Here is a 56091-nt window from a genome sequence, read left to right on the forward strand (position 1 = left end):
GCCCCCGACGGCCATCCCGCACACCCAAGCAATGTCGCGGCGGCGAAAACCATACCCACCAGCGAGACTGCGTTTCTCTTCCAATCCACAAAACACCCAGATAAGTCAAATGGCAATAAAACCAAAACTTTCATTGCCGAATTTAATAAAAGTAAATTCTTTAGGTTTAAATTCATGCTTGAAGCCGTTGGTTGGCTTCAACCATGGGAATGCTGCGAACGGGCACCCCATGGCATCACAAACGTTAAACGGAGGAATCCATGTTCAAAAAATCGATTGCTTGCTTGCTGTCACTTTTCGCCGCCGCCAGTTTCGCGGCTGTCGACATCAACACCGCCACGGTGGCCGATCTTGACAGTATCAAAGGCATCGGACCCGGCACATCCGCCAAGATCCTGGAGGAACGCAAAGCCTCGCCCTTCAAGAACTGGGACGACCTGATCCAGAGGGTACCGGGGATCGGGGGTAAACGCGCCGTCAAGCTGTCGTCGGAAGGCTTGACCGTGAATGGCGACACGTTCAAGGCTGGCATGAAGCCTGTGGCCGAGAAGAAGGCCACGGACAAAAAAGCCACCGCTCCCACCAAGTAAGTAGCGGTCATCGATTCGCTTCAGCGAATCGCCAACAAAAAACCCACCGTGTTGCCACGGTGGGTTTTTTTCGAATCTCTAGCTGAAAAATTCAGCCGTCGATTTAGAACGAGTGCTGCAGACCCAGAGCGAAACCGGTGTTCTTGATGTAGTCGCTGGTCGCGGCGTCAGAGAACTTGTTGTGGTTCAACGAGGCATACGTGAACGTGCGCTTGGACAGGCTGTACTTGGCCAGGACCGAGTAGCCCTTTGCCTTGCCAATGTCCGTGCCATTGAATTCAAGCTTGGACTGTGCATAGCCGACACCCACCGCCAGAGCGCTGGTCAGAGGGAAGTCAGCACCGATGTTGAACTCTTTGGCTTTCGCCTCAGCGCCAGGGACCGCATCAGAGGTGCCCTTGACGTGGTTGATGCCAGCAATCAGCTTGACAACACCCAGGTCGTAGGAACCGTTGAGCAAGGTGTAGGTGCGCTTGCTGGGAGACAGACCGACCAGACCGGAAACATCGTCAAAGATGGTCGAAGCACTGTTGTCGCGCTCGCCCTGGTGGGCGAAGCCCACCACGAGTGGGCCGTTGGCGTAGTTCAGGCTGAACGACGTCAAGCTTGAACGGCTGTTTGCTGCGGTTTCGTCTTCGCCCAATGCGTAGGCAACCGCAGCAGAGAAACCACCGAAGCTAGGGGTGTTGTAGCGAATGCCGTTGGAGGTGCGATCGTAGTAGCCCACCCAGGTGCGGAACGATGCAGCGCTGTTGGCGTTGAACGTATCGTTCGCCATGGCGCGCGTGTCGTCGTAAGGCGTCCATGCACGGCCCAATTGCACTTCACCAAAACCACCCGACAGACCCACCCACGATTGGCGGTTGAAGGCAGTGCCGACTTGTTGCGAAGTACCGTTGTCAGCGTTGAAGCCTTGCTCCAGCTGGAAATTGGCCTTCAAACCGCCACCCAGATCTTCCGTGCCCTTGAGGCCGAAACGGCTGGTGGAGAAGTTGCCGCTGTCCAGGGACGTAACGCGCTGGGAGGCGGTCACGCCACCAAGCGAAGTGGAGGTCTTGTTCGAGCCGATGGAGGCATCAATCAAACCATACAGAGTCACGCTGGACTGCGCTTGAGCGACACCGGCCACAGAGCCGAGAACGGCCAAAGCGATCAGGGATTTTTTCATGGTTACTTCCTTAAGAATATTGCGGTGACACACCACAAGTTAGAAAAAACTGACTTATGGATGTTAGGGGGAAAGCCCACCGGTCCTAGGGTAAGCCCTGCAAAACGGGGCAAGTTCTGCACTTTTCGTTGCCCTGCTGCAACAACCAGATGCCACCTCTGAGGCCATCGACCTACAACATTCCACAGAAAAAAGCCGCCTGTTCTCGCGAACAGGCGGCTTTGCCGCTGATCAAGATGCTGGCACTAGGCCAGCAAACGATCAGAAGTTGTGGGCCAGACCCACGCCCCAGCCGGTGATGGCCTTGTCAGCTGGCGAGCCGTTAAAGCCCACTTGAGCATTCTTCTTGCGGCCCAGGTTCACGTAAGCCGTGGTGCGCTTGCTCAGGAAGTACTTGTAGCCGCCGTGAATCACGCGGGTGGTGCCAGCACCAGCTTCGCTAGCGTCAACGGAAGCCCACAGTTCGCCAGGGCCCACAGGAGCGGTCACACCCAACGCCCAGTCGTTGTCGCCATTGGATGCGACGTTGGCGCGATCGTTGTACGAGAAGAGCAACTTGGCCACGCCGAAGTTGTACGAAGCGGCGAACAGACGCAGGGAGGTCATGCCCGGCTCCACTTGGCCCACGTTCTTCGAGTAAGCGAAGTTCACAGCCACAGGGCCGTTGGCGTAGGACACGCCGAAAGCGCGGTGTGCGTTAACACCAGCAGCTTCGGAAGGAGCGTACGAAATCTGGCCGCTGAAACCACCGAAGGTCGGGGTCTGGTACAGCACTTGGTTGTCAACGTACACGGCGTTGGTGAACAGGGTGTTGTTACGCGTGCTGTAGCCGGTCACACCCTTGGTGCTGTTGGCGGTCAGTGCGTAGAAGAAGGTGGGGTTGAACGAACGACCCAGCTTCAGGGTACCAAAGCCACCTTGCAGGCCCACGAACATGTCGTTGTTGCCCAGCACGTTGCCGGCGGTGGTGCCATTGCTGGCGTCAAAGGAGGTCGACACCTTGAAGATGGCCTTCAAACCGCCACCCAGATCTTCCGTGCCGGAAATGGTCCAGTTGCTGGTGCCCAGACGGCTGGACGTCATTTCCAGAGGACTCACGCGGCCACCACGGTCTTCGAGGCCGACGTCAACGGTACCGCTCAGGGTCACGGAGGATTGTGCGAATGCGGCGCTGGTGGCTGCCACGGCGGCCAGAGCGATCAGGGTCTTTTTCATGGAAGGTTTCTCCAAGGGTTTAAAAAGGGCCGGGGGTCTTTGCCACCGAGCCAACCTCCATTCAGGAAGCTGCGCCAATTGCATCAGAAAGTTTCCCGAGGCGCCATGTTGGTATGCTCATTTGCGCCGTTACAACGGTGCATCCGTTGCACCGTTGCCACGAAGCTGGTGTTTACCCGGACGTCCAGACGACCCACAGGACCGGCCGAACCGATTCATCGCGGTCCATCCGAACCGTGGCAGCATGGGCGCACCACTGCACATTCCACTGGAACCCTCAACACCATGCGCACCCCCACCGATGCCCTGCTGATCACCGCCGATGCGGCGTTGCGCACCCTGTTCGTGACCCCACGGGCTTCACGCGAGTGCCCCACGCTGCCAGAGCGCGCCACGGATTCCGAACTCGACGCGACGGAGCGAGAACTCTCGGGCGCACTCATGCGTGTGAACCACGTGGGCGAGGTTTGCGCGCAGGCGCTCTACACCGCGCAGGCGCTGGCGGCCCGCTGGCCGCGTGGCTCGGGAAAAAGGCCAGACGAAGCGCTGGCCCTGCAGCTGGAGGCGGCCGGACGGGAGGAGACCGATCACCTGGCCTGGACCGAGGCGCGTCTCGAAGAGCTCGGTGCGCGTCCCTCGCTGCTCAATCCGCTCTGGTATGCCGGTGCGTTTGGCCTGGGCCTGCTCGCCGGACGCATGGGGACGGGCGTGAGCCTGGGTTTTGTGGTGGAAACCGAGCGCCAGGTGGAGGCGCACCTCGCCAGCCACATGGACCGCCTTCCCGCCACGGACCAAGCGTCCCGGGCGATCGTGGCGCAGATGAAGGATGACGAGGCGCGCCATGCACGCGAGGCCGAACATGCCGGCGCGGTGGCGTTGCCGTGGCCAGCGAAGGCGCTGATGCGAGCCGCCGCGAAAGTGATGACGACGGTGGCACACCGGATCTGAACGGCGCGCCCCGCAAGAACCTCAAGCCTCCAGCAAATCGAAGCTGGTGGTGATCTCCGCAGTCTTGCCCAACATGATGCTGGCCGAGCAGTATTTGTCGTGGCTCATGGCGATGGCGCGCTCGACGGCCAGGTTCGGGATGCCCTTGCCGCTGACGCTGAAGTGCATGTGGATCTTGGTGAACACTTTCGGGTCGGTTTCAGCGCGCTCGGTGGTGAGTTTGACCGAACAGCCCCGAACATCATGCCGGCCGCGCTTGAGGATGAGCACCACGTCGTAAGCGGTGCAGCCGCCCGTGCCTGCCAGCACGGTCTCCATGGGACGAGGCGCCAGGTTGGCACCGCCATTCTCGGGCTTGGCGGCGTCGGGCGCGCCATCCATGGCAATCACATGGCCCGTGCCGGTCTCGGCAGTGAAGCCCATGTGGGAGCGGGTGCCGGCCGCGCCGGTCCAGGTGACGGTGCATTCCATGGTGTGTCCTGTCGTGAAAGATCCAACGCTATTGGGGAAGGCGCTCTAAAAATCATAGAAATGCGGCTTACATTGTTGCAATGCAGCATAAGCGCGTTATACTGGCGTCATTGTATTTACGGTTGTCTCCTCTACCCTCCACGGGTGGATTTAAGCCCGGTCCGGTTCTGCCAGACCGGGCTTTTTTTCGCCCCGATATGATGTGCGCCGAGGAACCACATGCCATCCACGTCTGCCCGCCCCCCACAACAACGCAATTCACAGAGCGCTTCGCCGCTCACCCTGATGGGGCCCGCAGACTACTTGAAAAAAATTCTGACCGCTCGCGTTTATGACGTGGCGGTGGAATCGGCGCTGGAAACCGCGACCGACCTCAGCCGCAGGCTGCGCAACACAGTGTTGCTCAAGCGCGAAGACCAGCAGCCGGTGTTCAGCTTCAAGTTGCGCGGCGCTTATAACAAGATGGCCCACCTGTCGCCCGAGCAGTTGAAAAAGGGCGTGATCTGCGCCTCCGCCGGTAACCACGCCCAGGGTGTGGCGCTCGGGGCGCGCAAGTTGGGCACGCGCGCCGTGATCGTGATGCCGACCACCACGCCCCAGGTGAAGATCGATGCGGTGCGTGGCTTTGGCGGTGAAGTCGTGCTGCACGGCGACAGCTACTCCGATGCGTACACACATTCGCTGACCCTGCAAAAGAAGCAGGGGCTCACCTTCGTGCACCCATTCGACGACCCGGACGTGATCGCGGGCCAGGGCACGATCGCCATGGAAATCCTGCGCCAGCTGCAAAGCCTGGGCTCCGACCACCTCGACGCGGTGTTCGTGGCCATCGGCGGCGGCGGCCTGATTTCCGGCGTGGCCAACTACATCAAGGCCGTGCGACCCGAAATCAAGGTCATCGGGGTGCAGATGAACGATTCGGACGCCATGCTCCAGTCGGTTCAGGGTGGGCAACGCGTGACGCTGCCCGATGTCGGCCTGTTCGCGGACGGCACCGCCGTCAAGCTGGTGGGCGAGGAAACCTTCCGCATCGCCCGCGACCTGGTCGACGGCTTCATCACCGTGGACACGGATGCCGTGTGCGCCGCCATCAAGGACGTGTTCGTGGACACGCGCAGCATCGTCGAACCCTCCGGGGCGCTGGCGGTGGCGGCCATCAAGCAGTACGTTGCGACGCACAAGACGCGCGGCGAGACCTACGCGGCCATTCTGTGTGGCGCCAACATGAACTTCGACCGGCTGCGTTTCGTGGCCGAGCGCGCCGAAGTGGGCGAAGAGCGCGAGGCGTTGTTTGCGGTCACGATCCCCGAAGAACGCGGTAGTTTCCGGCGCTTCTGCGAGGTGATCGGCGAGCTGCCGGGCGGCGCGCGCAACGTGACCGAGTTCAATTACCGCATCCACGACGGCAGCCAGGCCCATGTGTTCGTCGGCCTCACCACCCACGGCAAAGGCGAGTCAACCAAGATCGCTGCGACCCTCATCAAGCACGGCTTTGAAACGCTGGACCTGACGCACGACGAGCTGGCCAAGGAGCACATCCGGCACATGGTGGGGGGGCATTCGCCGCTCGCGCACGACGAGCGCCTGCTGCGTTTTGTGTTCCCGGAGCGTCCGGGCGCACTGCTGAAGTTCCTGAATCTGCTGCGCCCGGGCTGGAACATCAGCCTGTTCCACTACCGCAACCAGGGCGCGGACTACGGCCGCATCCTGGTCGGCCTTCAGGTGCCACAGAAGGACCACAAGGCATTCGACAAATTCCTGAACGCACTGGGTTATCCATATGTCGAGGAAACAGGCAATCCGGTATACCGTCTGTTCCTGAAAAGTTGACCCTGCGCCATGGCACTTGATCCCGTCTTCGAACCGATCACCCGTCGAACCATCGAGCTGCCAGTCGCGCTGCCCACGGGGCTCAAGCTGCCCCACATCGCCCCCACCAGCGACACGATGCTGGACCACACCGTGCGCCGGCGGCTCACGCCCGCGGGCTTTCCGGAGAATGTGCTGGGCCGCATGGAGCCGCTGGTGCTGCAGCTCGCGCGCATCCAGCATGGGAGCCCGCTAGCGTTCGATCTGCTGGCCTTTGACTCGCCGCAACTGGTCGTGTTCGCCGCCGACCACGGCATCGCCGACGAAGGCATGTCCGAGCTCGCTCAGTCCATGACCTGCGAGCATGTGATGCAGCTGCTGCTGGGGGCTGCACCGGTGAGCGCACTGGCGCAGCTGCATGGCTTTGACGTGACGGTCGTGGACGCCGGCGTGGCCTCACACGTCACCCTGCCCGAGGACGCGCGGCGCAAGGCGCCGCTGTTGTTGCGAAAGATCGGCTACGGCACCCGCAACCTGATGATCGGGCCAGCGATGTCCCAGATCCAGGCCATCTCGGCACTGCATGCCGGCATGGACGTGGTACGGCATCTGCCGGGCAATGTGATCGCACTGGGCGACGAAGGCGTGGCGAACACAGTGAGTGCCTCGCTGTTGCTGTCCCGCCTGTGCGGGGTGCCGCTGGCCGATGCCTGTGGACGCGACGATTTTCAAGGCGAAAGCCTGAGCGACAGCGAGCTCCAGCAGCGGCTGGAAAAGCTGTCGGCCGGGGCAAGTCGCCACCGCAAGGCCCTGGGGCCGTTGGACGCGCTGGCCGCGCTGGGCGGATTCGAGATCGCGATGATGGCGGGCGCCATGCTGCAAGCCGCCAGTGAACGGCGCGTGGTGCTGGTGGACGGCTATGTGGCAAGCGCAGCGGCGCTGGTGGCTCGCGGTCTGGTCCCAGCGACCGCCGACTACCTGGTGTTCAGCCACCGCTCAGCGGAGTCAGGCCATCGTCTGATGTTGATTCACTTGCAAGCGCAGCCGCTGCTGGACCTGGGCGTGCGCCTGGCGCAGGGCACCGGTGCCTTGATGGCTTGGCCGCTGTTGCTGACCGCACAGGCCTTGCTGGAGCGCTGAGGCTTCAGCCCGCTCGCGTTGGTGGCCGCCGCTGGCGTCGATCCAGCCAACCTCTCCACTCAAGCGCTCAGGATCGCTCCGCCAGCTCGGGCAGCGTCAACTCCACCGTGGTGGGTGCTCCCAGCGCAGGGCCCAACCGCACCGTGCGCCGCGTGACGGCTTGCAGCACGAGGCCACCATCCAGTGGTGCGCCAACACGGTAGGGCCTGGGCGGTTGGCCATCCACGGCGATCAGCGCAGCGCCATCTTGCGCACCCACCGCCACAACGCCCAACAAGTTGTAGCGTGGCGGCGCGGCAGGGGCCGCGTTGGACGCGGTGTTTGCCGGCAACGCACCCAATGTGCGGGCCACCGCCGCGGCATCGGCGGTTACCTGCACGGGCGCCACGCCCGAGACCGGCGTGACAGGTGATTGGCCCCAGGCCAACAACACCCAGTACCCCGCGCTCAGTCCCGCGGCCAGCCACAGCAGCCCGGCCGCCAGCGTCGGTGCACGCCCCCCTGCCGTCAGCAGCGCGGCCGGGCTTTCCATGAGAAAGCCAGAATGTCCGAACGCAGGAACCTTCTTTTTCATGCGCGCATTATGATCGACCACCGTGTTTTTCGGCCTTCTCTTCAAGGCCATTTCGGGCCCCTGTCCGCGGGAGATTGAATGCCACACCTGACCACCCCCCTGCCCTCCCGAACCCTGCGCGCCCTGCGGCGCGGCTTCACCCTGATCGAGCTCATGGTGGTGCTGGTCATCATCGGCGTGCTCGCCGCGCTGATCGTGCCCAACGTGCTCGATCGCGCCGACGACGCACGCGTGACCGCCGCCAAGACCGACGTCAACAACCTCATGCAGGCGCTCAAGCTGTACCGGCTCGACAACCAGCGCTACCCCACGGGTGAACAGGGGCTCAATGCGCTGGTGGCCAAGCCATCGGCCGGGCCAACGCCACCCAACTGGCGCCCGTACCTGGACAAGCTGCCGGCCGACCCGTGGGGCCGTCCGTATCAGTACATCAACCCCGGCCTCAAGGGTGAAGTGGACGTGCTCTCGCTCGGCGCCGATGGGCAAGCCGGCGGCGAAGGCAAAGAAGCCGACATTGGCAGCTGGCAGTGAACATGGCGCCCCCACGCTCCACCGCTGCGCGGGTCGCTGCCCCCCAAGGGGGCTGGGCCTGCCTTGGGGGCGGCCCGGCGGCCGGCCCGGTGTTGCGCGCTGCGTGAAGCCATCCCATGCGCAGCAAAACCCTCGGCTTCACGCTGCTCGAGCTGATGGTGGTGCTGGTGATCGTGGCACTGGCCACCGCCGGTGTGAGCATGGCCATGCGCGACACCGACGCCACACGGCTGGAGCGAGAAGGCCTGCGGCTGTCGGCGCTGCTCGAATCGGCGCGCGCGCAGTCGCGCACCAGCGGCCTGCCCGTGGTGTGGCGCGGCGTACCGCAGGGTTTTGAATTCATTGGTCTGCCCCAGCAGGGCAGCCGTGGCACGTCGACCGGACCGCGCCCCTGGCTGAGCCAGGACACCCAGGCGCTGGTGATCCAGCCGCCCGGGGCCCAGTCCCTGGTCCTCGGGCCAGAGCCCCTCATCCCGGCCCAGCGCCTCGTGCTGGCGCAAGGCGAGCGCAGGATCACGCTGGGCACGGACGGCCTCTCACCGTTCACCGTGCTCAGCCCCGCACCATGAAACGCCTCTCACGCGGATTCACCTTGATCGAGGTGTTGGTGGCGCTCGCCGTGGTGGCCATCACGCTGTCGACCGGCCTGCAGGCCACGGGTGCGCTCACGCGCGCGGCGGGACGGCAAAGCGACCAATGGCTGGCGCAGCTCTGCGCCGAAAATGAACTCACGCGGCTGCGGCTGCTGCGCCAGTTGCCCGGTACCGGCGAGAGCGATGCCGCCTGCGCGCAGGCCGGGCGCGAGATGCAGGTGCACCTGTCGGTGTTGCCCACGCCGAACCCGAACTTCCGGCGCGTGGATGCGGTGGTGGAAGCCGCGGTGGATGGCACGCGGGTGCGTCTGTTGACCCTGTCAACCATCATGGGCCGCTACTGAGCATGAAGAGCGCGCGCGGCTTCACCCTCATCGAGTTGCTGGTGGCGATCGTGGTCATGTCCATGCTCGCGCTGTTGAGCTGGCGTTCGCTCGACGGCATGACGCGCACGCAAACCCTCACCCAGCAGCGCGCCGACGATCTTCTGCGCATGCAGGCGGCCATGGGCCAATGGGCGACCGATCTGGACGCGCTGATCGACACCGGGGAGGTGAATCCACTCGATTTCAATGGCCAGGTGCTGCGCATGACGCGGCGCGACAGCGGCGAAACCGGCCTGGACAGCCGCGGCATCCGCGTCGTCGCCTGGACACGCCTGACCGGTGTGGCGCTCGCGGGCCTGCCCGTCATCTCTTCGAGCAGTAGCGCCAGCGGCCAGTGGGTGCGCTGGCAATCGGGACCCTTGCTGCGGCGCGACGAGCTGGCGCGCGCCTGGCAGCGGGCGGCCGAATGGGGCCGCGGCGCCTTGCCCTCGCAAACGGGCAATCCCGGCACCGACAGCGCCATTGCCCTGCTGGGCATCGACAACTGGCAGCTCTTCTACCACCGCGGCGAAACCTGGGGCAACCCGCAGTCTTCCACCGGCAACGAGGAGCCGGTGGGGGGCGTCGAGACCACGCCCACGGGCAGCGGCATGCCCAACGGCGTGCGCCTGGAACTGGTGCTGGGTACGGGCGAAGGCCTCAACGGCAGCCTGGTGCGCGACTGGGTGCGCCCCACGCTGGAGGCGGGCCGGTGAAACACAAACGCCCCCCCGCGGCGCGCCAACGCGGCGCGGCGCTGTTGCTCGCCATGCTGGTCGTCACGCTGGTGGCCACGCTGGCCGCCGCCGCGCTCTGGCAACAGTGGCGCGCCGCCGAGGTGGAGCAGGCGGAGCGGCAACGCATGCAGGCCGGCTGGATCCTCACCGGCGCGCTCGACTGGGCGCGCCTGATCCTGCGCGAGGACGCGCGCGACAACCAGACCAGCGGCAACGCCGACCACCTGGGCGAACCCTGGGCCACGCCGCTCGAAGAGGCGCGCCTCTCCAGCTTTCTGGCCGCCGACAAGAACAACAACACCGACGACATGCGCGAAGCCTTCCTCTCCGGCGAGGTGATCGACATGCAATCGCGCATGAACTTCCTCAACATCGTGCGCACCGTGGGAAGCGGCGCGCAGGCCAAGGTGGAGCTGTCCGAGGCCGACATGCGCAGCTTCAGCAAGTTGTACGAACTGCTGGGCCTGCCGACCTCGGAACTCAATGCCGCCGCCAACGAGTTGCGCACATCCATGAGCCTGGCGCTGAACGACCCACTGCCTTCGCGCACCGCCCTGGTTCCGAAGAAGTTTTCGCAGCTGGCCTGGCTGGGCATCGGCCGTGCCAGCCTGGCCGTGCTGGAGATGCATGTGGCCGTGCTGCCCGCCCGCACCACGCTCAACCTCAACACCGCCAGCGCACAAGCGCTCTCGGCCAGCGTGCCCGACCTGGACCTGGCGCAGGCGCGCCAACTCATCGCCATGCGCGGGCGCGAGCCCTTCAAGAGCCTGGCCGACGTGACCACCGCCTTGCCCGACCTGAAGGCCCAGCTGTCCGATCTCTACCACGGTGTGCGCAGCAACCACTTCGAGGTGCGCGGGCGCCTGCGGCTGGACAACACCATCATCGAAGAGCGTTCGCTGGTGGTGCGCAACAACCTGGACGTGCGCGTGAACTGGCGCGAGCGCTTCGCCAGGCCCTGAAACATGCATGGTCGCTGACACATACAGTAACTAGAATGGTGCACTCTTGCCCCAGCAACCCTTTCGCATGACTGGATCACTGTGCTGATCGTCGCCCCTTCGGACTTTTCCGCCGCGCCGGCCGCAGGGCCCACCGCCCTGTTCGACTGGGCGACATCCAGCAATGGCCAGCAGATCACCGGCCATGGCCAGTGTGCTGCCTCGCTGCTGCCGCGCGACGACGACGTGGTGCTGGTGCTGCCGCCGCGCTCGGTGTCGTGGCACCGCGTGTCCCTGCCCAAGGTCGCCCAGGCCCGTCTGCGTGCCGCGCTCGACGGCCTGCTGGAAGACCGCCTGCTGGCCGACACGGCCGACCTGCACTTTGCCCTGGAGCCCGGCGGCCGCTCGGGCCAGACGGTCTGGGTTGCGGCATGCGACCGTGTCTGGCTGCGTGGCTGGCTGCAAGTCCTTGAATCCGCCAGCCGCCCGGTGGGGCGCATTGCGCCCGCTCTGTGGCCGCTGGTGCCCGCCGAAGCGCCGGGGGCCACGCCGGGCGCTTCGCGCAGCTTCGGGTTGGACGTGCCCTCCAACGTGCACTGGGCGTACAACGAAAACGGCCAGATCTGGCTGGGCAGCGCGGGCTTGCTCGGCGTGAGCTGCGCGCCCGTGCGCGAGACGCCCATGGGCAACGGCACGGCCGCCGACATGGTGGTCACCGCCCTCATGCCCCCGGCCAGCGATGCGCCGGGCGCGCCTGGTGAGTTCGACGTCTGGCTCGCCGATCCCTCGGTGGCGCAACAGGCCGAACAGGTGCTGCAACAGCGTTTCGAACTGGTGGCCCAGCCGGCCTGGCTGCTGCGTTGCGCCCAGTCCGACTGGAACCTGGCGCAGTTCGACCTGAGCCTGTCGGCCGGCGCACGGCGCGGCCAGCGGCTCAAGCGCAGTTTTCGGCAATGGCGCAATGCCCCGGCGTGGCGGCCGGCGCGCTGGGGCTTTGCCGCCCTGGTCGGCGTGCAACTCGTGGGCTTGAACGCCGCCGCCTGGCACGAACGCAGCACGCTCAACGACAAACAGCAGGCCATCGTGCAGACGCTGCAGAAGAGCTTTCCGCAGGTCACGGTGGTGCTCGACGCACCGGTGCAGATGCAGCGCGAGGTCGCGCGCCTGCAGGCGGCCAGCGGCGCACTGTCGGCGGGTGACCTCGAAACCCTGCTCGCCGCCATCGACCAGGCCGCGGCGGGCGACGCCCTGACGCCCTCGGTCATCGCCTACAACACCGGCGAAGGCCGCTTCTCGGGCTGGCGCGCCAGCGAAGAACAACTGCGCGCGCTGCAACAGACGCTGGAACAAAGCGGCTGGCGCGCGCGCTTCGATGGCAGCGAGCTGGCCCTTCGGCCGCCGGAACTCTGAACCGAACACCGTGGCCACCACCCAACCCACCTCTCCTGTCGCCCGGTTCACACTGGCGCTGTCCGCCGCCTTGTCACGCCTGTCGCCACGCGAACGCAGCGCGGTCACCATCGCGGCCTGGGTCATCGGCCTGGGCCTGCTCTGGTGGCTGGCGGTGGCCCCGGCCATCAACACCCTGAGTCAGGCCCCGGCACGCCATGCCCGGGTGGACACACAACTCGCACAGATGCAGCGCCTGGCCGCCACCGCCGAATCGGTGCGCGGCCAGAGCAGCGCCCAACCACCCGGGCGCGACGAAGTGCTGCGCGCGCTCGAAACCGCCACCAACGGCCTGGCCGGCACGGCACAGCTGTCCGTGCTTGGCGATCGCGTCACGATCACGCTGCGCAACACGCCGCCCGAAGCGTTGGCGCAATGGCTGACGCAGGTACGCATCAACGCCCGCCTGCTGCCATTGGAAAGCAAGATCACCCGCGAAGCCGGCAGCCCCGGGTGGAGCGGCACGCTCGTCCTGACCGGCCCCGGTCTGAGCGGCACCCCATGAACGGCGTGTGGCCCGTGCGCCTGGCCTGGATCGGAGGCCTGCTCGGCCTGTTAGTGGCCTTGATCGTCTTTGCCCCCGCCCGCTGGCTGGCCAGCAGCGTGACCTCGGCCACCAACGGCCAGTTGCAGTTGCTCAACGCGCGCGGCACGGTGTGGAACGGCCAGGCCGACGTGGTGTTCACCGGTGGCGAAGGCAGCCGCACCCAGACCGCGCTGCCCCAGGGCATGTTGTGGCGCCTGGCGCCCACGCTGGCGTCGGGCCGGCCCGCGGCGGCGCTGCGGCTCGAAGCCCCCTGCTGCACGCCCGAGCCGATGGACCTCACCCTCATCCCGCGCCTGGGCGGCGCGGAACTGCGCATCGCCAAGTCCACCAGCCTGTGGCCGGCCGAGCTGCTCGCCGGTCTGGGCACGCCCTGGAACACGCTGCGCGTGGAAGGCCAGCTCGCCCTGCACACCGACGGCATGACGCTGCGCTGGGACCAGGGCCGCACCAGCCTGCAGGGTGAGGCCTCGGTCGAAGCCCTCGACGTCGCTTCACGCCTCTCCACCCTGCGCCCCCTGGGCAGCTACCGCATGACCATGCGCGCCGAAGCCGACGGCAACACCACCACGCTGGACCTGCAAACCCTCAGCGGCGCACTCAGGCTGCAAGGCGCCGGCAGCTGGGTCGGTGGGCGTCTGCGTTTCCAGGGTGCGGCCGAAGCCGAGCCCGGCGCCGAAACCGCATTGGGCAACCTGCTCAACATCATGGGCCGACGGCAGGGCTCGCGCTCGCTGCTCAGCATTGGCTGATGACCTCATCAAGCGCCCACACGCCACCCCTCAACCAAGATACGATCCGCACATGAAACCGAACCCTCTCCGAGTCGCTCCGGGCCGTGCTGCCCACGGCGGCGTGCTCACGGTACTGGCGCTCGCTCTGTGTCTGGCATCGGGAAATGGCATTTCACAAACTGGCGCGCGCGCGGCCAGCGAGCCCGTGGTGCTCAACTTCGTGGGCGCCGAGATCGAATCGGTGGCGCGCACCATGGCCACCATCACCGGGCGCAACGTGGTGGTCGATCCGCGCGTCAAGGGCACGGTCAACCTGTCCACCGAGCGGCCCGTCTCCCCCACCGCCGCGCTCAACCAGTTCGCGGCCGTGCTGCGCCTGCAAGGTTTCTCGATCGTCGATACCGGGGGTCTCTACAAGATCGTGCCCGAGGCCGACGCGAAGCTGCAGGGCAACGTGGTGAGCGCCGGCGCGGTCTCGGCCCTGCCCGCGTCCAACACCGTGGTCACGCAGATCTTCCGGCTCAACCACGAGTCGGCCAACAACCTCGTGCCGGTGCTGCGCCCGCTGATCGGGCCGAACAACACCATCAACGTCAACCCCGGCAACAACTCGCTGGTCATCACCGACTACGCGGACAACCTGCAGCGCATCGGCCGCATCATCACCGCGCTCGACGTGGCCGGGGCGACCGACGTGGAGGTCATTCCACTGCAACACGCGGTGGCGGCCGACCTGGCCGCCCTGGTCACGCGCCTGATCGACCCGGCGGCCGCCGGCGGCGCGGGACAGGCCGACCCCTCGTACAAGACCACGCTGGTGGCCGAGCCCCGCAGCAACAGCCTGGTGCTGCGCGCGGCCAACCCGGCGCGCGTGGCGCTGGTGCGCGCACTGGTGGTGAAACTGGACCAACCCTCGTCGCAAAACGTGAGCGGCAACATCCACGTGGTGTACCTGAAGAACGCCGACGCCACCTCCCTGGCCGCCACGTTGCGCGCGGCCATCTCGGGTGAATCATCGGGGGGGCTCAGCGGCATCAGCAGCGGTAGCCCTCTCAACCGCGCGGGTCTGGCCCTGACGCCGACCGGCGCCAACGCCACCTCCATGACGACCGCCAGCAACGCGGCCACGGCATCGGTGTCCCCGAGCGCCGCGCCCTCGACCGGTGGCCAGATCCAGGCCGACCCGGCCACCAATTCGCTCATCATCACCGCGCCCGAACCGCAATACCGCCAGTTGCGCGCCGTCATCGACCAGCTCGATTCGCGCCGCGCGCAGGTGTACGTGGAAAGCCTGATCGCCGAGGTCAATGCCGAAAAGGCGGCCGAGTTCGGCATCCAGTGGCAGGGCGCGCTCGGCAACAACGGCGACCGCGTGATCGGTCTGCTCGGCACCAACTTCGGCACCGCCGGCCGCAACATCCTCGAACTCGCCCAAGGCAACGCCACGCCAGCGCCTGGCCTCAACGCCGGCCTGGCGCGCCGCACCAACGGCGTGTACGTGCTCGGTTTCCTCGCGCGTTTCCTGCAGGAGAACGGCGAAGGCAACATCCTCTCCACCCCCAACCTGCTCACGCTGGACAACGAAGAAGCCAAGATCGTGATCGGCCAGAACGTGCCTTTCGTGACCGGCCAGTTCACCAACACCGGCGCCAACAACGGCTCGGTCAATCCGTTCCAGACCATCGAGCGCAAGGACGTGGGCCTGACGCTGCGGGTCAAGCCGCAGATCAGCGAAAACGGCACCATCAAGATGACCATCTTCCAGGAGGTCAGCAACGTGGTGGCCTCCTCGGTCAACTCGACCACAGGGCTGATCACCAACAAGCGCACCATCGAATCCACCGTGCTGGTCGACGACGGCGCCATCGTGGTGCTCGGCGGCCTGCTGCAGGACGAATACGCGGGCAACCAGGAGAAGGTCCCAGGCCTGGGCGACGTGCCCTTTGTCGGTGGCCTGTTCCGCAGCGAAACGCGCTCGCGCCGCAAAACCAACCTCATGGTGTTCCTGCGCCCGGTGGTGATGCGCGATGCGCGCGAAACCAGCACCCTGGCACTCGATCGCTACGAGCTCATGCGCTCGGTGCAGAAGGACTCGCAGCCCAAACAAAGCGGCGTGCTGGGCGTGAACGAATCGGCGATCATGCCGCCACAAGCGCCACCGGGCACGTTCCCCGCGAACCGCGAGGGCCAGCCGCCCGTGCGCTCGCTGGCCGACCCGCTCACGACGCCGCCGGTGAACCCGCCGCCGCAAACGCCGGCGCCGCAGCGGTGAGGCCGCGGCCGTGAAGTACCCGCTGCCTTATGCCTTCGCCCGTGAGCACCACTGGCTCATCGAGGACGACGGCACCACGCTGACCCTGCTGGGCAGCAGCACGCCGGCCAGCGACTCGGGCGCGCAGACGCGGCGCCTCTCGGCGCTGTCCGAAATCCTGCGCCAGCACCCGGTGAACGACATCCGCTGGGAAAGCGGCGACGTGCTCAAGCAGCGCATCAGCGCGGCGTACGCGCAAGGCGAATCGAGCGCGGCCGCGGTGGTGAGCGAGGTGCAAAGCGATGCCGACCTCAGCCGAATGATGCAGGACCTGCCGGCGATCGAAGACTTGCTGGAGACCGCCGACGACGCGCCCATCATCCGCATGCTCAACGCGCTGCTCACGCAGGCCGCGCGCGACGGCGCGAGCGACATCCACATCGAACCCTACGAACGCCATTCGAGCGTGCGCTTCCGTGTGGACGGCACCTTGCGCGAAGTGGTGCAACCCAACCGCGCGCTGCACGCCGCGCTGATCTCGCGCCTGAAGATCATGGCCGAGCTCGACATCTCCGAGAAACGCCTGCCGCAAGACGGCCGCATCTCGCTGCGCATCGGCACGCGCGCGGTCGACGTGCGCGTGTCCACCCTGCCCAGCGCGCATGGCGAACGCGCCGTGCTGCGCCTGCTCGACAAGAGCGAGAGCAAGCTCAGCCTGGAAGCCGTGGGCATGCAGGGCGACGTGCTCGGGCGTTTTCGCAAGCTCATCGGCCAACCGCACGGCATCATCCTCGTGACCGGCCCGACCGGCTCGGGCAAGACCACCACGCTCTACGCCGCGCTGCAACGCCTGGATGCCAGCACGCAGAACATCATGACGGTGGAAGACCCGATCGAGTACGAGCTGCCCGGCGTGGGGCAGACGCAGGTGAATTCGCGCATCGAACTCACCTTCGCCAAGGCGCTGCGCGCCATCCTGCGCCAGGACCCGGACGTGATCATGATCGGTGAGATCCGCGACTTCGAAACCGCGCAGATCGCCATCCAGGCCTCGCTCACCGGCCACCTCGTGCTCGCCACGCTGCACACCAACGACGCCCCCAGCGCCGTGACCCGCCTAACCGACATGGGCGTCGAGCCCTTCCTACTGAGTTCGTCCCTGCTGGGCGTGCTCGCGCAGCGGCTGGTGCGCAAGCTCTGCCCGCACTGCCGCCGCCAGGACGACAAGGGCCTGTGGCACCCGGTGGGCTGCGAGCATTGCAACCAGAGTGGCTACAAGGGCCGCACTGGCATCTACGAGCTGATGGTGGCCGACGACCAGATCCGCGCGCTGATCCACAACCGTGCCGCCGAAAGCCAGGTCTATGTGGCGGCCGAGGCTGCTGGCCTGCGCTCCATGCGTGCCGATGGTCAGCGGCTGATCGACCAAGGCGTCACTTCGCCCGAAGAGGTCATGAGCGTGACGCGCGACTGAACAGGCCGGCACCTACGCCCATTCGACCCACATGCCCGCCTACACCTTCGAAGCCCTCGACGCACAGGGCGCCACGCAGAAAGGCCTGATCGACGCCGACACCGCGCGCGCGGCGCGCAGCATGTTGCGCGCACGTTCGCTGGTGCCGCTGCTGGTCGAGCCCGCCATGGGTGCGGCAGGCGGCGCATCGTCCAGGGGCTTCAACATCACGCTCTGGGGCGGCCGGGCCTTCAGCGCCACCACGCTCGCGGTCTGGACGCGCCAGCTCGCCGGCCTGGTCTCCGCCGGTTTGCCGCTGGAGCGCGCGCTCTCGGCGCTGACCGAAGAAGCCGAAGACGAGAAGCAGCGCAACCTCATGGCCTCGCTGCGCTCCGAAGTCAATGCCGGTTCGCCCTTTGCCCGCGCGCTGTCGCAACACCCGCGCGAGTTTTCGCCCATCTACACCGGCGTGATCGCCGCGGGCGAACAGAGCGGTCTGCTCGGCACGGTGCTCGAACGCCTGGCCGACGACCTCGAATCGCGCGAAGCGCTGAAGAACAAGATCGTGGCGGCCTCGCTCTACCCCGCCATCGTCACGCTGGTGGCGATCGTCATCGTGGTGTTCCTGGTGTCGTACGTGGTGCCGCAGGTGGCCAACGTGTTTGCCGGCAGCAAGCGCGCCCTGCCCTTCCTCACGGTGGTGATGCTCGGCCTGAGCGACTTCGTGCGCTCGTACGGCTGGCTCATGCTCGCCGTGCTGGTGCTGGGCGTGGGCGGCGTGGTGTTCGCCCGCCGCAACGAAGCCATCCGCCTGAGCATGGACGCGACCTGGCTGCGCCTGCCCCTCGTGGGCCGTCTGGCGCGCGGCTACAACGCGGCGCGCTTCGCCGCCACGCTGGCCATGCTGGCGGCCGCGGGCGTGCCGATCCTGCGCGCGCTGCAGACCGCCGCCGACACGCTGTCCAACCAGGCCATGCGCGCCGACGCGCTCGACGCGCAGGTGCTGGTGCGCGAAGGCGCGCCGCTGGCCTCGGCGCTGGGCAGCAAGAAACGGTTTCCGCCGTTGGTGTCGATGTTCGCGCGCCTGGGCGAACAGACCGGGCAGTTGCCCGCCATGCTCGAACGCGCCGCCAAGCAACTCGGCGACGAGGTGCAGCGCCGCGCCATGCACATGGCCACCATCCTGGAGCCACTGCTGATCGTGGGCATGGGCCTGGTGGTGATGCTGATCGTGCTGGCCGTGCTGATGCCGATCATCCAGCTCAACCAACTCGTGACCTGAACATGGGTGTTTCCCTTGACGGCAAGCTCGTCGTCGCCATTTCCTCCCGCGCCCTGTTCGACTTCGAAGAAGAGAACCGCCTGTTCGAAACCGGCGATGACCGCGCCTACATGAAGCTGCAGCTCGACCGTTTGGAACAGCCCGCGCTGCCCGGCGTGGCGTTCTCGCTGGTGCACAAGCTGCTCGCGTTCAACGATGCCGACGCGCAGCGCGTGGAAGTGGTGATCCTCTCGCGCAATGACCCGGTCTCGGGCATGCGCGTGTTCCGCTCGGCCAAGCACTACGGCCTGCCGATCCAGCGCGGCAGCTTCACGCGCGGCCAGCCGCCCTGGCGTTACCTGCGCCCGCTGCGCGCCAACCTGTTCCTCTCCACCCACCTGGCCGACGTGCGCGCCGCGCTCGAAGCGGGCGTGCCCGCCGCGCAGGTGTACCCGCAGTCGGTGCACGCAAGCACCGAACACCCGAACGAAGTGCGCATCGCCTTCGACGGCGACGCCGTGTTGTTCTCCGACGAGGCCGAGCGCGTCTTCCAGGCGCAGGGCCTCTCGGCGTTCCAGGAGCACGAGGCCAGCAAGGCCGCGTTGCCGCTCGCGGGTGGCCCGTTCAAGCCCCTGCTCGAAGCCCTGCACCGCCTGCAAAGCGAGGGCACGCCGCTCATGCGCGTGCGCACCGCGCTCGTCACCGCGCGCAGCGCACCGGCGCACGAGCGCGCCATCCGCACGCTGATGAACTGGAACATCGACGTCGACGAAGCCATGTTCCTCGGCGGCCTGCCCAAGGGCGAGTTCCTGCGCGAGTTCGAGCCCGACTTCTTCTTCGACGACCAGACCGGCCACATCGAGTCGGCCGCGCTGCACGTGCCCGCCGGGCACGTGGCCAGCGGCATCAGTAACCGTTAAACACCCCCTGCGCCGCTGCGCGGCTTCCCCCCTCCGTGGCGCGCCTTCGGCGCTTCGAGGGGGGGACGGAACCTCGGGCCGGCGTAGCCGGACCCTTGGTGCCCCTGGAGGGCTGCCCCTCCCGCCTGCCTCGATGTGTATTCGGCTCCGTGTTTGAAGGCCTACTCCGCTAAGCCTGGCCTCAGCGTGCGCGCCATGCGACCCGCTACGATGCGCCTTGACTGGGCGCCGTCTGCGCCCGACCTTCCCTGGGCCCCTTCATGACGACGACAACGATGCCAACCGACGCCGCCCCCCGCCCCGCCAGGCTCTGGCCCACGCTCAAGGGCATCGGCGCTTTCGCCATGCCGTACTTCCAGTCCAACGAGAAGTGGCGCGCGCGTGGCCTGTTGCTGGCGGTGGTGCTGCTCAACCTCGGCACGGTCTACATGCTGGTGCAGATCAACGAGTGGTACCGCGTGTTCTACGACGCGCTGCAGGCCAAGGACCAGCCGGTGTTCTGGCAGCAGATCGGGCGCTTTGGCTGGCTCGCGCTGATCTACATCGTGCTCGCGGTCTACAAGTTCTACCTCACGCAGATCCTGCAGCTGCGCTGGCGCGTCTGGCTCACCGACCACTACATGGGCCGCTGGCTGGCCCACAAGGCGTTCTACCGCATGGAGCTGGCGCGCTTCACCGACGACGAACACGGCAACCCCGACAACCCGGACCAGCGCATCCAGGAAGACCTGAACCTCTTCACCAGCTACACCGTGACGCTGTCCATGGGCATGTTCAACGCGCTCATCACGCTGGTGAGTTTTGTCGGCATCCTGTGGACGCTCAGCGGCTCGCTCAGCTTCACCGCGCCCGCCTTCTTCGGCGGTGGGCAATGGGAGATCGTGGGCTACATGGTGTGGGCCGCGGTGCTGTACTGCGTGATCGGCAGTGCCATCGCGCACTGGATCGGGCGGCCCCAGGTGCGGCTGAACTTTCAGCAGCAGATGCTCGAAGCCAACTTCCGCCACCACATGGTGCGCGTGCGCGAGTACAGCGAATCGATCGCGCTCGACGGCGGCGAAGGCGTGGAGCGCCGCCACCTCGACCTGCGCTTCGCGGACGTGATGGGCAACTACTTCAACCTCATCCGCAACCAGAAGCAACTCACCTGGTTCAGCAGCTTCTTCTCGCAGGCCGCCATCATCTTCCCGATGATCGTGGCCGCGCCGCGTTACTTCAGCGGCGCGATCCAGCTCGGCCAGCTGATGCAGATCAACTCGGCCTTCGGGCGCGTGCAGGACTCGCTCTCGTGGCTGGTCGACAACTACATGGCGCTGGCGGTGTGGAAGGCCACCACCGACCGTCTGATCGGCTTCGAGAAGAGCCTGCAGCACCAATCGGAAACGCGCGACGACCTGTCCCTCACCGAGTCGTCCGATGGCATCACCGCGCAAGGCCTCACCGTCGCGCTGCCCGGCGGCAGCACGCTGCTGGCCGGCGTGGACCTGAGCGTGAAGCCCGGCGACACGGTGCTGCTGCACGGCCCCTCGGGCAGCGGCAAGTCCAGCCTGTTCCGGGCGATCTCGGGCATCTGGCCCCACGCGCTGGGCCGCGTGGGCTTGCCAAAGAACGCGATGTTCATTCCGCAGCGGCCCTACTTCCCGGATGGCCGCTTGCGCGACGCGCTGGCCTACCCCGACCCGGCCGACCAGTACACCGACGCCGAACTGAAGGACGCACTCGACGCTGCGCTGCTGCCCGCATTGGCCGACGAGCTCGACCGCGAAGACGCCTGGGGCCAGAAGCTCTCCGGCGGCGAACGCCAACGCCTGGCGATTGCGCGCGTGATGCTGAAGAAACCGGCCTGGGTGCTGGCCGATGAAGCGACCAGCGCGCTCGACGAAGAGGCCGAGGCCACGATCTATCAGCGCCTGGTCGACCGGGTGAAGCAGGCGCATGGCGCGATCGTGTCGATCGCGCACCGCTCCACGCTGGCGGCACACCACCGGCAGCGCTGGACCTTGCGGGCCAACGCGCTGGATGCGGAGAATGGCAACGGCGCGCGCTACCGCCTGGACGTGTCGACGGGCTGACGCGCGGCCAAGCGGCGAAAGCGCTTGACCAGCTCGTCTTCCAGCGCCGAGCTGGGAAAGTTCGGGTTGCGCAGGCGGTAGATCTTGTGCACCGGCGCGCGGCGGATCGGGCGAAAGCTCAGCTTGTCGCTGGTCCAGGCCCGCGCCGTGAGGTTGTCGACCACCGCGATGCCGCAGCCCGAGGCCACCAGCGCACAGGCCACCTGACCCGAGCGCACCTCGATCTGCGAGCGCGCGGTCTGCAACTGCTCGGGCAGCGCCATGTCGACGAACAGCCCCTGCGGCGTGTCCGGGCTGAAGGCGATCAGCGTCTCACCCAGCACCTCGCGAAGTGACACGCTCGCCGCCTTCTCGAACCGGTGCCCCTTGGGCATCACGCAGCTCAGCGTCCATTGCCCCACCACCTCGGACACCAGCGGCGGGTGGTCGATCGGCAGGTTGCTGAAGCCCACGTCGGCTTCGCCGCGCGCGAGCAGGCGCGTCATGTCGCGCTTCAAATGCGATTCGACGTGCAGCTTGGCCTCCGGAAAATCCGCCACCACGCTCGCGATCGCATTGGGCAGCAGCTCCAGCACGAGGCTGGGGCTGGACAACACCCGCAAGGTCTGGCCGCCGCCCGCGCGCAGCGAACCGGCGCGCTCCTTGATGCGGTTCACGCCGAGGTACACCTGCTCCACCTCGGCAAACAGCGCGTGCGCCTCCGGCGTCGGCTGCAGGCGCCCCTTGTTGCGTTCGAACAAACGCACACCCAGCTGCAACTCGATATGCCCGAGCATGCGGCTGATACCGGGCTGCGACACGTGCAGCAGCCTGGCCGCATCGGTCACCGAACCGGCCAGCATGGTGGCCCTGAAAACTTCGATCTGCCGCAGGTTCATGGGGCCCTCGCCGGGTCTTTGCACCGCATAACCCCGTGTTATGCGGATCGGAAGCAATGGTATTGGATTGTTAGGACACGGCTGCTTAGCATTCGCCGGACCATTCCAGGAGACATGACATGACCGACCAAGACACCACCACCCCCTTGCAGCCCCTGCGCCGCCGCGACTTCCTGCTCGGCGCCAGCGCGCTGACCGGCAGCCTCGCCGCCGCACCGCTCACCGCCCTGGCCAACACCGACTGGCCCACGCGCCCGGTGCGCATCGTCGTGCCCTTCGCACCCGGGGGCGGCGCCGACAGTTCGGCGCGCGTGCTGGCCGAACTGTTCGGCAACACACTGGGGCAGGCCTTCATCGTCGACAACAAGCCCGGCGCGGGCAGCGCCATCGGCGTGAACCACGTGGCGCAGAGCAAGGACGGCCACACGCTGCTGATGGGCAGCAACAGCATGGTGATCAACTCGCTGCTCGTGCCCAACATCGGCTACGACGTGAACAAGGACTTCGACGTGGTCGGCATGGTGTCCGACCAGCCGCTGGTGCTCGTGGTGCCGAGCAACTCGTCGCTGCAATCCATGAACGACGTGATCCGGGAGGGCAAGGCCGCGCCCGGCAAGCTGACCGCGGGCAACAGCGGCAACGGCACGTTGGCCCACCTCACCGCCGAGATGTTCGCGGGCGAGACCGGCATCGAATTCACCCACGTGCCGTACAAGGGCGAGAGCGCCATGATGCCGGACGTGCTCGCCGGCCTCGTGTCCCTGGGCTTCCTGAACCTGCCCAGCGTGCTGCCGCACATCCGCGCGGGCAAGCTGCGCGCCATCGCGGTCTCGTCGCCCAAGCCGGTGGCCGACCTGCCGGGCGTGCCCACGCTGCGTTCGCTGAACTACCCGAGCCTGGAAGTGCAAGGCTGGGCCGCGCTGTTCGCGCCCAAGGGCAGCATCCCCGCCGCGGGCCTGGCCAAGCTGGAAGCCCAGCTGACCCAGGCGCTGCAGTCCGACACGGTGAAAACCAAATTCGCCTCCATCGGCGTGGCACCGGTGCTGCAGAACCGCGCGCAAGCCGGCCAGTTCATGCGCAGTGAGATCGATCGCTATGCCGCGGTGATCAAGGCCCGCGGCATCAAGGCGAACTGAGACCCCCGACCATGCAACAAGCGACGACGACACCCGACGTCCTGGTCTGCGGCGGCGGCCTGGCCGGCACCATGGCTGCCATCGCCGCGGCGCGCCAGGGCGCCAGGACCCTGCTGGTGGAGCGCTACGGCTTCCTCGGCGGCAACGCCACCGGCGGCGCGGTCGCGCAGTTCAACTGCTGGCAGACCGCGGCGGGCCGCCGCGTCATCGCCGGCCTGGCGCAGGAAGTGGTGGACCGGCTCGAGGCATACGGCGCGGCGCGCCCGCACGATGTGTTCGTCATGTCCACGGGGCACCCGATGGACCGCGTCGAATACGCCACCGAGGTGCTCAAGCTCGTGCTCGACGACATGGTGACCGACGCCGGCGTCACCACCCTGCTGCACACGCAGGTGCTCGACGTGACGGCGCAGCACGACCGCATCGAGCGCGTGCGCCTGCTGACCAAGAGCGGCATCGTGGACGTGCAGCCGTGCGTGGTGATCGACACCTCGGGCGACATGGACGTGCTGCACAAGGCCGGCGCGCGCTTCCTGGGACTGGACGAAGGCGACAACCTGCAGCCCGCGACCATGATGTTCCGCTTCGGCCCGATCGACTTCGAGCGCCTCGACGCCTTGTCACCGCAGGACATCCAGAAACTGGCACGCCAGGGTTTCGAGTCCGGTGAACTGGCGCGCGAGGCGCTGCACCTGGCACGCGATCCGTTTTCGCAGGATGCCTGGTTCAACATCAGCCGCCTGGGCATCGACGCCACCGACACCTATGCCCTGAGCCGTGCCGAGATGGAAGGCCGTCGCCAGGCCTGGCGCGCCGCGTTGTTCCTGCAGCGCGCGGTACCCGGCTGCGAAGCGGGTCGCCTGCAGGCCTTCGCCACCCAGGTCGGCATCCGCGAGACCCGGCGCATCCACGGCGACCACGTGCTCACGGCCGAAGAACTCGTGCAGCCACCGCCGTTCGACGACACCATTGCGCTGGGCGCGTACCCGATCGACATTCATCCGGCTGCCGGTGGCGCGTTGATCTACACGCCCATGGGCGACGACCACGCGTACCAGATCCCTTACCGCAGCCTGATCCCGCAGGGTTTGAGCAATGCGTTGGTGGCCGGGCGCGGCATCTCGGCCACGCACGCGGCGCTGGCCGCGATCCGCGTCATGACGATTTCCATGGCGGTGGGGCAGGCGGCGGGCACGGCCGCAGCACAGGCGTGCGCGGCGCACGGCGGCGACGTACGGGGCGTGAACGCGGGCGCGTTGCGGAGCAGTTTGTTGGCGCAGGGTGCGTTGTTGACGTAGCGGACCTGGCGCGCGTGCCCTCACCCCAGCCCGCTCCCAGAGGGAGAGGGAGTGAAGGCCTCATCGCTCGCGCAAGCTCTCACTCGTGTGTTGCAGCAAGGGCGCCAGGAAATACTCGATCACCCGCCGCTGCCCGGTCTTCACCTCCACCGTCACGGCCATGCCCGGGCTCAGCCCCACCTCGGTGCCATCGACCATCAAACGCGTCCTGGCCATGCGCACACGGCTGGAGTAGATCAAGCCGCGCTTCTCGTCGTTGATCGCGTCGTGCGACACCGAAGACACTTCGGCGTCGATCGTGCCGTACTTGGTGTACTGGAAGGTCTCGATCTTCACCTCGGCCTCCTGCCCCGCTTTCACGAAGCCGATGTCCTTGTTCTCGAAGAAGGCTTCCACCTCCAGCGGGTTGTCGCTGGGCACGATCACCATCAGCGGCTGCGCCTCGGTGACCACGCCGCCTTCGGTGTGCACCGACAACTGCTGCACCGTGCCGTCCACCGGAGAGGCCAACGGCGGCAACGCGCTCCTGGTGCCAGCCACTTCGGTGCGGGTGTTGAGGATGTCACCCAGTCGCTGCACCGAAATGCCGGTTTGTTGAAAGTCCGTCCACAACTGCGCCAGGCGCATCACCGGTTGCGCCACTTGCCCGGCCAGCATGTTGAAGGCGATCAACTGGCCCACGCTGAGCTGGCCTTCGATCACCAGCTTCGCGCCGAAATACAGCGTGGTGGTGTGCGCGAACACGTAGCTGCGCAGCGCCGTCAACGTGACTTCAAAGATGACGACCACCGCGAAACCGAGCGCGATCACGTCCAGCGTGGTGTGGCCCCGGTGCACCAACACCTTGTCCATCACCACCTGGAAGAACACCCGCGCCATTGAAGGTGTAGGTGCTGGTGATTTGTTGCGCGGTGCCGTCTTGCTGGCGGAGCAAGTTAAACGCTGTGGCGAGGTGACCGCCCAGGCTGTAGCCGGTGACTGTGTAGACCGCGTAGGGTGGCAGCTTGCCGCTGTCTTTCAGACCTTGAAACCAGGCTTCCATGTCGGCAATCTGGCCGAACGCCCAACCGTGCTCTTTGATTTCCAGCGTGTTGGTTGCCTGGTTGTCTCGCGCTGCGTCGTCGGCGAATTCGGTGGAGCGAAAGCTGAGAACAAACTCGCCCGTCTCATTGCTTTTGAACAGCGTTCCGCTGAAACCTGTGGTGGTGTTGCTCACGTGGTCGACCACACTCCATCCTGTTAACGCATCCGTGAATTTTTCGGCCTGAATTTCTGTGAATTTGCTCGAACGGTTGTTACCTCGAATCAATGCAGCTTGAATAGCCAACCGATTCTGAAATTCAACAACCCCGAGATAGTCCGCTTCCGCAGCCATTTGAACGGCGGAAAACTTAAGCAAATCAGAAGAAATGGTTGTCACAATTAATTGCCCCCTGTTGGTTTAACAATTTTTTGCACAAATCGAGCTGTGTGTCCGTAAGCCCGATCTTCGTTGCCACAAGAACTCGCACCAAGCCAAGGTGCTCTCCCGTCCTCGGTACTGCCAAGGAGATGATCAAAGATATATCCTCGCTTTACTCCTAGAATTTCTCCGGTTGTTGTGTCAATAATTTGAAGTACACCTCCTGCAATCCAATTTCTTCTTTCTTCTTCCGTTGAAACATCTTGATAGTCAACCGCAAAACGGAATTTGGTATGCGTGCCGTTAATTTGTGTCAACTCCACATATTCATTTCCAGCCTTGGATTTCTTGATCAAGGCTTCGTATCGAGAGATATTTCCACTTTCTTGTTTTGCATCGACGTATTGATAGTTCTTTTGCAAGTTGCTTGATGGCGTAGATTTCAAAAATGAAAGAATAAATCCCTCCCCGCCCAAATCATTGCCATATGGATCGTTCATTTCGAATTGATTGGAAGAATTTAACCGCCGAGGTCGAATCTTCAACAAAAGTACACCTTCCTCACCTTCGACAGTTCGATAAATATTCTCCCCGGCCGTTTTGCATCGCTCATCAAACAACGCCTTGGCCACCGCAAAGCGCTTTCGATATTCATAGCTGCGATAAATCGAAGGTCCAAGAGCGGCAACCGGCACGGCCAGCACCAGTGCCACGCACATGGCTTTGCCAGCCCCGGTCTTTGGCTTCGAGATCGCCAGCCAGAGCCCGATGGCAATCAAGCCCCAAAAAATCCAACCTATTCCTCGGACCACATCGGCCCCAATGCCCAATTCAAGCATGTGCACCCTCAATCAAACGAAAAATTTCGAATAGAAAAGCAAGCGTCACGGTACGTGCGAGTCCTGTGAATTCACATCCCACCTCAGCACTCACCATAGATGAAAGATGGACCCTCCAATACCGGCTAGGGGTATCGATATCTACCCATTTTGGGGATGTAGCGTGTACTCAAAGCAAGCCAACCGATCCGCAGCCAAGCGAGCTTCGTCCGCAGGTGACGGCCTTCGCCAGGAAAATGAATGGAGGACTTGTCCGATATTCACTCACGAAAACCACGACCTTTCTCACTCAAGCACAAGAGAATAAGTCTTCGCCTCCGAGCGAATACCAGCATCCTTGTACACAATCAGCGCCGATTTCAGATCTCGTAACGCTTGCAATTGAAATTGCGCCATGGATACTGACATTTCAATTTCCAACAACTTTTTCCGTTCCCAACAATGTTTCTTTTTTTCATCTTTTCCGGATTCAAGCGAAAGGAGTCTTACCTGCATCAAATCTTTCTGCCAATAAAAATCCCAAACCGTAATACCCGTCAGGTCACCTTTTGGATTCTTGGGATCGATTTCTGCATAGAACTGTCGCAACCAGATATTGGTTTCACGGTCAATGGTCCAGACATCTGACGGATCGGTTGCGTTGGCTCTCTTTGGCCGCTTGTTCAATTCATTGAAGTGGTATTTGTTGAAATCTCCGGCGGAGATGTATTCATTGACGAAAGCCATGGTGTCTCTCCTCAAGATCCGCTGCGCGCGGCCGCAGCAAGCCCTGCGCGCACCTTCTGTGCGGGGCGACCATGTCCGCACTGCGGTCGCGAGACGTACACGTGCTGACGAAGCTGTTGAACCATGTTGCTCCCCCTCTCACGGCGGCCTTTGTCCAAAGCCTGAAGTCCGTAAATATAGTTTTTTTGCCTCAAGAAAATCAACAAAACTAATACTTTTTTGCGATTTAAAAATCGAAAAAAGAGTGTTTTGACGTACTTGTCGCGGGAGCCTGCGGGGAGCAGCTCAAAGGGGAAGGTGAACTTGAACGCGCCCCCTCACCCCAGCCCTCTCCCCAGAGGGGCGAGAGAGCAAGAAAGACCAGGCGTTCGAGAACCCGAGGGAAGCCGCGTCAGCGGCGCAGGGGCGTGTTCACACGATTCCGTTGCGGATCGCGTACACCGTGAGTTCGGCGTTGTTCGCCAGGTGCAGTTTCTCCAGAACGCGCGCGCGGTACACGCTCACGGTCTTGGGGCTGAGCATGAGTTCTTCGGCAATGTCCGACAGCTTCTTGCCCGACGCGATCTTCTGCAGCGTCTGCAGCTCGCGTTCGGACAGGCTGGCGTGCAGCTCTTCGCTTTCGGGCGCGTTGAGCGTGTCCACCAGCATCTGCGCCACGTCAGCCGTCACGTACTTGCGGCCCTGCATCACGGTGCGGATGGCGGCCACCAGCTCGGCCGGCTCGCCGGCCTTGTTGAGGTAACCCCGCGCGCCCGCGCGCAGGCAGCGGATGGCGTACTGGTCTTCCGGGTACATCGAGACCACCAGCGTCTTGACGCTGGAGCCCTCTTCCTTCAGCGTGCCCAGCACCTCCAGGCCGCCGCGCCCCGGCAGGTTGAGGTCGAGCACCAAGACGTCGCACTCGACCTTGCGCATGACATCGCGCAGCTCCGGGTAGCTGCCGGCTTCGCCCACGACCTGGATGTCGGTGGCCTCCGAGATGGTGTCGCGGATGCCCCGACGCACCATCGCGTGGTCGTCACACAAAATCACTTTGATCATTCGATTCCTCGCCGGCCTTCGCCGCGTTGTCCGGGTTGTGTGGTGTGTGCAAGGGCACCGACAGGATCACCGAAGTGCCCTTGGGCGACGAGCTGACGTCGAGCCAGCCGCCCACCTTGGCCGCGCGCTCGCGCAGGCCGAGCAGCCCGAACGACTTGGCCTTGCGCAGGGCATGCGCGTCCAGGCCCTTGCCGTTGTCGGTGACTTCCAGCGTCAGCACGCCTTCGCCGTCGCTCAGGTCGATGTCGACCGCGCTGGCCTCGGCGTGTTTGCTGATGTTGGTCAGGGCTTCCTGCGCGGTGCGGTAGGCCACCAGTTGCACTTCGCGCGGCACGTCGAGCGTTTCGGACGAGCGCCGCACCACCACGCGCAGGCCGGTGCGCCGCTCGAAACTGGCGGCCAGCCAGAGCACCGCGGCGACCATGCCCTGGTCGAGGATGGGCGGGCGCAGGTTCATCATGATGCGCTGGCTCGCGTCGAGCGCGTGCTGCAGCATTTCCATGGCGGAGCCCAGGTGGCTTTGCGCGGAGGCGTCTTCCGTGCGCCGGCCGATCAGGGCCAGGTCGAGCTTGACGGCGGCCAGCGCGCCGCCGATGTCGTCGTGGATCTCGCGCGCGATGTCGGCGCGCTCCTGCTCGATGCTGGTCTGCAAGTGCTCGGCCAGTTCGGCCAGGCGCCTGCGCGACTCGGCCAGCTCGGCGTCGGCGGCGTCGGCGGCGCGCCGGGTTTGCGACACCTCGATCGCGCGCTGGATCACGTGCGAGAGGCGGTGCATGCTGTCCTTGAGCAGGTAGTCGCTCACGCCGCGGTGCATGGCGTCCACCGCCGCGGCCTCGCCAATGGCACCGGACAGGATGATGAAGGGCACCCGGATGCCCATCTCGCCCACCACGTCCCAGGCGTCCATGCCGGTGAAGCCGGGCAGGTGGTAGTCGGCCAGCACCACGTCGTAGTGCGCTGTCTGCAACTCGTGGCGGAACTCGTCCACCGTGTCCACCAGCACCACCTCGCTGGCGAGCTGGCTGCGTTGCAGCGCGAACTTCACCAGCGCGTGGTCCACGCGCGAGTCTTCGAGGTGCAGGATGCGAACAGGGGGTTTGTCCGGGGTCTCAGGAGGTCCGCTCATGGTGTGGAAGTGAGGTGGTGGTGGCCACTTTGCGTCCAGGTGCTGGGATGGCAAGCGGGAAATTGGTGCTGAATTCGGCCCGTTATCTGCCGATACAGCGTCAGGCAGCTGCCGAAAATTGTAATACCCGCTCCTTCAGCGAACCCGCACACGCCCGTCATGGAACAAACAACGATGCAGCAGACTTCCCCCTCTGTCTCCCTGCCCGTGAATCTGGTGGCCGATCTCCAGGATGCGCTGCTCATGGCGATGACCGATCTTCAGCGCCTGGAAGGTCTGCTGGACCACGCCACGAGCAACCTGCTCGAGCGCTTTGGCTCGGCCAACCAGGCATTGAGCCACCTGAGCGCCGAGCGCGCCGACGAGCTGGGCCCGATCCGCCACAACCTGCACCAGGCCGTGACCGAGCTGCAGTTCCACGACATGGCGACCCAGTTGATCGTGCACACCGGCAAGGTGCTGCAGAGCTGCGCCTGGCGCCTGGCCGATCAGGCCATGGAGCCCGAAGACGACGAGCTGCCGCTCGAACTGGACCCGATGCCCGAGCGCCCCAGCCCGGTGACCCAAAGCGAGATGGACGCCGGCTCCATCGACCTGTTCTGAGCACAGGCCGATTCAAGCCCCCGACCCACTTGCCGATATCTGAACAAACGGAGTAAGCCATGCGATCGATTCTTGCCGTAGATGACTCGGCTTCCATGCGAAAAATGGTGTCATTCACCCTCACGGGGGCGGGCTACCACGTGGTCGAAGCCGTGGACGGGCAGGACGCCTGGGACAAGGCCCAGAAACACAGCATCGACCTGGTGCTGACCGACCAGAACATGCCCAACCTGGACGGGCTGGGTCTGACGCGCAAGCTGCGCGAGCACCCCAAGTTCAAGACCGTGCCGATCCTGATCCTGACCACCGAGTCGAGCGATCAGATGAAGCAGCTCGGCCGTGCCGCGGGCGCCACCGGCTGGATGGTCAAGCCGTTCGACCCGACGCGCCTGCTCGAGGTCATTCAAAAAGTCATTCGTTGATGCCGAACGCCAAGCTACCAAGGAAATCCCATGGGTGAAATGATGAACGAAGGCCAGAGCCTGGGCAACGACATCGACCTGAGCCAGTTCTACCAGATCTTCTTTGAAGAAGCGGGTGAGAACCTCGACCAGATGGAGCAGATGCTGCTCGCGCTCGACCTGGAGAAGGCCGACGACGAGGAACTCAACGCCATCTTCCGCTGCGCGCATTCGATCAAGGGCGGCGCGGCCACGTTCGGCTTTGCCGATGTGGCCGAACTCACGCACCAGATGGAGTCGCTGCTGGACAAGTTGCGCCGCCACGAACTGACGCCGACCTCCGCGATGGTGGACGTGCTGCTGGAATCGTCCGATGCGCTGCGCGGCCTGCTGGGCGCGCACCAGGGCCGCGGCGGCGAAGCACCGGCCACGGCGGACCTGGTGGCGCGCATCAGCGTGCTGGCCCACGGCGAGGACGCCGAAGAGGCCGTTCTGGCGCCCGAGCCCGTGCCCGTGATCGTGGTCGCGGCCCCCGCGCCCGCACCGCGCAAGGCCGCCAAGAAGGTCGAACGCGATCTGGAAATCCACATCGGCCCGCTGGAGAATCCGGCCCAGGCCGACGGCATTGCCGAGCTGTTCCGCGACATTCCCGGCCTGGGCACCGTCGAGGCCATGGCCTGCGACATGAGCACGCACCGCGTCTGGCGCGCCCGCACCAGCGCGAGCGACGGCGACCTGATGGACCTGTTCACCTTCCACGTCGGCAAGGACGAGATCCGCATCGTCGACAACAGCGCCGGCGCCGAAGCCAGCGCTGCGCCGGCGGCGACGGAAGAGGAAGAACTCATGGGCACCGGTCACCCGAACCCCACCACCGAAGGCCGCGACTACGGCTTCTTCGACGGTGCGCCAGGCGTGCCTACCCCCGCCGCGGCGCCCGTGGCCGGCAAAGCCGGAACCGGCAAGACCGACGCGCGCGCACCCGCTGCCGCGGGCGCCGGCCTGGAATCGAGCACGCTGCGCGTCTCGGTCAGCAAGGTCGACCAGCTCATCAACCTGGTGGGCGAACTCGTGATCACCCAGGCCATGCTGGCGCAGAAGAGCCGCGAGCTCGACGACGCGAGCAACCAGCCGTTGCTGGCCGGCCTGGCCGACCTCGACCGCAACACCCGCGACCTGCAGGAAGCGGTGATGTCGATCCGCATGATCCCGATGTCGGTCGTGTTCAACCGCTTCCCGCGCATGCTGCGCGACCTCGCGAGCAAGCTGGGCAAGAAGGTCGAGCTGGTCACGCAAGGCGAATCGACCGAACTCGACAAGGGCCTGGTGGAGAAGATCACCGACCCGCTGACGCACCTGATCCGCAACAGCTGCGACCACGGCATCGAGATGCCCGAAGACCGCCGCGCCAGGGGCAAGTCCGAACACGGCACGATCACGCTCTCGGCCTCGCACGAAGGCGGCTCGATCCTGATCGAGGTGCGCGACGACGGCAAGGGCCTCTCGCGCGAGAAGCTGTTGAAGAAGGCGCGCGAGAAGGGCATCGACGCACCCGACTCGCTGACCGACACCGAGGTCTGGAACCTGATCTTCGCGCCCGGCTTCTCCACCGCCGAGGAAGTGACCGACGTGTCCGGCCGTGGCGTCGGCATGGACGTGGTCAAGAAGAACATCGCCGCGCTCAACGGCACGGTGGAGATCGCTTCGGCCGAAGGCGTGGGCATGCGCGTCTCGGTGCGGCTGCCGCTCACGCTGGCCATCATGGACGGCATGTCGGTGCGCGTCAGCGACGAGGTGTACATCCTGCCGCTGTCCAACGTGATCGAGTCGTTCCAGATCAAGCCCGAGGACATCAACACCATGGCGCAGGACGCGCAGGTGGTGAAGGTGCGCGACGAGTACATGCCGGTGGTCGAACTGGAGCGCGTGTTCCAGGTGCCACGCTTCGAGCACAGCGACACCAGCCCCATCATGGTGGTGGTGGAAGCCGAGGGCGCGCGCGTGGCGCTCATGGTCGACGAGTTGCTCGGCCAGCAGCAGGTGGTGATCAAGAACCTGGAGTCGAACTACCGCAAGGTGCCCAACGTGTCGGGCGCGACCATCCTGGGCGACGGCAAGGTGGCGCTCATCCTCGACACCTCCGGTCTGGTGCGCCGCACCCGCCACTGACGCCACCCCATGCTGCTGCAGACCACCGCCCCCAAGCGCGCGCCACTGCCCTCGGGCCGGGCCAGCGTGCCCGCACCCGATGACGGCCCGTTGACCGAAGGCCGCGAGTTCGTCTGGTCCGACGCCGACTTCGCGCGCGTCAAGGCGCTGATCTACAAGAAGGCCGGCATCAGCCTGCACGACGGCAAGCACGCCATGGTGTACAGCCGCGTCTCGCGCCGCCTGCGCGAAACCGGCTATGACAGCTTCAAGACCTACCTCGACTGGCTCGAACAGCACGACGGCGCCGAGTGGCAGGAGTTCATCAACGCGCTCACCACCAACCTCACCGCGTTCTTTCGCGAGCAGCACCACTTCGGCATCCTGCACGACCTGCTGGCCGCCAAGCGCGCGCAGCCCTGGCGCATCTGGTGCTCGGCCGCGTCCACCGGCGAAGAGCCCTACTCCATCGCCATGACGGCCACCGAGGCGCTGGGCCCGTCGGGTTCGTTCGAGATCGTCAACAGCGACATCGACACCAAGGTGCTGGCCACCGCGCAGCGCGGCGTCTACAAGGCCGACGGCGTCAAGGGCCTGAGCCCCGAGCGCCTGCAGCGCTTCTTCATGCGTGGCAAGGGCAGCAACGCCGGCCTGATGCGCGTGAAGCCCGAGCTGCAGAAGCACCTGCAGTTCCAGGCCGTCAACCTGATCGAGAACCTGCCGTTTCGCGAACCCTTCGACGTGGTGTTCTGCCGCAACGTGATGATCTATTTCGACGCACCCACGCAGCGCGCCGTGCTCGAACGCATCCACCGCGTGATGAAGCCCGGCGGCATGCTGTTCGTGGGCCACGCGGAGAACTTCAGCGACGCGCGCCAGCTGTTCGCCCTGCGCGGAAAGACCGTGTATGAACGGATTTGACGCCATCGCCACGCGCGTCCCCGGCTCGCGCGTCGACGCCCTCAAGGCCCGCGCGCCCAAGCCCGGCGAGGCGAGTTTTTTCTACCACGACCACCACTTCAAGCACGACGCGGTAAAGGTGTTGCCGGGCGAGTACTTCGTGACCACCGACGACCTGGTGGTGATGACCGTGCTCGGTTCGTGCATCGCCGCCTGCATCTGGGACCCGCGCGTGCGCGTGGGGGGCATGAACCACTTCATGCTGCCCGACGGCGGCAACGACGCGAGCGGGCGCTACGGTTCGTACGCGATGGAATTGCTGATCAACGAAATGATCAAGCTCGGCGCTCGGCGCGAAACCCTGCAGGCCAAGGTGTTTGGCGGCGGCCAGGTGATGAGCAGCTTCACCACCATGAACGTGGGCGAGCGCAACACGCAGTTCGTGCTCGACTACCTGCAGACCGAACGCATCGCCGTGATCTCCAAGGACGTGCTCGACATCCACCCGCGCAAGGTCTGCTACTTCCCGGCCACGGGCAAAGCCATGGTCAAGCGGCTGGCGCACTCGCACCCCGAAACACTCGAAACACAGGAACGCAAGGGCAGCGCGGCCGTGGTGGCCAAGGCCACCGCCGGCGGCTCGGTCGACCTGTTCTGACTGAAACAACCATGGCCAAGATCAAAGTGGTGGTGGTGGACGACTCGGCGCTGGTGCGCAGTCTGCTCACCGAAATCATCAACCGCCAGCGCGACATGATCTGTGTCGGCGCGGCCAGCGACCCGCTGGTGGCGCGCGAGATGATCCGCGAACTCAACCCCGACGTGATCACGCTCGACGTGGAAATGCCGCGCATGGACGGGCTCGAATTTCTCTCGCGCCTGATGCGCCTGCGCCCGATGCCGGTGGTGATGGTCTCCACCCTCACCGAGCAGGGCGCCGAGACCACGCTGCGCGCGCTCGAGATGGGCGCTGTCGACTTCGTGGCCAAGCCGCGCATCGGCATCAGCAGCGGCTTGAGCGAACTGGCCGGCGACATCGTGGAGAAGATCCGCACCGCCGCCGCCGCGCATGTGAAGCGCATGGCCTCGCCGCCCGCCAGCGCCGCCACGCCGCCGGCCGGCAGCGCGCACCACGAGCCACCACGCGCCGCGCTGCCCCGCGTGGCGACGGAAAAAATCATCTGCATCGGTTCGTCCACCGGCGGCACCGAGGCCATTCGCGAGGTGCTGATGCCCATGCCGGCCGACGCGCCCGCGATCGTCATCACGCAGCACATGCCGCCGGGCTTCACCACCAGTTTTGCCAACCGGCTCGACACGCTGTGCCGCATCCGCGTGGCCGAAGCGCGCGATGGCCAGCGCATCCTGCCGGGCCATGCCTACATCGCCCCGGGTGGCCGGCACCTGCGCATCGACCGCAGCGGCTCCAACTACGTGGCCGTGGTGGAAGACACCGAACCGGTCAACCGCCATCGCCCTTCGGTGGAGGTGCTGTTCAAGTCGGCCGCGCGCGTGCTCGGCCCCAACGCGCTGGGCATCATGCTCACCGGCATGGGCGCCGATGGCGCTGCCGCCATGCGCGAGATGAAGGACGCGGGCAGCTACAACTACGTGCAGGACGAGGCCAGTTGCGTGGTGTTCGGCATGCCGCGCATGGCCATCCAGCACGGCGCGGCGCACGAGGTGCTGCCGTTGAACCAGATCGCGAATGCCGTGTTGACGCGCCTGGCGAGCTCGCCTTCAGGTGTGCGACATCGGATTTGATGTCTTCTAGACCCGCTCGCTGACCAGGCTGCCGACTTCCAGCGGCGCGGCGCTGCCATGGCCATGCTCGTCGTAGGACACGATGTCGGCCGGTGTGCTGTCTTCGGCCGACACACCATCGCCCATCACGTCCACGGCGGCGTCACCGCCGGCCGCCCTCTGCATCTCGGGGTGGGGCGTGTGCTCCAGCACCGCGGTGCCGGCGCGCTGCGGCACCAGCGGCTTGCGCGGGATCAACGACGCGGCCACGGCGGACAGGTCGGGCGCCGTGTCGCTCTGGTTGCCCAGCGCATCGCTGTTCGAAGGCTCGATGCCGAGCGCGCGGTCCACCACGGCGGCGCTGGCTTCCCACATGTTGGAGAGCACCTGCTGCAGGTGCTCCACCGTCCTCTTGCCTTTGGCCTGCTGCTGCTCGGCCGCGTCGGCGGCTTCCTGCCGGGCTTGCTGCCGCGCGGCCAGGTCGCGCGGCGCGGCGGCACCCGGCTCGGTTGCGGTCTTTGCGGTTGTGCTCGTGGCCGGTGGCGTGCGCCCGTCTTCCGCCCGCCGCGGGGTGGTGGGTGGCTGTGGGGTCGCGCGGTCCTCGCGGCCAAAGCCCGTCTGGGCCTTGCCATCGTGGCCACCGGCCTGCACAGGTTGCACGGCGGCGGCCGGCGACACCGGCGCCACGGCGGTGGACACCGGCGTCGGCCAGGACACGGCAGTGGTGCTCGAAATGTTCAGCATGGGCTTCCCCTCACGGCGGCCACCGGGCAGAAACAGGCCCGGTGTTCTTGAGGCAGTTGTCGGCAGCCCCCGCGGAAACTTGAGCGCTTTCTTACGACCGGCGCGTCACACGCCGCCGGTGGGGTGCGTCGGGTCGACCCAGAGCACCTGTTCGGGCTTTTCCACCGGCTCGATGTCCAGGTTGACCGCCACCGCCTGCCCGTCACTGCGGCAGAGCACGCATTCCAGCACCTCGGTGGCGCTGGCGTTGATTTCCTGGTGCGGCACGAAGGGCGGCACGTAAATGAAATCGCCCGGGCCGGCCTCGGCCGTGAACTCCAGGTGCTCGCCCCAGCGCATGCGCGCGCGACCGCGCACCACATAGATCACGCTCTCCAGCGGGCCATGGTGGTGCGCGCCGGTCTTGGCGTTGGCGTGGATGGTGACGGTGCCGGCCCAGAGCTTTTGCGCCCCGACGCGCGCGAAGTTGATCGCGGCCTTGCGGTCCATGCCCGGCGTCGAAGGCACGTTGCCGTCGAGCTGGTTGCCGGGGATCACGCGCACGCCGTCGTGCTTCCAGGCCGGGTCGTGGGCGTGATCGTCGGGGGCGTCGTGCGGGTGGTCGTGGGCCATGGCGGGTCTCCTGTGTCGCAGGTCTTCAGTGTGCCAGCGTGCAGGCGGCGGCGCTGGGCAGGAGAATGTGGGGCGCCCCACACAGATCAGGAGAACAACTTGCCCTTGCCCGAGCCCGCCCCCCGCCAGCCCATGCACACCCGGCGCGTCACGTACCAGGGCTTCCTGCGCGAGGACGGGCTGTGGGAGATCGAAGGCGAACTGCACGACAGCAAGCCGCACGACTTCGATATCCACGGCACAGTCCGCCCGGCCAACGAGCCCTTTCACCACATGCGCATCCGGGTCAGCTTCGACGAAGCGATGGTGATCCACGCCGTCGCGGTGGCCATGGACGCCTTCCCGCACGCCCCCTGCCCCGACGCCATGCCCAACCTGCAGCGCATGGTGGGCGAGGTGCTCGGGCGCGGCTGGCGGCACACCATCCAGCGTCACCTCGGCGACATCCAGGGCTGCACACACCTGCGCGAACTGCTGTTCAATCTCGCCACCGCGGCCTTCCAGACGCGCTCGGGCGCTTTCGCCCCCAACGCCGACGGCCGCCCGCCCGCGCACTTGGGCCAATGCGTGGGCTGGGATTTCAACGGGCCGGTGGTCGAGCGCGTGTACCCGATGTTCTTTCGCTGGCAGCCGCCGGCGAAACCACGCAGCACCGCCTGACCCGCGCGGGGCGAGCAGCCCCTGGCTTTCTTCGAACGAGGAGCGGCGTATGGCGACAAGGACCTGGGTTCGTGTGGTGCTCGGTGGCGTCGTGGGGCTGGTGGTGATGGCGGCACTGCTGGTCGGCGCGGGCCTGTTCCTGGCCGAGCGGAAGATGCAGCGCCGCGTGGAGGTGCCGGTGCAACCGGTGGCGCTGCGCAACGACGCGGCGTCCCTCGAACGCGGCAAATACCTGTTTTCTTCGCGCGGGTGCGTGGACTGCCACGGCAGCGGCGGCACCGGCAAAACCTTCGTGGACGACGGTGGCCTGGTGATCGCCGGCCCCAACATCACCACCGGCCCGGGCGGTGTGGTGGCCGCCTACCAGCCGGTGGACTGGGTGCGCAGCATCCGCCACGGCGTGAACCCCAAGGGCCGCCCGCTGATGATCATGCCCAGCGAGGACTACAACCGCTTCACCGACGACGACCTGGCCTCGCTGGTGGCCTATGTGCGCTCGCTGCCGCCGGGCAGCGGACAAGGCGCGGTGGTGAAGCTGCCGGTGCCCGTGCGCGCGCTGTACGGCTTCGGCGCCATCCAGGACGCGGCCGCCCGCATCGACCACACGCTGCCGCCGCAGCAACCGGTGCCCGAGGGCGTGACCGTGAAACACGGCGAATACGTGGCCAACATGTGCCTGGGCTGCCACGGCGTGGGCTTTGCTGGCGGCAAGGTGCCCGGCGGCCCACCCGACTGGCCACCCGCCGCCAACCTCACCCCTGGCGAAGGCAGCGTGATGCCACGGTACGCGGATGCGGACACGCTGATCGCGATGTTCCGCAGTGGCAAGCGGCCCGATGGCAGCGAGGTGAAGGTGATGCCGTTTGGTTCGCTCGGGGCGATGAGCGAGACGGACCTGCGGGCGCTGTACCTGTACCTCAAGGGCTTGCCGGCAAAGCCGCACGGGTGAATGCGGGCGGGCGCGGCGCGCTCATTGACCCATGTCCAACGACCACGACGACGCCTCGCTCGAACGCTTCGTCCAGGCACAGGCACGGGACTACGCGCAGGCCCTGGCCGAGTTGCAAGCCGGCCGCAAGCAGACGCACTGGATCTGGTACGTGCTGCCGCAACTGCGCGGGTTGGGCCACAGCCCCATGGCAGAGCGCTACGGCATTAGCGGGCGCGCGGAGGCCGAAGCCTATGTGGCGCACCCGGTGCTGGGGTCGCGGTTGATCGCTTGTGTGCGTGCCGTCCTGGCGCACCCGGAGCGCAGCGCGGTGGAGATGCTCGGCGTGGTGGATGCGATGAAGTTCCAGTCGTGCCTGACGCTGTTCGCCACGGTGGCGCCGCACGAGCCTTGCTTTGCGGAAGCGTTGGCAGCCTTTTACGGTGGAGAGCGCGACGCGCAGACCCTGAGGCTGCTGGATGCCGAGAGCGGCTTAGACTGACGCAAGTTCCAAGACCCACCTGACAACGCGATGAAAACCATAGACGAGATGCTGAACCTGGCTTTGCTGACGCCGGATCAGCACCACCAGATCAGCGCCTGGATTGCGCGAGCCGACACACCCGAAGACATCTTGAAGATGCCTGCACCACTGTGGAAGGCCGTCGAGCGGGCCAGCGAGGTCATGGGGATCGATGAGGACCTTGTGCGTCCACCGTCGCTGGATGCTGATGGCATTGCTTATAGCTAGGCGAGGCTCTCAATCGACTGAGTGCTTGATCGTCGCTAAAAGGGGGATGGCTCGCAGGTTGGCACTCAGCGAGAGCATGTGTCGAATCTTTCGACCCAACGGCGGCTTCAGACTGGACTGAGTCACCCGCGGCCGACGTCCTGGAAGACGGCAGCTTTCAACACCGAGCGGTCGATGGCAAGTGCTCCGTAGGGCAGCAATGCCGCCAAGACTGGCAAATCGATGAGGTGTGGCCGCAGGCCATTCTCGGACCGGTTGCGCGCGAGGCGAACTGGAGTTGTCGACTCACTGCGGCCGGTCACTGTTCCCGAGAGCGGTTGCAGGTGCTCAGTAAAAACAGACATCTAGCGTGCGAAAGGTTGTTTGGGGAAGCACCTTTCATCATCTTGGTAGAGTTCAGTCACCCAAAGCATAGCTCGTCAATATCCATGTCTATCAAAGATGATCTCATTGCCCATTTTTCCGAAGCGCCGTCGGCGCCATTTCTATTCGTCGGCTCCGGATTCTCCAGGCGATATCTGGGCCTTGAGGACTGGAGTGCACTATTGCAGCGTTTCTCAAAAGACCTAAAACCCTACGAGTACTACCTAACAAGCGCGGATGGAAAGCTACCGCGCGTTGCCTCACTTTTAGCGGCCGATTTCCATCAACACTGGTGGACATCTGACGTATACAAGGAAAGCAGGGAAAAAAACAAGGCGAAGGCAAAGGATGCAACGTCGGCACTTCGCATTGAGATATGCAACTACTTAAGTGTAACGACTCAATTAGGCCCGGCAAAGGAGTACGCCGAAGAGATTGCCCTTCTATCGAAATTGAACGTTGATGGTATTGTCACGACTAACTGGGACACATTGCTTGAGAATCTCTTTCCAGACTACAAGGTATTTGTTGGTCAGAATGAGCTATTATTTTCTAACACGCAGGCGATTGGTGAAATCTACAAGATACATGGGTCAACATCGAGACCTGCTTCGCTTGTCCTGACAGAAGAGGACTATGATGGATTCCACTCGGCAAATCCGTATTTGGCAGCCAAACTCATAACAATTTTCGTAGAGCACCCTGTCGTTTTCATTGGATACTCGTTAACGGATCCGAATGTGCTTGATCTCCTTCGCGGCATCACGTTGGTCTTAGGGCAAGATAACCTAGTAAAACTTCAGAACAATCTCATTTTTGTCCAACGAGCACACGGTCAGCAGGCGCAGTACAGCAAAACACTTATTGCTATTGATGGAGGACAGCTTCCCATTACGATCGTTAAAAGCGATAGTTACGCTCCAATCTATGAGGCACTAGAGTCGATAAAACGAAAAATCCCGGCACGAGTTCTGCGGTATTGTAAGGAGCAGTTATACGAGATGGTGCGCAACACCGAGCCATCCGAGAAGCTATGCGTTGTTGATGTTGACGATATTGACAAGAAGGAAGATATCGAATTTGTGGTTGGAGTTGGCGTAGCGAGCGAAAAGGCTGGTCAAATCGGCTATCACGGCATTAGCGTCTTAGATTTATTCAAGGACTTTCTCGCTGATAAAAGTAAGTTCGACGCAAAAGCAATTTTGAACAAGACTGTTCCCGACCTAGGTCGGGGTGCAACATACATTCCAGTATTCAGGTACCTTAAAGAAGCCGGTATCAACACTCAGGAGGCGTACAAAAAATCCGGACTTTTTCTTGCAAAGCATCTTCCTTTAAAGGGTGCCGAACACTACCGATCACGCCCATATGCGAAGCCCTTCGTCAAGACAGAAAAAGACAAAACTGCGGACCAAATTATCGCAACCAACTCACCAGAAAAGGCCGCAATGTTTCTTCCATACCTTTCCAAGGATCGTTTTGACGTCGCGGCGGTGAGAGCGTTTTTGCTAAAAAATGTTGATAGATTCGAGAGCAGCTTTCCTTACTCCACCTATTTTAGGAAGCTAGCTTGCCTATGTGACTATTATCAGTTTGGGTGGAGTTCACGCACAAAGATCGAATAATTTTCGGACATTTCAGTCGCTCTTGACTGTGGTGCCGAACATCTCGACACAGAGGTTGAGGGTGTTCTCGAGATTTTCGAGAAAACAAAGACCTGAGGAAATCACCTGCGACCGCACTGACTCTCGAGTCGGGGTGGCCGCTCTGGCTGGGAGCATTGGGGGCATATCCCTGATATTGAGATAATATTCGTGAAATAAATTGTACAAGGCAGCTATGAGGGCACCATCAGTCGAAAGGTTCGGGGAGGACGTTCGGAAACTCTTTGCGGAGAACCGAATGGTGGTTTTCCTATGCGGCCCCTCTCTCCTCTTGGCGGACAAGAATCCGGGAGCAGCACTGCGCAAGCGACTCAAGGATGCTCTAGAAGTAGAGGGCTTTGAGGTTGTACTTGGCGAAGATGATGGTCTTGAAGACGTTCGGCTGACGGAAACGGGAGGCTACGCCCACGACAATGAACTTGAGTTCATCCGGCGTGAATGTGGTGCAATTGTTCTTATTGCCGATAGCGTTGGTTCATTTTGTGAATTGGGATTGTTTGTGCACTGGCTCGCCAACAACCCTGACAGAACGTGCGATTTCGTCTTGATTGCAGACGAAAAATACAAGGATGATAAATCATATTTCAACGAAGGCCCAGCAAATGCCGCCGAGCATTTTGGTCGGACCTTATACGTGGAATTCGCGACTGCCGATATAAAACCAATTCTTAAACGATTGAGAGGGCGGCGGTCAACTCAGTTGTTTTCCGGTCATGGACGCCCGGCCGGAAGAGTTAAGTCATGAGTGTTAATGTCAATACTCGACTGATAAGACTCGGTCTTGGATGTATTCAGCCGGCAAGCGCGGATGATGTCAGCAAATTTCTGGCGTTATCTCTCGAAGTTGAGGAAGAGCCGATTTCTCCAGAAGCAATCCAAATCATCTTAGATGAATGGTCCTCGCAGAAGGATGTTGTCTGCGTGCATTTAAGGCAGCGACTATATTCGCTAACCCGTCAAGGTGACGGGAGGCTGACACCGAAAGAGAGACATCTTCGAGACAAAACCAGACTATTTTTGCTCAAGGAGCTTCGAGCTGCTACACTCAGAAGGCCAGAAGCTGAGGAACCAGAGAAGGCTGATGTTTCGTCAGCCGTATTTATTGACTCAGCGACACAAGAGGAGCGGCCAAAAGGCGCGGCCGCCAATCCTCGCGTAGCTCCGGGTGCCGGCCGCGCCTTTTGGCCGCTCCTAGCTAAGCAACTTTTTGTTGGCTCTTCCCCTTCAGCTTCTGGCCTTCGTTTCCGCTTCTGCTCCTTCCCCACAATTTCAGACTGCTGCAAGGCGGCAGGCGATGATTCTATTCCTGCGGATGGAATAGGAATTAACGAAATCTCCTTAGGTTTGGGTATTAGCCCAGGCTTATTGACATCATTTCTAGCTAGACCCGAGCGGTACTACCGAGTCTTCGAAATTCCGAAAGCGAATGGAAAATCAAGACAAATTCAAGCTCCAAGAACGATGATCAAGGTACTTCAGTACTTTTTTTTGGACTATCTACTCAATTGGCTTGAAGCTCATCCAACGGCGACGGCCTACTCGCGCGGCAGCTCAATTAGAAAGAATGCTCAGGTACACACCGAAAAAAAATATGTCGCAAATATTGATGTGTCAAACTTCTTTCCATCGCTCACGATAGGCATCGTTGCCAAAAGCTTAGTAGCTGCGGGTTTAAGTAGTAACACCGCAGTACTGGTAGCACGGCTTTCTTCATACAAAGGGGGACTTCCACAAGGTGCTCCGACAAGCGCTGCCTTGTCGAATATCGTTATGCGCGAATTTGACGCAAGCGTGTCAGAATCATGCAATTCGCTTGGCGTCAGCTACACCCGATATGCTGATGACATGACGTTCAGCGGGATGGAGTTGGATGGCGTCAAGCAAGCGATCTGCTTTGCAAAGGAGCGCCTCACAGAAATGCGGTTGACGCTCAACGATCAAAAGACAAGGATATTCGGCCCAGGCACTAGGCAGGTGGTCACCGGTGTTGTGGTCAACGATTGGCCTCAGCCTTCACGTGTGGATCGACGGCGTTTAAGAGCTGAGTTGCATCAAGCAAAAATCTCACCGGCCAACTCCGTCGCAAAGTACCAGCAACTGCTGGGACGCGCGGCCTACATGCTTTCGTACGCCAGAGAGGAGAGACCAGTGGGAGCGATATCGAGGGCATACGTGGAAGATGCTTTAGCTGGCGTGAAGATGCTAAGGCACTTTACGCACAATGAATGAGGCACTCGGGGCACAGTGATGAGTTAAGGGGCGCCCCATGACGAAGTGTGTTTGCGCTGCTAGCCAGCTACAGGCTGCAATGGGTCACCATTGCCTGTTCGGCGGATCAGCGAGGGCCGCTCAGGCGGGCGTCAATCTCAAGGCCGCAAACAATGTCAGCATGGCCCCTGACCGGTCACTAAGTCAGCGCCATCACTGAGACCTGGATGACGGAGATGTGGTGGGCACGGTGAATCGCAGGTGCCTCCAACAGTGCCGGAGCCGCTGCATAGCCGACGAGCAGAACACAACGCGCAAAGGCCGGTGGCAGGACGCGTTGAGGCGTCGTCCCCGGTACCGAGCCTGATCGAACTGCACCTGACTGAGAGATCCAAGCGCCCAATGCCAACGTGGTATTTTTGCGTTTGCCCATGCGCGCCACAACTCAGGAGACGATCCGATGCAGCTTGACGAAAATTGCGATGTCCTCGTGGTCGGCGGCGGCCCTGCCGGCTCCACCATCGCTGCGCTGCTCGCGCGCGAAGGCCGCAAGGTGGTGCTGCTGGAGAAGGAGCACCATCCCCGCTTCCATATCGGCGAGTCGCTGCTGCCCGGCAACGTGGCCTTGTTCGACAAGCTCGGTGTGCGCGATCAGGTCGAGAAGATCGGCATGCCGAAGTACGGCATCGAGTTCGTGCCACCCGACCTCGACTATTGCAGCTATGTCGATTTCGCCGAGGGCTGGGACCCGTCGATGGCATCGGCGTGGCAGGTCCGTCGTTCCGAACTGGACGAGCTGCTGTTTCGCCATGCCACCACCACGGGTGCCCTGGCGCTCGAAGGCGCGAAGGTCACGGACGTCGCGTTCGATGACGATGGCGCCCGGGTCGAGGCGGTGCTTGACGACGGCGGGTCACGCAGCTGGCGCGCGCGTTTCGTGGTCGACGCCACGGGCCGCGACACGCTGCTGGCGAACAAGTTCAGGTGCAAGGAAAAGAACAAGGACCACAACAGCACGGCCCTGTTCGGCCATTTCCGCGGCGCCCGGCGCCTGGAAGGCAAGCGCGAAGGCAACATCAGCATCTGCTGGTTCGAGCACGGCTGGTTCTGGTTCATCCCGCTGGCCGACGGCACCACGAGCGTGGGTGCGGTGTGTTGGGCCTACTACCTGAAGGCGCGCAACAAGCCACTGAAGGACTACTTCTTCGACACGATCGCCCTGTGCCCGGAACTGCACGATCGGCTCAAGGACGCCACGCTGGTGGACGACAAGGTGCATGCCACCGGCAACTTCGCCTATTCCAGCACGCATGCCACCGGCGACCGCTACCTGATGGTGGGCGACGCCTTCACGTTCATCGACCCGATGTTCTCCTCAGGCGTCTTTCTGGCGATGCAGAGTGCCTTCGATGGCGCGCAATTCGTCGCCACGGCGCTGGACCGACCGCAGCAACTGCCCGCTGCCCGCGCCGCGCTCGAAAAGCGTGTGCGGGTGGGCCCGCGCGACTATTCCTGGTTCATCTACCGCGTCACCAACCCCACCATTCGGGACATGTTCATGCACCCGAACAACCGGTTCAAGGTCAAGCAGGGCCTCATGTCGCTGCTGGCCGCCGACATTCACCACGGGCCGGCCTACCGGATGTCGCTGGTGATGTTCAAGCTGATCTATTACGTGGTCTCGGTGACGAACTGGCGGCGCACCTATGACGGCTGGAAACGGCACCGCCTCAACATCCGCGACATGGGGCCTTTGAGCGGCGAGACGATCATGAAAGCGGATTGACCGCCGCGCCTCGCCCGTCAACTCACGGCCGCACGGCCGTGTATTCCGAGAAGATGCCCAGTTCGGTGTGGCGCTTGACCTGCAGGAAGCCTGCACGCTCCATCGCCTGGAGGATCTGAGCGGGCGGGATGCAGCTCTCGATGGTGTCCCAGTAATAACGCCACAACTCGGCACTGCCGCGCTCGCGGGCGACGATGCGCGCCAGGGCCGGCACGATGTGTCGCATGTAGAACTTCACGAAGGCGCGCGACAGGCGGCTCGAAGGCTGGCTGATCTCCAGGATCAGCAGCTTGCCGCCGGGCCGCAGAACCCGGTGGAATTCGCGCAGCGCGGCGTCCACGTCCGACACATGCCGGAACGCATAACCGAAGCTCAGGAAGTCGGCTTCGCCCGTGGCACACGGCAACTCCTCCGCCCGGCCGGCGCGCAGTTCGACGCCCGGCAGATCCACCTGCGCCAACATGCCCGGACTCGGGTCGACGCCGATGAGGCGGCCCTGCTCGCCGATCAGGTCGCAGGCCTGGCGCGCCAGCAGCCCTGTGCCGATGCCCACGTCCACGACCTTGTCGCCAGATGCCAAACCGGCCCGGACCAGCGCGTCCCGCCGGTACTTGCCACCCGATCCGAACGCCATGGCGCGCTCGATCCGGTCGTAGTCGACGGCGGTCTCGTCGAAGATGCGGCGCACGTAGCGCGCATGGTCTGCCTCGTCGCGGTAGTAGGCGGGCAGCGGTGCATGCGGTAGCTGCGTGGTCGGTTCGATCAAGGGTCTGCTCCTGGTGCCATGGAAACCTGGATGGTATCCGTGTGCACCCTGGAGCCGGAGATTACCGATGCGGTGGTGGCATGTCAGCGGCCAGACGGCAAGGCTGGCGTGCGGCCCGTATCGGTCAGCGCAAGCCGAAGAAGCTCAGGATGATCCCAATCACGACCACAAGACCCACGATATAGATGATGGTGTTCACGGCAGTCTCCATGTGTGTGTATGAGCGATCCATCGTAGGGAGACTGGCTCACAGGGCCTGTCAGCCGTGTCGCGGTCCCGCTGTAGGACAAGGACGGCCCCGCAGCGGTAGTCCGCCCTCACATCACCCCACCACCGCCCCATACACCAGCCCACGCATCACCGACCGGTAGTGAATGCGCTGGTTCGGCGCCTGCGCCATGAAGATCGCGAACATCTCCAGGGCAGGGTCGACGAAGAAGTGCGTGCCGCCGATGCCGCTCCAGTGGTAGGTGCCGACGGAGCCGGGCACGGGTGCCTCGCCCGCCGCCGTGCGCACGGCAAAGCCCAGGCCGAAGCTGTGGCCGGGGGGCAGCAGTGCGTTGTCGATGGCGATGGCGCGGCCCAGGTGGTCGGCCGTCATGAAGGCCAGGGTGTGCGGTGACAGCAGGCGCTGGCCCTCAAGCTCACCACCGCCCAGCAAGCACTGCAGGAAGCGCGCGTAGTCGTGCGCGGTGGACATGAGGCCGCCGCCGCCCATTTCCAGCGCGGGCACTTCGCGCGGGTCGTGCATGGGCATCGGTGCGCCGCCGTCGGGGTCTTGTTCAAAAGCCTCGGCGATGCGGTGGTGCTGCGTGGGTGGCACGAAGAAGGCGGTCTCGTGCATGCCCAGGGGTTGCAGGATGGTCTCGCGCAGGAAGGCACCGAGCGGCTGGCCGGTGATCACTTCGATCACGCGGCCCAGCACATCGGTGGCGCGGCTATAGGCCCAGGCGGTGCCGGGCTGGTGGGCCAGCGGCAGCGCGGCCAGGCGGTCGCACAGCTCGGCGTTGGTCTGCTGGCGGTTGACCAGGCCAGCCTGCGCGTAGAGCGCGTTCACGTGGCCGTTGCCGGTGAACTCGTAGGTGAGGCCGGCGGTGTGGCGCAACAGGTCCTGCACGGTGCTCGGGCGATGGGCGGGCACCAGCGCCACGCCGTGCGGCCCGGGCACCGCCACCTGCTGTTGCAGGAAGCCGGGGATGTAGCGGCCCACCGGGTCGTCCAGCAGCAGCCGGCCCTGCTCCACCAGCATCATGGCCGCCACCGAGACAATGGGCTTGGTCATGGAGTAGATGCGGAAGATCGCGTCGGTGCCCATGGCTGTGTCGCGCGCGGGGTCGAGCCGGCCCACAGCGGCATCGAGCACCACGCGGCCGCGCCGCGCGATCAGCACCGACGCGCCGGGCAGGCGCCCGCGGTCCACGTCGCGCTGCAGCACCTGCACGATGCGTTGTGTGCGTTCGGGGCACAGCCCCACGTTGGCCGGCGTGGCCGTTGGCAATCCATGCATGTTCTGGCTCTCCTGACAGGGGCGTGCCCCGATCTTAGAGCCGGTTCACAAACCCTCGAACGCGGCCGGGTCGCGGTCGCTGCGCGTGAGCACCGTGCGGCGGGACAGATACGTCACCGCGGCCAGAAAGCTCGTGCACCGCACCACGCCCGCGGACAGGTCGGCCACGCCCACGGTTTCGGGCAAGGCCTGGGTCCAGCCTTCGAACGGATGGGGATGGGGCGCGAGCGCGTAGAACTTTTCCGACGCGCTGCGCCAGTCGGTCGGGCCCTTGCGGTCGAGTCGGTAGAGCAGCCAGGCCTGGGTGTCGGAGAGCCGGTAGAAGGTGAAGCTCACGTTGGGCGCGTGGTCGGGCGCGCAGGTATGGCGCGGCGCCACCTCCGGCGTGGCGGGTGCGCCGGGGCCGTAGAAGAGCGGTGCGGGCGGCGCGGCTTCGACGTCGCCGGCACGGGCAGCGCCGCCTGCCGTGTCGGCCACGGCCAGCCAGTTGCGGTACACCTGCGCGCTGCGCGCCTCCAGCCGGGCTTGCGCGGCGGCGGCCAGCCCGAGCGAGTCGGGGTGGTGGCGCCAGGCCATCTCGCCGTGCTGTTCCAGATGCAGGTTGAGCGCGTGCCGATCGCGCAGCGCCGAGGCCGGCGGCGGGCTGCAGCGGAAGACCACTTGTGCGCCATCGGCTTCGGGCGGCAGCGGGGCGTCTTCCACCACCACAAAGAGGTGCAGGTCCACGCCGGTGTCGAGCCGCGCCTGTGCCACGGGCTCGTGCGCGGCGCCCAAGGGGTGCCATTGCAGCGGGCCCATCACGCGGGCGTGCCACTGCACCTCTTCGTGCACGTTGACGAGGGCGCCGACGATGGCCACCCGCTGGCGCCAGGGCGGCAGCAACAATTCCCCCGCATCGCCGCGTGCCTGCAGGTGCTCGGTCATCAAGCGGCGCAACATGCTGTGGGCCGCGGTCGCGCACTCGGGCCGTTCCTGCGAGGCTTCGTGCGCGAAGTGCCATTCGTAGGCCGCACCCTGCCGCGCCACCAGCGGGCTGCCGCACACCGGGCAGAGACAGCCGCACTCCGCCCCGCGCTCGACCTCACTGATGAAGCGGAGCGCGCCGGTGGCGTCCAGGGCGGCAAAGAGGGGTGTCACGGGAGATTCGGACCGCTAAACGTACAAGAAGCCGGTCGGGGCCGGCTCCTGGTGTGTCAGCGCTGGCCTGGTCAGTCGGGTTGTGCGTCCTCCGGCACCTTCACCAGTGTGACCGGCACGGGCGACTGCTGCACCATTTCCTGCGACACCGAGCCCAGCACCGCCGCGCGCAGGCCGCTGCCGCGTGTGCTCATGATCACGGCATCGCAGGCGTGGCTCTCGATGATCTCGACCAGTTGGTGCGCCGCGTCGCCACTGGCCACCGCCTGCTCGACCTGCATGCCCGCGGCGCTCAGCAGCGCCACGGCCGGGCGCACGAGGTCGCGGCCCGCGGCCTCGCTCACCTGCTGCAACACCACCGGGTTGTGCGCCACCACCAGTTCGTAGAGGGTGGCGGATTCCTGCACGTTGGCGACCACGAAGCGCGCCTTGAGTCCGGCGCCCACCAGCCGCAAGGCATGGTGCACCGCCAGCAGGGCGTGTGTGGAACCGTCGACGGGGATGAGGATTTTCAGCATGGTCGCTCCGCAAAACAGGACACGGCCATCCTAATACGCCCGCGCGACAAACGCACACGCGCGGGCAAAGCGTTGTTCACGCGCGGAACTCCAGGTAGAACGTGGCGCCCTGGCCCGGCGAACTCTCGGCCCACACGCGCCCGCCCATGCGCTGCACCGCCTTGGCCACCAGCGCCAGCCCGACGCCGGTGCCCGCATAGTCTTCGGCGCGCTGCAGGCGCTGGAAGATGCCGAAGATGCGGTCGTGGTGTTTCATGTCGAAGCCCACGCCGTTGTCTTTCACCCAGAGAATGCGCCGGGTGCCTTCGCTGCGCGCGCCGATCTCCACCTGCGGCTGGTCGTGGCTCGCGCTGAACTTGATGGCGTTGCCCACCAGGTTGCGCAGCACCACCGCCAGACCTTCGGGGTCGAGCCGCAGCGTCATGGGTTCGAGCTGCAAGCTCACGGCCGTGTGGGCCGATGCAATGTCGGCGGCCTGGCTTTCCAGCACCAGGTCCACCAGCGGCTGCAGCACCACGGCGTGTTGCTCCATGGTGCGGCGCTCCATGCGCGAGTAGTCCAGCAGGTCGGAAATGAGCGCGGCCATCTGCTGCACACCGCGTCGGATGCGGCCGATGAACTGCCGCCCTTCTTCGTCCAGGTTGCGGCTGTGCTCTTCTTCGAGCAACTGGCTGTAGCCGTCGATGCCGCGCAGCGGCGCTTTCAGGTCGTGCGAGACGGTGTACGAGAAGGCCTCGAGTTCGCGGTTGGCCGCGCTGAGCTGCTCGGTGCGCTCGGCCACGCGCTGCTCCAGTTTGGCGTTGATGCGTTCCAGGTTGGTCTGCGCCTGTTTGAGCTGCGTGATGTCGAGCAGGGTGCCGCTGTACTGGTAGCCCGCGCCATCGGCCAGGACGCGGCATTCCACGCTGCCGCGGAACCAGCGCTCGCGCCCCAGTCCCGGATGGCGGCGGAACTCGGCGTGCAGGCGGCCGCGTTTGGGCAGGGCTTGCATGAAGGCCGCCACGCGCTCGCGGTCGTCGGGGTGCAGGCAGTCGAGGTAGGCGTCGAGATCGGGCGGCGGGCCCACCGTTTCCTCGCGGCCGATGTTGCGGTACATCTGGCGCGACCACCAGATCTTCTGCGTCTGCGTGTCGTACAGCCAGCTGCCCAGGCCCGCCATGGCCTCGGCCTGTTCCAGCAGGCCTTTCTGGTCGCTCAGGGCCTGGCTGGTCTGCAGCCGTTCGGTGATGTCCTGGACGATGGAGAAGAGGTGCTTGAGGCGGCCGTCGGGCTCGCGCACCGCGCGCACGTGGATTTCGGTGTGCACGTGGCTGCCGTCCCAGCGCACGAAGCGCTTTTGCATCTGGTAGCTCTCGGACAGGCCGGCCTTCATGCGGTCGAGCAGCTGGAGGTTGCGCTCCAGGTCGGGCGACGGCGTCATCTCGGCCCACGTCAACTTCAGCAATTCATCGCGCGGGTAGCCGAGGATTTCGCACAGGCGGTCGTTGACCTGCAGCCAACTGGTGCTGGTCGGCGAGGAGATCGCCATGCCGATCAAGGGCAGTTCGTAGAAGAGCCGTTGGAATTCGGCCTGCTCGCGCTGCGCGATCTGCGCCTCTTTCTGCACGGTGATGTCGAGCAACACGCCGCTGATGCCGGTGACCTTGCCTTCGGCGTTGCGCGTGAGCGCGCTGCGGTCGTCGATCCAGATCCAGCGGCCGTCGGCACAGCGCAGGCGGTATTCCTGGCGGTACTGGTCGGGACCGTGTTCGAGGTATTGGTCGATCTCGGCGTTGACGCGCCCGACGTCGTCGGGATGGATCAGGTCGTCGTAGGTCATGCGGCCTTGCAGCAAGGGCTCGGGTGCGTAGCCCCATTGGGCAATGGACGGGCTCACGTAGTGGATGGGGCAACCGATCACATTGAACCACTCGATGACCACCAGGGGTGAGCGCGCGACCACGTCGCTCATGCGCTGGAGTTGGGCGTGGCTGGCTTGCAGGCGTTCGGCCATGCGGTCGGCCGCGGCGCCAATGAGCGCGAGTTCGTCGCGCCCCTGCAGCCCGGTGCGGGCCTGCAACTGCCCCTCGCCCATGGTGGTCAGCGCGCGGGCCAGTTGCTCGGCGCGGCGAAACCAGGCCCAGTGCAGCAGCAGCGCCAGCAAGCCCACCAGCACGAGCAACACCACGCTTTCGCGCAGCATCTGCGCGCGCATGCCCGCCATGCGCAGGGCGATGGGCTGGCTGAGGTCGACCACGGTGAGCAGCTCGCGGCCGGGCTCCAGCGTGGCCCGGCCGAACAGGTGGGACGCGCCGGGTGGGCGGGCCACTTGCACCGTCGCACCCACCAGCGGCTTGGCGAACAGCGACTGGATCTCCACCAGGTCGGGGCACTGGCTCTGCAGATCGACGAAGTTCTGGCCAATGTCGGAGCGCATCAGGGAGGCCAGCACCTTGCCATGGACGTCGACCAGATACGCGTGTTCCATGCCGCCATACAGCCCCAGACCGCCCACGAGCCGGCGCACCAGCAGCGTGCTGACGGTGCCGGTTTCGGCGCTCAGCCGGCTTTGCTCGACGCCCAGGCGTTCGCGCAAGCGCTGCGTCTCGCTCTCGGTGACCTGCCGATCGACCTCGCGCCATTCCAGAACCAGATTGACAGCGGCGGTGGTCAGGGCAAACGCGGCGAGCAACAGCGGCGCGAGCCAGCGCGCCGGAATGGACAGAAGGCGGGACACCGGCTTCATGGCGAGGGCGGGCTCGTGGAGACGCGCATGGCGGGCCCGGCATCGATCAGCGTGGCCCAGTCCGGCGCCGCGCGCAGCAGGCCCAGCTCCTGCAGCAGGAGGGCCATGTCCTTGCCTTGCTGCGCCAGCAAGGGCTCCTCGCCGATGAGCAGGTCCTGCGATTGCGCCGGCGTGTAGTGGCGCAAGCCCCGCTGCACCGCCTGGTATTGCGCCGGGGACAGGTCGGCGCCAGGAGCTAGCGAGGCGGCGGCGCCCGCGGGGTCTTGTTGCATCGCGTCCAGACCGGCGGCCCAGGCCCGCAACAGCGCGTCCACCGCCTGCGGCCGTTGGCGCAGCACGTCGGCGCGCACCACCAGCACGTCCACGATCTCGCCGGGCAGTTGGCGGCTGTCGAAGATGGCGCGGTAGCCCTGCGCCTGGATCGGGCCGTCCATCGGCGCGTAACTCACGGCGGCGGCCACGCGCTCGCTTTGCAACGCGGTCAGGTGCTGGGTGGCGTCCATGCGCACCACGGTCACGTCCTCGCGCTGCAGCCGGGCCTTGCGCAGCAGGCGCTCGAGCATCAGCGTGCCCACGGTGGCGTCTTCCACCGCGATGCGCTCGCCGCGCAGCGCCTGCAGGTTCCGGATGCGTGGCGCGGCCACCACCACGTCGGCGCCGGCCGAGGTGTCGAGCACGGCGATGATGCGCACGTCGAACCCGCTGTCGACCAGGCGCAGGGCTTCGTCCATGGTCAGGCCGGCGGCGTCGAGCAAACCGTTGCGCAGGTGGCGCAGGGCCTCGGCGCTGGAGATGAGTTCCACCACCTTGACCTGCTGCGCGTCCGCCAGACCCCGGTCGCGCGCGAGCACCAGGGGGTCGTAACCCACCCAGGTGTTCAGACCGACAACGAGTGGCGGCTGGGGCAATTCGCCGCAGGCGATCAGCCCGAAAACCAGCCCTGTCGCCACCAGCGGGCGCGCAGCCCACGCACGCGCGCGAGAAAACCATGCGCGCGAGCCCTCCCCTTCGGGCCTATGGCCCTGATGTGATGTCCCGACTTCCATGGAAACATTCTGTCACCAATGAAGGCCGGTTCGAGAAGAGCAGGTGGTAACAGACCGGAAATCGTGCCTTTCGGCCCAGCCTGTCACCGTTGCGCGGCGCCGCCAGGGCGCCGGCGCCGGGTCATTGCTTGACGGTCATGCCGTTCTGCACGCGCTGGGCGCCTTCCACGGCCTTGGCAACCTCCACGGCGCGGTCGATCTGGGCCTGGGTGTCCACCACGCCCGAGAGCTGAACTTCGCCGCCCACGGTGGTCACCTTGATGTCCATGCCCTTGACCGTGTCGTCGGCCAGCAAGGCGGTCTTCACCTTGGTGGTGACCACCGTGTCGTCGATCTTCCCGCCCACGGTGGTGGACGGTGTGCCCGGTGCACTGGGTGCGCTGGGCATGCTCGACGTTGGCGGCGCCTCGGCAGGCGGGACCGCGGCGGGCGGTGTCGGCTCCATGGGCGGGGCGGAAGCGGGCGGCGAGCCCGGAGGCGTGTCCATCGGTGCCTCGGCCTTGTTGCAGGCGGCCAGGGCGGCGATCGAGAGGGCGATCGCGGTGGCACCGATCAGTCGGGTGGTGTTTGAAGTGTTCATGCGATTTCTCCTGTGAGGTTATGCCGAAGTGGTGACATGAAAGTCACTGTCCTACGCACCCGCGCATATGTCCGTTCGCTAGCGCACACAAGGTCCAGGGCCATGTGCGGCACGCAACAGACACGAAGGCGTCGGCAAAGAACACTGTGCAAACACCCAACAAGGGCTTTTCACATGCACCGCACCACTCCAGCCCGCACGATCGCCAACGCATGAAACGCCGCGGACTCTCGCGCGCGACCTCGGCCTGGGTCAAAGCCTTCAACCGCAACCTGCGCGCCGCCACGCGCGCCGCGGCGAAACGGCCTCGTCCCCCGCGGCCGGTGCGCCCACGCACGACCGCCAGCGCGTCGCCCGCCAGGACGGGCGACTGGATACCAGGCCTGGCCATGGGCCCGCACGGCGCGCGCCGGTTCCGGCTCTACCGTCCCACGGGCCTGCAAGCGGGCGAAACGGTGCCTTTGCTGGTGATGCTGCACGGCTGCAACCAGGACGCCGCGGCCTTTGCCGCCAGCACCCGCATGAACGCCCTCGCGCGCCGCGAACGGTTCATGGTGCTCTACCCCGAACAAGACCGCCTGGCGAATGCGCAGCGCTGCTGGAACTGGTACGAGACGCGCAATGGCCGCGCCCTCGGCGAGGTGGCGCTCATCCTGGCGGCCATCGACCAGGTGTGCCTGCTCTACCCGGTGGACCGCACGCGCATCGCGCTGGCCGGGCTCTCGGCCGGCGCGGGCATGGCGGCCTTGCTGGCCACCCGACACCCGGATCGTTTCCAGGCGGTGGTGATGCACTCTGGCGTGGGGCCCGGTATGGCGGCGTCCACCGCCACCGCGCTCGCGGCCATGCGCGGGCGCCGCCCGCCCCAACCCCGCGAGCCGCAGGCCGAACCGGAACCTTGGCCACCCCTCTTGGTGATCCAGGGGGGCACCGATCTCGTGGTGTCGCCGCGCAACGGCGCGGCCGTGGCGCAGATGTGGGCCGAGCACGTGGGCGCCACCACCACCGCACCCCGCGCGGTGCAGCGAGGCCAGCGCCACCCCATGACGGTGACCGACGCCAGACGCAAGGGCCGCACGGTGGTCACGCTGGTCGAGGTGCCGCAGTTGGGCCATGCCTGGAGCGGCGGCGCGGCCAGCCAGGCGTACAGCGACCCGAAAGGGCCCGACGCCTCGCGCATGGCCTGGGCCTTTGTGTTGCGCCAGTTTCGCCAGCGTCCTACACAGGAACAGGCACAAGGATGAGACACTGAACCGATGAACAACAAGACCCGAACCGCCGCCAAGTCCAGAACCGCGGCGAAGCCCGCTGCCCCGCCGCCGCCCGTGCTGGTGGACCCGCTGTTCCTGGCCGCGCCGCAGGTGTCGACCTTCGTGGGCACGCAGCCGCTGACCAACGCCAGCGGCTTCTTCTTCGAGCGCGATGAGCGCCTGTACCTGGTCACGAGCCGGCACGTGCTGATCGACGAAGCCACCGACCACCGGCCCGACCGCATCGAGATCGGCCTGCATATGGACGCCACCAACCTCACGCTGTCCACCGGCTTCTCGGTGCCGCTGTACGTGGACGGCCTCGCGGTGTGGCACCAGGGTTGCGACAGCGGCGGCGAGATCGACGTGGCCGTGATCGAACTGGACCGCAGCGCCTTCCCCGCCGAAGCCGTGGTGCGCGCCTTCACGCCGGCGCACCTGCAAACCGATTTCAATGCCGTGCCGGCCGACACCTCGTTGATGATCGTGGGTTTTCCGCTCGGCTTTCACGACGTGGTGCACCACCTGCCGGTGCTGCGCCATGCGGCGATCGCCTCGCCCTTCGGCGTCCGGTTCCAGGCCCAGGGCTTCTTTCTCACCGACGCGCGCACCCACCGCGGCACCAGCGGCGCGGCCGTCGTGATGCGCGACACCTCGCCCGGCACCACCGCCCTGCCCTGGAAACTGCTGGGCGTGCACTCCTCGCGCATGGACATGGGCAACCGCGACCTGGTGCAGGACGAGTCGCTCGGGCTGAACTGCGCGTGGTACGCCGACATCCTGCTCACACTGACGGCGGTGTGAGGCTCTTCAAGGGCTGCGCGCCCTGAGCTGCTCCC

At 65.1% G+C, this 56091-nt stretch carries 55 protein-coding genes and 1 pseudogene (1 of these 56 only partly in view); 35 read left to right on the forward strand and 21 right to left on the reverse strand.

The window, feature by feature from the left end; genetic code table 11:
- The first annotated feature begins 260 nt into the window (after window positions 1–260).
- Entirely contained in the window at window positions 261–590 is a 330-nt protein-coding gene (locus FFS09_RS11720) for a ComEA family DNA-binding protein (RefSeq protein ID WP_137919058.1), read from the forward strand.
- 103 nt (window positions 591–693) lie between these two features.
- On the opposite strand, the gene FFS09_RS11725 is transcribed toward FFS09_RS11720, so the two are convergent.
- Window positions 694–1758, reverse strand: a complete 1065-nt coding sequence (locus tag FFS09_RS11725; RefSeq protein WP_137919059.1) for a porin — start codon at window positions 1756–1758, stop codon at window positions 694–696.
- A 261-nt stretch (window positions 1759–2019) separates the two neighbouring features.
- Window positions 2020–2973, reverse strand: coding sequence for a porin (locus FFS09_RS11730; protein WP_171019988.1), 954 nt, complete (start codon window positions 2971–2973; stop codon window positions 2020–2022).
- A gap of 285 nt (window positions 2974–3258) precedes the next feature.
- Here FFS09_RS11730 and coq7 point away from each other — a divergent pair, with 285 nt between their 5' ends.
- Window positions 3259–3921: a 2-polyprenyl-3-methyl-6-methoxy-1,4-benzoquinone monooxygenase gene (coq7, locus tag FFS09_RS11735; RefSeq protein ID WP_137919061.1), complete on the forward strand. Its 663-nt coding sequence runs from the start codon at window positions 3259–3261 to the stop codon at window positions 3919–3921.
- Between the two features lie 21 nt (window positions 3922–3942).
- Here coq7 and FFS09_RS11740 read toward each other — a convergent pair whose 3' ends face one another.
- Window positions 3943–4392: an OsmC family protein gene (locus FFS09_RS11740; RefSeq protein ID WP_137919062.1), complete on the reverse strand. Its 450-nt coding sequence runs from the start codon at window positions 4390–4392 to the stop codon at window positions 3943–3945.
- 285 nt (window positions 4393–4677) lie between these two features.
- On the opposite strand from FFS09_RS11740, the gene ilvA reads away from it, so the two are divergent.
- Window positions 4678–6222 (forward strand): threonine ammonia-lyase, biosynthetic, encoded by a 1545-nt coding sequence (gene ilvA / locus FFS09_RS11745; RefSeq protein WP_137919159.1) that lies wholly within the window; start codon window positions 4678–4680, stop codon window positions 6220–6222.
- Window positions 6223–6231: 9 nt separating this feature from the next.
- Window positions 6232–7341 carry a nicotinate-nucleotide--dimethylbenzimidazole phosphoribosyltransferase gene (locus tag FFS09_RS11750; protein WP_137919063.1) on the forward strand — a complete coding sequence of 370 codons (1110 nt, stop codon included), beginning with the start codon at window positions 6232–6234 and terminating at the stop codon, window positions 7339–7341.
- 67 nt (window positions 7342–7408) lie between these two features.
- Here the strand turns inward: FFS09_RS11750 and FFS09_RS11755 are convergent, their stop codons facing one another.
- Entirely contained in the window at window positions 7409–7915 is a 507-nt protein-coding gene (locus FFS09_RS11755) for a type II secretion system protein N (protein ID WP_252374334.1), read from the reverse strand.
- Window positions 7916–7993: 78 nt separating this feature from the next.
- Here FFS09_RS11755 and gspG point away from each other — a divergent pair, with 78 nt between their 5' ends.
- The 13 genes from gspG to FFS09_RS11820 all read left to right on the forward strand — a co-directional run bounded on the left by gspG (window position 7994) and on the right by FFS09_RS11820 (window position 21766).
- Window positions 7994–8446: a type II secretion system major pseudopilin GspG gene (gene gspG, locus FFS09_RS11760; RefSeq protein ID WP_137919064.1), complete on the forward strand. Its 453-nt coding sequence runs from the start codon at window positions 7994–7996 to the stop codon at window positions 8444–8446.
- 116 nt (window positions 8447–8562) lie between these two features.
- On the forward strand, window positions 8563–9015 hold the full coding sequence (locus tag FFS09_RS11765) for a prepilin-type N-terminal cleavage/methylation domain-containing protein (RefSeq protein ID WP_137919065.1): 453 nt from the start codon (window positions 8563–8565) through the stop codon (window positions 9013–9015).
- A complete protein-coding gene (gene gspI / locus FFS09_RS11770; protein WP_137919066.1) occupies window positions 9012–9383 on the forward strand; it encodes a type II secretion system minor pseudopilin GspI in 372 nt (123 codons plus the stop codon). Before FFS09_RS11765 ends, gspI begins: the two co-directional genes overlap by 4 nt.
- A 2-nt stretch (window positions 9384–9385) precedes the next feature.
- The gene (locus tag FFS09_RS11775; RefSeq protein ID WP_137919067.1) at window positions 9386–10120 is read left to right on the forward strand and encodes a PulJ/GspJ family protein; all 735 of its coding nucleotides are present in this window, start codon (window positions 9386–9388) and stop codon (window positions 10118–10120) included.
- Window positions 10117–11103 carry a type II secretion system minor pseudopilin GspK gene (gene gspK / locus FFS09_RS11780; protein WP_252374335.1) on the forward strand — a complete coding sequence of 329 codons (987 nt, stop codon included), beginning with the start codon at window positions 10117–10119 and terminating at the stop codon, window positions 11101–11103. Before FFS09_RS11775 ends, gspK begins: the two co-directional genes overlap by 4 nt.
- Window positions 11104–11184: 81 nt before the next feature.
- Window positions 11185–12492 (forward strand): type II secretion system protein GspL, encoded by a 1308-nt coding sequence (gspL, locus tag FFS09_RS11785; RefSeq protein WP_137919068.1) that lies wholly within the window; start codon window positions 11185–11187, stop codon window positions 12490–12492.
- Window positions 12493–12502: 10 nt separating this feature from the next.
- The gene (locus tag FFS09_RS11790) at window positions 12503–13036 is read left to right on the forward strand and encodes a type II secretion system protein M (RefSeq protein WP_252374336.1); all 534 of its coding nucleotides are present in this window, start codon (window positions 12503–12505) and stop codon (window positions 13034–13036) included.
- Window positions 13033–13827 carry a type II secretion system protein N gene (gspN, locus tag FFS09_RS11795; RefSeq protein WP_137919070.1) on the forward strand — a complete coding sequence of 265 codons (795 nt, stop codon included), beginning with the start codon at window positions 13033–13035 and terminating at the stop codon, window positions 13825–13827. The genes FFS09_RS11790 and gspN overlap by 4 nt, the downstream gene beginning before the upstream one ends.
- A gap of 52 nt (window positions 13828–13879) precedes the next feature.
- Entirely contained in the window at window positions 13880–16081 is a 2202-nt protein-coding gene (gene gspD / locus FFS09_RS11800) for a type II secretion system secretin GspD (RefSeq protein WP_137919071.1), read from the forward strand.
- 10 nt (window positions 16082–16091) lie between these two features.
- Entirely contained in the window at window positions 16092–17534 is a 1443-nt protein-coding gene (gene gspE / locus FFS09_RS11805; RefSeq protein ID WP_137919072.1) for a type II secretion system ATPase GspE, read from the forward strand.
- Between the two features lie 31 nt (window positions 17535–17565).
- Window positions 17566–18795 carry a type II secretion system inner membrane protein GspF gene (gene gspF / locus FFS09_RS11810; protein WP_137919073.1) on the forward strand — a complete coding sequence of 410 codons (1230 nt, stop codon included), beginning with the start codon at window positions 17566–17568 and terminating at the stop codon, window positions 18793–18795.
- A 2-nt stretch (window positions 18796–18797) separates the two neighbouring features.
- Entirely contained in the window at window positions 18798–19694 is an 897-nt protein-coding gene (locus tag FFS09_RS11815) for a 5'-nucleotidase (RefSeq protein ID WP_137919074.1), read from the forward strand.
- A 344-nt stretch (window positions 19695–20038) separates the two neighbouring features.
- Window positions 20039–21766 (forward strand): ABC transporter ATP-binding protein/permease, encoded by a 1728-nt coding sequence (locus tag FFS09_RS11820; RefSeq protein WP_252374338.1) that lies wholly within the window; start codon window positions 20039–20041, stop codon window positions 21764–21766.
- Here the strand turns inward: FFS09_RS11820 and FFS09_RS11825 are convergent.
- Window positions 21739–22644: a LysR family transcriptional regulator gene (locus FFS09_RS11825; RefSeq protein WP_137919075.1), complete on the reverse strand. Its 906-nt coding sequence runs from the start codon at window positions 22642–22644 to the stop codon at window positions 21739–21741. The genes FFS09_RS11820 and FFS09_RS11825 overlap by 28 nt on opposite strands.
- 119 nt (window positions 22645–22763) lie before the next feature.
- Between FFS09_RS11825 and FFS09_RS11830 the strand changes: the two genes are divergently transcribed.
- Window positions 22764–23780 (forward strand): Bug family tripartite tricarboxylate transporter substrate binding protein, encoded by a 1017-nt coding sequence (locus FFS09_RS11830; protein ID WP_137919076.1) that lies wholly within the window; start codon window positions 22764–22766, stop codon window positions 23778–23780.
- 11 nt (window positions 23781–23791) lie between these two features.
- On the forward strand, window positions 23792–25078 hold the full coding sequence (locus tag FFS09_RS11835) for an FAD-dependent oxidoreductase (RefSeq protein WP_137919077.1): 1287 nt from the start codon (window positions 23792–23794) through the stop codon (window positions 25076–25078).
- A 60-nt stretch (window positions 25079–25138) separates the two neighbouring features.
- Here FFS09_RS11835 and FFS09_RS11840 read toward each other — a convergent pair.
- The 6 genes and pseudogenes from FFS09_RS11840 to FFS09_RS11865 all read right to left on the reverse strand — a co-directional run.
- A pseudogene (locus FFS09_RS11840) lies at window positions 25139–25684 on the reverse strand (HlyD family type I secretion periplasmic adaptor subunit); the annotation flags it as partial.
- A 166-nt stretch (window positions 25685–25850) separates the two neighbouring features.
- A complete protein-coding gene (locus FFS09_RS11845) occupies window positions 25851–26498 on the reverse strand; it encodes an alpha/beta hydrolase family protein (protein WP_137919079.1) in 648 nt (215 codons plus the stop codon).
- 2 nt (window positions 26499–26500) lie between these two features.
- Window positions 26501–27319: a hypothetical protein gene (locus tag FFS09_RS11850; RefSeq protein ID WP_137919080.1), complete on the reverse strand. Its 819-nt coding sequence runs from the start codon at window positions 27317–27319 to the stop codon at window positions 26501–26503.
- A 285-nt stretch (window positions 27320–27604) separates the two neighbouring features.
- The gene (locus tag FFS09_RS11855; protein ID WP_137919081.1) at window positions 27605–28045 is read right to left on the reverse strand and encodes a hypothetical protein; all 441 of its coding nucleotides are present in this window, start codon (window positions 28043–28045) and stop codon (window positions 27605–27607) included.
- Between the two features lie 411 nt (window positions 28046–28456).
- Window positions 28457–29086 (reverse strand): response regulator, encoded by a 630-nt coding sequence (locus FFS09_RS11860; protein ID WP_137919082.1) that lies wholly within the window; start codon window positions 29084–29086, stop codon window positions 28457–28459.
- Entirely contained in the window at window positions 29064–30212 is a 1149-nt protein-coding gene (locus FFS09_RS11865) for a hybrid sensor histidine kinase/response regulator (RefSeq protein WP_137919083.1), read from the reverse strand. Before FFS09_RS11865 ends, FFS09_RS11860 begins: the two co-directional genes overlap by 23 nt.
- 159 nt (window positions 30213–30371) lie before the next feature.
- On the opposite strand from FFS09_RS11865, the gene FFS09_RS11870 reads away from it, so the two are divergent.
- Genes FFS09_RS11870 through FFS09_RS11895 form a run of 6 tightly spaced genes read left to right on the forward strand, consistent with a single transcriptional unit; the run spans window position 30372 to window position 36028 of the window.
- Window positions 30372–30815, forward strand: coding sequence for a hypothetical protein (locus FFS09_RS11870; RefSeq protein ID WP_137919084.1), 444 nt, complete (start codon window positions 30372–30374; stop codon window positions 30813–30815).
- A 59-nt stretch (window positions 30816–30874) separates the two neighbouring features.
- Window positions 30875–31237, forward strand: a complete 363-nt coding sequence (locus FFS09_RS11875; RefSeq protein ID WP_137919085.1) for a response regulator — start codon at window positions 30875–30877, stop codon at window positions 31235–31237.
- A gap of 30 nt (window positions 31238–31267) precedes the next feature.
- Window positions 31268–33385, forward strand: coding sequence for a chemotaxis protein CheA (locus tag FFS09_RS11880; RefSeq protein ID WP_137919086.1), 2118 nt, complete (start codon window positions 31268–31270; stop codon window positions 33383–33385).
- A gap of 9 nt (window positions 33386–33394) precedes the next feature.
- The gene (locus FFS09_RS11885; protein ID WP_137919087.1) at window positions 33395–34285 is read left to right on the forward strand and encodes a CheR family methyltransferase; all 891 of its coding nucleotides are present in this window, start codon (window positions 33395–33397) and stop codon (window positions 34283–34285) included.
- The gene (cheD, locus tag FFS09_RS11890; RefSeq protein WP_137919088.1) at window positions 34272–34922 is read left to right on the forward strand and encodes a chemoreceptor glutamine deamidase CheD; all 651 of its coding nucleotides are present in this window, start codon (window positions 34272–34274) and stop codon (window positions 34920–34922) included. Before FFS09_RS11885 ends, cheD begins: the two co-directional genes overlap by 14 nt.
- An 11-nt stretch (window positions 34923–34933) precedes the next feature.
- The gene (locus tag FFS09_RS11895; protein WP_137919089.1) at window positions 34934–36028 is read left to right on the forward strand and encodes a protein-glutamate methylesterase/protein-glutamine glutaminase; all 1095 of its coding nucleotides are present in this window, start codon (window positions 34934–34936) and stop codon (window positions 36026–36028) included.
- A 6-nt stretch (window positions 36029–36034) separates the two neighbouring features.
- On the opposite strand, the gene FFS09_RS11900 is transcribed toward FFS09_RS11895, so the two are convergent.
- Window positions 36035–36751, reverse strand: a complete 717-nt coding sequence (locus FFS09_RS11900; RefSeq protein WP_137919090.1) for a hypothetical protein — start codon at window positions 36749–36751, stop codon at window positions 36035–36037.
- Window positions 36752–36856: 105 nt separating this feature from the next.
- Window positions 36857–37363, reverse strand: a complete 507-nt coding sequence (locus tag FFS09_RS11905) for a cupin domain-containing protein (RefSeq protein WP_137919091.1) — start codon at window positions 37361–37363, stop codon at window positions 36857–36859.
- 99 nt (window positions 37364–37462) lie between these two features.
- Between FFS09_RS11905 and FFS09_RS11910 the strand changes: the two genes are divergently transcribed.
- From FFS09_RS11910 to FFS09_RS11945, 8 genes are all read left to right on the forward strand, one after another.
- A complete protein-coding gene (locus tag FFS09_RS11910) occupies window positions 37463–38023 on the forward strand; it encodes a DUF2889 domain-containing protein (protein WP_137919092.1) in 561 nt (186 codons plus the stop codon).
- A gap of 49 nt (window positions 38024–38072) precedes the next feature.
- Window positions 38073–38972, forward strand: coding sequence for a c-type cytochrome (locus tag FFS09_RS11915; protein WP_137919093.1), 900 nt, complete (start codon window positions 38073–38075; stop codon window positions 38970–38972).
- A 31-nt stretch (window positions 38973–39003) separates the two neighbouring features.
- On the forward strand, window positions 39004–39453 hold the full coding sequence (locus tag FFS09_RS11920) for a DUF1810 domain-containing protein (RefSeq protein WP_137919094.1): 450 nt from the start codon (window positions 39004–39006) through the stop codon (window positions 39451–39453).
- A gap of 30 nt (window positions 39454–39483) precedes the next feature.
- On the forward strand, window positions 39484–39702 hold the full coding sequence (locus FFS09_RS11925; RefSeq protein ID WP_137919095.1) for a hypothetical protein: 219 nt from the start codon (window positions 39484–39486) through the stop codon (window positions 39700–39702).
- A 428-nt stretch (window positions 39703–40130) separates the two neighbouring features.
- Window positions 40131–41690: an SIR2 family protein gene (locus FFS09_RS11930; RefSeq protein WP_137919096.1), complete on the forward strand. Its 1560-nt coding sequence runs from the start codon at window positions 40131–40133 to the stop codon at window positions 41688–41690.
- 277 nt (window positions 41691–41967) lie between these two features.
- Window positions 41968–42474: a hypothetical protein gene (locus FFS09_RS11935; protein WP_137919097.1), complete on the forward strand. Its 507-nt coding sequence runs from the start codon at window positions 41968–41970 to the stop codon at window positions 42472–42474.
- Entirely contained in the window at window positions 42471–43958 is a 1488-nt protein-coding gene (locus FFS09_RS11940) for a reverse transcriptase domain-containing protein (RefSeq protein WP_137919098.1), read from the forward strand. The genes FFS09_RS11935 and FFS09_RS11940 overlap by 4 nt, the downstream gene beginning before the upstream one ends.
- A 439-nt stretch (window positions 43959–44397) precedes the next feature.
- Window positions 44398–45723, forward strand: a complete 1326-nt coding sequence (locus FFS09_RS11945) for an NAD(P)/FAD-dependent oxidoreductase (RefSeq protein ID WP_137919099.1) — start codon at window positions 44398–44400, stop codon at window positions 45721–45723.
- A gap of 22 nt (window positions 45724–45745) precedes the next feature.
- Here FFS09_RS11945 and FFS09_RS11950 read toward each other — a convergent pair whose 3' ends face one another.
- From FFS09_RS11950 to FFS09_RS11980, 7 genes are all read right to left on the reverse strand, one after another.
- The gene (locus FFS09_RS11950; RefSeq protein ID WP_137919100.1) at window positions 45746–46489 is read right to left on the reverse strand and encodes a class I SAM-dependent methyltransferase; all 744 of its coding nucleotides are present in this window, start codon (window positions 46487–46489) and stop codon (window positions 45746–45748) included.
- A 322-nt stretch (window positions 46490–46811) separates the two neighbouring features.
- The gene (locus FFS09_RS11955) at window positions 46812–47996 is read right to left on the reverse strand and encodes a serine hydrolase domain-containing protein (protein ID WP_137919102.1); all 1185 of its coding nucleotides are present in this window, start codon (window positions 47994–47996) and stop codon (window positions 46812–46814) included.
- 45 nt (window positions 47997–48041) lie between these two features.
- The gene (locus tag FFS09_RS30880; RefSeq protein ID WP_212745089.1) at window positions 48042–49133 is read right to left on the reverse strand and encodes a competence protein CoiA family protein; all 1092 of its coding nucleotides are present in this window, start codon (window positions 49131–49133) and stop codon (window positions 48042–48044) included.
- A gap of 71 nt (window positions 49134–49204) precedes the next feature.
- Entirely contained in the window at window positions 49205–49651 is a 447-nt protein-coding gene (locus FFS09_RS11965) for a universal stress protein (protein WP_137919103.1), read from the reverse strand.
- 76 nt (window positions 49652–49727) lie between these two features.
- Window positions 49728–52376, reverse strand: a complete 2649-nt coding sequence (locus tag FFS09_RS11970; protein ID WP_137919104.1) for a PAS domain S-box protein — start codon at window positions 52374–52376, stop codon at window positions 49728–49730.
- Window positions 52373–53422: an ABC transporter substrate-binding protein gene (locus FFS09_RS11975; RefSeq protein WP_137919105.1), complete on the reverse strand. Its 1050-nt coding sequence runs from the start codon at window positions 53420–53422 to the stop codon at window positions 52373–52375. Before FFS09_RS11975 ends, FFS09_RS11970 begins: the two co-directional genes overlap by 4 nt.
- Window positions 53423–53543: 121 nt before the next feature.
- Window positions 53544–54002, reverse strand: a complete 459-nt coding sequence (locus FFS09_RS11980) for a BON domain-containing protein (protein WP_212745091.1) — start codon at window positions 54000–54002, stop codon at window positions 53544–53546.
- A gap of 212 nt (window positions 54003–54214) precedes the next feature.
- On the opposite strand from FFS09_RS11980, the gene FFS09_RS11985 reads away from it, so the two are divergent.
- On the forward strand, window positions 54215–55246 hold the full coding sequence (locus tag FFS09_RS11985; RefSeq protein WP_137919106.1) for an extracellular catalytic domain type 1 short-chain-length polyhydroxyalkanoate depolymerase: 1032 nt from the start codon (window positions 54215–54217) through the stop codon (window positions 55244–55246).
- 84 nt (window positions 55247–55330) lie between these two features.
- The gene (locus tag FFS09_RS11990) at window positions 55331–56056 is read left to right on the forward strand and encodes a trypsin-like peptidase domain-containing protein (RefSeq protein WP_137919164.1); all 726 of its coding nucleotides are present in this window, start codon (window positions 55331–55333) and stop codon (window positions 56054–56056) included.
- Between the two features lie 6 nt (window positions 56057–56062).
- Here the strand turns inward: FFS09_RS11990 and FFS09_RS11995 are convergent, their stop codons facing one another.
- Window positions 56063–56091 carry the end of a LysR family transcriptional regulator gene (locus FFS09_RS11995; protein WP_171019990.1) on the reverse strand. The gene runs 1207 nt beyond the window's last position, so the window shows 29 of its 1236 coding nt (coding positions 1208–1236); its start codon lies off the right edge, out of view; the stop codon is at window positions 56063–56065.

The organism is Hydrogenophaga sp. 2FB (genome assembly GCF_005503365.1).
In the GTDB taxonomy this organism is placed as follows: domain Bacteria; phylum Pseudomonadota; class Gammaproteobacteria; order Burkholderiales; family Burkholderiaceae_C; genus Hydrogenophaga.

What these genes read in the sequence shown, in the direction of transcription:
- FFS09_RS11720 (WP_137919058.1), top strand. Translation starts at nt 261, where the DNA reads ATGTTCAAAAAATCGATTGCTTGCTTGCTGTCACTTTTCGCCGCCGCC.
- FFS09_RS11725 (WP_137919059.1), bottom strand. Translation starts at nt 1,758, where the DNA reads ATGAAAAAATCCCTGATCGCTTTGGCCGTTCTCGGCTCTGTGGCCGGT.
- FFS09_RS11730 (WP_171019988.1), bottom strand. Translation starts at nt 2,973, where the DNA reads ATGAAAAAGACCCTGATCGCTCTGGCCGCCGTGGCAGCCACCAGCGCC.
- coq7 (WP_137919061.1), top strand. Translation starts at nt 3,259, where the DNA reads ATGCGCACCCCCACCGATGCCCTGCTGATCACCGCCGATGCGGCGTTG.
- FFS09_RS11740 (WP_137919062.1), bottom strand. Translation starts at nt 4,392, where the DNA reads ATGGAATGCACCGTCACCTGGACCGGCGCGGCCGGCACCCGCTCCCAC.
- ilvA (WP_137919159.1), top strand. Translation starts at nt 4,678, where the DNA reads ATGGGGCCCGCAGACTACTTGAAAAAAATTCTGACCGCTCGCGTTTAT.
- FFS09_RS11750 (WP_137919063.1), top strand. Translation starts at nt 6,232, where the DNA reads ATGGCACTTGATCCCGTCTTCGAACCGATCACCCGTCGAACCATCGAG.
- FFS09_RS11755 (WP_252374334.1), bottom strand. Translation starts at nt 7,915, where the DNA reads ATGAAAAAGAAGGTTCCTGCGTTCGGACATTCTGGCTTTCTCATGGAA.
- gspG (WP_137919064.1), top strand. Translation starts at nt 7,994, where the DNA reads ATGCCACACCTGACCACCCCCCTGCCCTCCCGAACCCTGCGCGCCCTG.
- FFS09_RS11765 (WP_137919065.1), top strand. Translation starts at nt 8,563, where the DNA reads ATGCGCAGCAAAACCCTCGGCTTCACGCTGCTCGAGCTGATGGTGGTG.
- gspI (WP_137919066.1), top strand. Translation starts at nt 9,012, where the DNA reads ATGAAACGCCTCTCACGCGGATTCACCTTGATCGAGGTGTTGGTGGCG.
- FFS09_RS11775 (WP_137919067.1), top strand. Translation starts at nt 9,386, where the DNA reads ATGAAGAGCGCGCGCGGCTTCACCCTCATCGAGTTGCTGGTGGCGATC.
- gspN (WP_137919070.1), top strand. Translation starts at nt 13,033, where the DNA reads ATGAACGGCGTGTGGCCCGTGCGCCTGGCCTGGATCGGAGGCCTGCTC.
- gspD (WP_137919071.1), top strand. Translation starts at nt 13,880, where the DNA reads ATGAAACCGAACCCTCTCCGAGTCGCTCCGGGCCGTGCTGCCCACGGC.
- gspF (WP_137919073.1), top strand. Translation starts at nt 17,566, where the DNA reads ATGCCCGCCTACACCTTCGAAGCCCTCGACGCACAGGGCGCCACGCAG.
- FFS09_RS11815 (WP_137919074.1), top strand. Translation starts at nt 18,798, where the DNA reads ATGGGTGTTTCCCTTGACGGCAAGCTCGTCGTCGCCATTTCCTCCCGC.
- FFS09_RS11820 (WP_252374338.1), top strand. Translation starts at nt 20,039, where the DNA reads ATGCCGTACTTCCAGTCCAACGAGAAGTGGCGCGCGCGTGGCCTGTTG.
- FFS09_RS11825 (WP_137919075.1), bottom strand. Translation starts at nt 22,644, where the DNA reads ATGAACCTGCGGCAGATCGAAGTTTTCAGGGCCACCATGCTGGCCGGT.
- FFS09_RS11830 (WP_137919076.1), top strand. Translation starts at nt 22,764, where the DNA reads ATGACCGACCAAGACACCACCACCCCCTTGCAGCCCCTGCGCCGCCGC.
- FFS09_RS11835 (WP_137919077.1), top strand. Translation starts at nt 23,792, where the DNA reads ATGCAACAAGCGACGACGACACCCGACGTCCTGGTCTGCGGCGGCGGC.
- FFS09_RS11850 (WP_137919080.1), bottom strand. Translation starts at nt 27,319, where the DNA reads ATGCTTGAATTGGGCATTGGGGCCGATGTGGTCCGAGGAATAGGTTGG.
- FFS09_RS11855 (WP_137919081.1), bottom strand. Translation starts at nt 28,045, where the DNA reads ATGGCTTTCGTCAATGAATACATCTCCGCCGGAGATTTCAACAAATAC.
- FFS09_RS11860 (WP_137919082.1), bottom strand. Translation starts at nt 29,086, where the DNA reads ATGATCAAAGTGATTTTGTGTGACGACCACGCGATGGTGCGTCGGGGC.
- FFS09_RS11865 (WP_137919083.1), bottom strand. Translation starts at nt 30,212, where the DNA reads ATGAGCGGACCTCCTGAGACCCCGGACAAACCCCCTGTTCGCATCCTG.
- FFS09_RS11870 (WP_137919084.1), top strand. Translation starts at nt 30,372, where the DNA reads ATGGAACAAACAACGATGCAGCAGACTTCCCCCTCTGTCTCCCTGCCC.
- FFS09_RS11875 (WP_137919085.1), top strand. Translation starts at nt 30,875, where the DNA reads ATGCGATCGATTCTTGCCGTAGATGACTCGGCTTCCATGCGAAAAATG.
- FFS09_RS11880 (WP_137919086.1), top strand. Translation starts at nt 31,268, where the DNA reads ATGGGTGAAATGATGAACGAAGGCCAGAGCCTGGGCAACGACATCGAC.
- FFS09_RS11885 (WP_137919087.1), top strand. Translation starts at nt 33,395, where the DNA reads ATGCTGCTGCAGACCACCGCCCCCAAGCGCGCGCCACTGCCCTCGGGC.
- cheD (WP_137919088.1), top strand. Translation starts at nt 34,272, where the DNA reads ATGAACGGATTTGACGCCATCGCCACGCGCGTCCCCGGCTCGCGCGTC.
- FFS09_RS11895 (WP_137919089.1), top strand. Translation starts at nt 34,934, where the DNA reads ATGGCCAAGATCAAAGTGGTGGTGGTGGACGACTCGGCGCTGGTGCGC.
- FFS09_RS11900 (WP_137919090.1), bottom strand. Translation starts at nt 36,751, where the DNA reads ATGCTGAACATTTCGAGCACCACTGCCGTGTCCTGGCCGACGCCGGTG.
- FFS09_RS11905 (WP_137919091.1), bottom strand. Translation starts at nt 37,363, where the DNA reads ATGGCCCACGACCACCCGCACGACGCCCCCGACGATCACGCCCACGAC.
- FFS09_RS11915 (WP_137919093.1), top strand. Translation starts at nt 38,073, where the DNA reads ATGGCGACAAGGACCTGGGTTCGTGTGGTGCTCGGTGGCGTCGTGGGG.
- FFS09_RS11920 (WP_137919094.1), top strand. Translation starts at nt 39,004, where the DNA reads ATGTCCAACGACCACGACGACGCCTCGCTCGAACGCTTCGTCCAGGCA.
- FFS09_RS11925 (WP_137919095.1), top strand. Translation starts at nt 39,484, where the DNA reads ATGAAAACCATAGACGAGATGCTGAACCTGGCTTTGCTGACGCCGGAT.
- FFS09_RS11930 (WP_137919096.1), top strand. Translation starts at nt 40,131, where the DNA reads ATGTCTATCAAAGATGATCTCATTGCCCATTTTTCCGAAGCGCCGTCG.
- FFS09_RS11935 (WP_137919097.1), top strand. Translation starts at nt 41,968, where the DNA reads ATGGTGGTTTTCCTATGCGGCCCCTCTCTCCTCTTGGCGGACAAGAAT.
- FFS09_RS11940 (WP_137919098.1), top strand. Translation starts at nt 42,471, where the DNA reads ATGAGTGTTAATGTCAATACTCGACTGATAAGACTCGGTCTTGGATGT.
- FFS09_RS11945 (WP_137919099.1), top strand. Translation starts at nt 44,398, where the DNA reads ATGCAGCTTGACGAAAATTGCGATGTCCTCGTGGTCGGCGGCGGCCCT.
- FFS09_RS11955 (WP_137919102.1), bottom strand. Translation starts at nt 47,996, where the DNA reads ATGCATGGATTGCCAACGGCCACGCCGGCCAACGTGGGGCTGTGCCCC.
- FFS09_RS11965 (WP_137919103.1), bottom strand. Translation starts at nt 49,651, where the DNA reads ATGCTGAAAATCCTCATCCCCGTCGACGGTTCCACACACGCCCTGCTG.
- FFS09_RS11970 (WP_137919104.1), bottom strand. Translation starts at nt 52,376, where the DNA reads ATGAAGCCGGTGTCCCGCCTTCTGTCCATTCCGGCGCGCTGGCTCGCG.
- FFS09_RS11975 (WP_137919105.1), bottom strand. Translation starts at nt 53,422, where the DNA reads ATGGAAGTCGGGACATCACATCAGGGCCATAGGCCCGAAGGGGAGGGC.
- FFS09_RS11980 (WP_212745091.1), bottom strand. Translation starts at nt 54,002, where the DNA reads ATGAACACTTCAAACACCACCCGACTGATCGGTGCCACCGCGATCGCC.
- FFS09_RS11985 (WP_137919106.1), top strand. Translation starts at nt 54,215, where the DNA reads ATGAAACGCCGCGGACTCTCGCGCGCGACCTCGGCCTGGGTCAAAGCC.